The sequence below is a fragment of the Acinetobacter sp. V91_7 genome (assembly GCF_031799075.1).
Taxonomy (GTDB): domain Bacteria; phylum Pseudomonadota; class Gammaproteobacteria; order Pseudomonadales; family Moraxellaceae; genus Acinetobacter; species Acinetobacter calcoaceticus.
In genome coordinates, this window is sequence record NZ_JAVQNT010000033.1 from 1 (window position 1) to 57,671 (window position 57,671).

Annotated in this window: 51 protein-coding genes and 1 pseudogene (1 of these 52 running past the window's edge); 21 read left to right on the plus strand and 31 right to left on the minus strand. The window is 39.3% G+C overall.

Features of this window, described 5'->3' with window-relative positions; genetic code table 11:
- The 4 genes from RMB03_RS09365 to RMB03_RS09380 all read right to left on the minus strand — a co-directional run.
- Positions 1 to 983: BapA/Bap/LapF family prefix-like domain-containing protein (locus RMB03_RS09365; protein ID WP_311075579.1), on the minus strand; the 983-nt coding region annotated here is incomplete at its 3' end.
- A gap of 457 nt (positions 984 to 1,440) precedes the next feature.
- Positions 1,441 to 2,943 carry a sodium:proton antiporter gene (locus RMB03_RS09370; protein ID WP_004639176.1) on the minus strand — a complete coding sequence of 501 codons (1,503 nt, stop codon included), beginning with the start codon at positions 2,941 to 2,943 and terminating at the stop codon, positions 1,441 to 1,443.
- Positions 2,944 to 3,185: 242 nt separating this feature from the next.
- A complete protein-coding gene (locus tag RMB03_RS09375; RefSeq protein WP_017392570.1) occupies positions 3,186 to 4,085 on the minus strand; it encodes a neutral zinc metallopeptidase in 900 nt (299 codons plus the stop codon).
- Between the two features lie 26 nt (positions 4,086 to 4,111).
- Positions 4,112 to 5,041 (minus strand): DUF808 domain-containing protein, encoded by a 930-nt coding sequence (locus RMB03_RS09380; protein ID WP_005036513.1) that lies wholly within the window; start codon positions 5,039 to 5,041, stop codon positions 4,112 to 4,114.
- Positions 5,042 to 5,248: 207 nt separating this feature from the next.
- Between RMB03_RS09380 and trpS the strand changes: the two genes are divergently transcribed.
- A complete protein-coding gene (gene trpS / locus RMB03_RS09385; protein WP_003655481.1) occupies positions 5,249 to 6,262 on the plus strand; it encodes a tryptophan--tRNA ligase in 1,014 nt (337 codons plus the stop codon).
- 391 nt (positions 6,263 to 6,653) lie between these two features.
- On the opposite strand, the gene sucD is transcribed toward trpS, so the two are convergent.
- From sucD to sdhC, 10 genes are all read right to left on the minus strand, one after another.
- Positions 6,654 to 7,544, minus strand: a complete 891-nt coding sequence (gene sucD / locus RMB03_RS09390; protein ID WP_003655479.1) for a succinate--CoA ligase subunit alpha — start codon at positions 7,542 to 7,544, stop codon at positions 6,654 to 6,656.
- 14 nt (positions 7,545 to 7,558) lie between these two features.
- Entirely contained in the window at positions 7,559 to 8,725 is a 1,167-nt protein-coding gene (sucC, locus tag RMB03_RS09395) for an ADP-forming succinate--CoA ligase subunit beta (RefSeq protein WP_311075613.1), read from the minus strand.
- A gap of 147 nt (positions 8,726 to 8,872) precedes the next feature.
- Positions 8,873 to 10,306 (minus strand): dihydrolipoyl dehydrogenase, encoded by a 1,434-nt coding sequence (lpdA, locus tag RMB03_RS09400; RefSeq protein WP_005036509.1) that lies wholly within the window; start codon positions 10,304 to 10,306, stop codon positions 8,873 to 8,875.
- Between the two features lie 61 nt (positions 10,307 to 10,367).
- Complete coding sequence (gene odhB, locus RMB03_RS09405; protein ID WP_003655463.1) at positions 10,368 to 11,558, minus strand: 2-oxoglutarate dehydrogenase complex dihydrolipoyllysine-residue succinyltransferase; 1,191 nt, start codon at positions 11,556 to 11,558, stop codon at positions 10,368 to 10,370.
- Complete coding sequence (locus RMB03_RS09410; protein WP_005036506.1) at positions 11,558 to 14,398, minus strand: 2-oxoglutarate dehydrogenase E1 component; 2,841 nt, start codon at positions 14,396 to 14,398, stop codon at positions 11,558 to 11,560. Before RMB03_RS09410 ends, odhB begins: the two co-directional genes overlap by 1 nt.
- Positions 14,399 to 14,555: 157 nt before the next feature.
- On the minus strand, positions 14,556 to 14,684 hold the full coding sequence (locus tag RMB03_RS09420) for a hypothetical protein (protein ID WP_002116082.1): 129 nt from the start codon (positions 14,682 to 14,684) through the stop codon (positions 14,556 to 14,558).
- A 283-nt stretch (positions 14,685 to 14,967) separates the two neighbouring features.
- Positions 14,968 to 15,678 (minus strand): succinate dehydrogenase iron-sulfur subunit, encoded by a 711-nt coding sequence (locus RMB03_RS09425; protein WP_005036504.1) that lies wholly within the window; start codon positions 15,676 to 15,678, stop codon positions 14,968 to 14,970.
- A gap of 14 nt (positions 15,679 to 15,692) precedes the next feature.
- Positions 15,693 to 17,528 (minus strand): succinate dehydrogenase flavoprotein subunit, encoded by a 1,836-nt coding sequence (gene sdhA, locus RMB03_RS09430; protein WP_005036502.1) that lies wholly within the window; start codon positions 17,526 to 17,528, stop codon positions 15,693 to 15,695.
- Between the two features lie 12 nt (positions 17,529 to 17,540).
- Entirely contained in the window at positions 17,541 to 17,906 is a 366-nt protein-coding gene (gene sdhD, locus RMB03_RS09435; RefSeq protein WP_003655454.1) for a succinate dehydrogenase, hydrophobic membrane anchor protein, read from the minus strand.
- Positions 17,906 to 18,307, minus strand: coding sequence for a succinate dehydrogenase, cytochrome b556 subunit (gene sdhC, locus RMB03_RS09440; protein ID WP_003655453.1), 402 nt, complete (start codon positions 18,305 to 18,307; stop codon positions 17,906 to 17,908). The genes sdhD and sdhC overlap by 1 nt, the downstream gene beginning before the upstream one ends.
- A gap of 497 nt (positions 18,308 to 18,804) precedes the next feature.
- Between sdhC and RMB03_RS21075 the strand changes: the two are divergent.
- Positions 18,805 to 18,906 (plus strand): annotated as a pseudogene (locus RMB03_RS21075) (hypothetical protein); the annotation flags it as partial.
- Between the two features lie 343 nt (positions 18,907 to 19,249).
- The gene (gene gltA, locus RMB03_RS09445) at positions 19,250 to 20,524 is read left to right on the plus strand and encodes a citrate synthase (RefSeq protein WP_004789414.1); all 1,275 of its coding nucleotides are present in this window, start codon (positions 19,250 to 19,252) and stop codon (positions 20,522 to 20,524) included.
- 81 nt (positions 20,525 to 20,605) lie between these two features.
- Here gltA and RMB03_RS09450 read toward each other — a convergent pair whose 3' ends face one another.
- On the minus strand, positions 20,606 to 21,091 hold the full coding sequence (locus tag RMB03_RS09450) for a DUF1289 domain-containing protein (protein ID WP_311075623.1): 486 nt from the start codon (positions 21,089 to 21,091) through the stop codon (positions 20,606 to 20,608).
- A 111-nt stretch (positions 21,092 to 21,202) separates the two neighbouring features.
- Between RMB03_RS09450 and RMB03_RS09455 the strand changes: the two genes are divergently transcribed.
- A complete protein-coding gene (locus RMB03_RS09455; protein ID WP_005036495.1) occupies positions 21,203 to 22,135 on the plus strand; it encodes a rhodanese-related sulfurtransferase in 933 nt (310 codons plus the stop codon).
- A 121-nt stretch (positions 22,136 to 22,256) separates the two neighbouring features.
- Here RMB03_RS09455 and RMB03_RS09460 read toward each other — a convergent pair whose 3' ends face one another.
- Positions 22,257 to 22,781 (minus strand): YecA family protein, encoded by a 525-nt coding sequence (locus tag RMB03_RS09460; RefSeq protein ID WP_281833167.1) that lies wholly within the window; start codon positions 22,779 to 22,781, stop codon positions 22,257 to 22,259.
- A 74-nt stretch (positions 22,782 to 22,855) separates the two neighbouring features.
- Positions 22,856 to 23,062 (minus strand): PA3496 family putative envelope integrity protein, encoded by a 207-nt coding sequence (locus tag RMB03_RS09465; protein ID WP_002116495.1) that lies wholly within the window; start codon positions 23,060 to 23,062, stop codon positions 22,856 to 22,858.
- A 358-nt stretch (positions 23,063 to 23,420) separates the two neighbouring features.
- Between RMB03_RS09465 and rpoD the strand changes: the two genes are divergently transcribed.
- The 6 genes from rpoD to RMB03_RS09495 all read left to right on the plus strand — a co-directional run bounded on the left by rpoD (position 23,421) and on the right by RMB03_RS09495 (position 29,999).
- The gene (gene rpoD, locus RMB03_RS09470) at positions 23,421 to 25,304 is read left to right on the plus strand and encodes an RNA polymerase sigma factor RpoD (protein WP_056483229.1); all 1,884 of its coding nucleotides are present in this window, start codon (positions 23,421 to 23,423) and stop codon (positions 25,302 to 25,304) included.
- A 97-nt stretch (positions 25,305 to 25,401) separates the two neighbouring features.
- Positions 25,402 to 25,689, plus strand: coding sequence for a YbeD family protein (locus RMB03_RS09475; protein ID WP_045435226.1), 288 nt, complete (start codon positions 25,402 to 25,404; stop codon positions 25,687 to 25,689).
- Between the two features lie 203 nt (positions 25,690 to 25,892).
- Positions 25,893 to 26,546 carry a lipoyl(octanoyl) transferase LipB gene (lipB, locus tag RMB03_RS09480; RefSeq protein WP_151743340.1) on the plus strand — a complete coding sequence of 218 codons (654 nt, stop codon included), beginning with the start codon at positions 25,893 to 25,895 and terminating at the stop codon, positions 26,544 to 26,546.
- Between the two features lie 81 nt (positions 26,547 to 26,627).
- The gene (locus tag RMB03_RS09485) at positions 26,628 to 27,161 is read left to right on the plus strand and encodes a hypothetical protein (RefSeq protein ID WP_003655436.1); all 534 of its coding nucleotides are present in this window, start codon (positions 26,628 to 26,630) and stop codon (positions 27,159 to 27,161) included.
- Position 27,162: 1 nt separating this feature from the next.
- Positions 27,163 to 28,347 (plus strand): iron-containing alcohol dehydrogenase, encoded by a 1,185-nt coding sequence (locus RMB03_RS09490; RefSeq protein ID WP_003655435.1) that lies wholly within the window; start codon positions 27,163 to 27,165, stop codon positions 28,345 to 28,347.
- Positions 28,348 to 28,613: 266 nt separating this feature from the next.
- On the plus strand, positions 28,614 to 29,999 hold the full coding sequence (locus tag RMB03_RS09495; RefSeq protein ID WP_080632411.1) for an APC family permease: 1,386 nt from the start codon (positions 28,614 to 28,616) through the stop codon (positions 29,997 to 29,999).
- A gap of 37 nt (positions 30,000 to 30,036) precedes the next feature.
- Here RMB03_RS09495 and RMB03_RS09500 read toward each other — a convergent pair whose 3' ends face one another.
- A complete protein-coding gene (locus RMB03_RS09500; RefSeq protein ID WP_005036479.1) occupies positions 30,037 to 30,597 on the minus strand; it encodes a flavodoxin family protein in 561 nt (186 codons plus the stop codon).
- Positions 30,598 to 30,713: 116 nt separating this feature from the next.
- On the opposite strand from RMB03_RS09500, the gene RMB03_RS09505 reads away from it, so the two are divergent.
- Complete coding sequence (locus RMB03_RS09505) at positions 30,714 to 31,088, plus strand: helix-turn-helix domain-containing protein (protein WP_311075635.1); 375 nt, start codon at positions 30,714 to 30,716, stop codon at positions 31,086 to 31,088.
- A gap of 77 nt (positions 31,089 to 31,165) precedes the next feature.
- On the opposite strand, the gene RMB03_RS09510 is transcribed toward RMB03_RS09505, so the two are convergent.
- From RMB03_RS09510 to RMB03_RS09520, 3 genes are all read right to left on the minus strand, one after another.
- Positions 31,166 to 31,798, minus strand: coding sequence for a hypothetical protein (locus RMB03_RS09510; protein ID WP_080028336.1), 633 nt, complete (start codon positions 31,796 to 31,798; stop codon positions 31,166 to 31,168).
- 16 nt (positions 31,799 to 31,814) lie between these two features.
- Positions 31,815 to 32,624, minus strand: a complete 810-nt coding sequence (locus RMB03_RS09515) for a DUF6502 family protein (RefSeq protein ID WP_056483235.1) — start codon at positions 32,622 to 32,624, stop codon at positions 31,815 to 31,817.
- Between the two features lie 85 nt (positions 32,625 to 32,709).
- Complete coding sequence (locus RMB03_RS09520) at positions 32,710 to 33,900, minus strand: cupin-like domain-containing protein (RefSeq protein WP_311075638.1); 1,191 nt, start codon at positions 33,898 to 33,900, stop codon at positions 32,710 to 32,712.
- Positions 33,901 to 34,001: 101 nt separating this feature from the next.
- Between RMB03_RS09520 and RMB03_RS09525 the strand changes: the two genes are divergently transcribed.
- Positions 34,002 to 35,597 carry a PT dipeptide repeat lipoprotein gene (locus RMB03_RS09525; RefSeq protein ID WP_311075640.1) on the plus strand — a complete coding sequence of 532 codons (1,596 nt, stop codon included), beginning with the start codon at positions 34,002 to 34,004 and terminating at the stop codon, positions 35,595 to 35,597.
- A gap of 60 nt (positions 35,598 to 35,657) precedes the next feature.
- Here RMB03_RS09525 and RMB03_RS09530 read toward each other — a convergent pair whose 3' ends face one another.
- The 7 genes from RMB03_RS09530 to rplU all read right to left on the minus strand — a co-directional run bounded on the left by RMB03_RS09530 (position 35,658) and on the right by rplU (position 41,445).
- Positions 35,658 to 36,131, minus strand: coding sequence for a tRNA (cytidine(34)-2'-O)-methyltransferase (locus RMB03_RS09530; RefSeq protein ID WP_002116042.1), 474 nt, complete (start codon positions 36,129 to 36,131; stop codon positions 35,658 to 35,660).
- 43 nt (positions 36,132 to 36,174) lie between these two features.
- Positions 36,175 to 37,548, minus strand: a complete 1,374-nt coding sequence (cysG, locus tag RMB03_RS09535; protein ID WP_056483244.1) for a siroheme synthase CysG — start codon at positions 37,546 to 37,548, stop codon at positions 36,175 to 36,177.
- Between the two features lie 67 nt (positions 37,549 to 37,615).
- A complete protein-coding gene (serS, locus tag RMB03_RS09540; RefSeq protein ID WP_004639138.1) occupies positions 37,616 to 38,887 on the minus strand; it encodes a serine--tRNA ligase in 1,272 nt (423 codons plus the stop codon).
- A gap of 118 nt (positions 38,888 to 39,005) precedes the next feature.
- A complete protein-coding gene (locus RMB03_RS09545) occupies positions 39,006 to 39,806 on the minus strand; it encodes an RsiV family protein (protein ID WP_311075646.1) in 801 nt (266 codons plus the stop codon).
- Positions 39,807 to 39,920: 114 nt separating this feature from the next.
- On the minus strand, positions 39,921 to 40,616 hold the full coding sequence (gene lolA, locus RMB03_RS09550; RefSeq protein WP_003655415.1) for an outer membrane lipoprotein chaperone LolA: 696 nt from the start codon (positions 40,614 to 40,616) through the stop codon (positions 39,921 to 39,923).
- A gap of 241 nt (positions 40,617 to 40,857) precedes the next feature.
- Positions 40,858 to 41,115 carry a 50S ribosomal protein L27 gene (rpmA, locus tag RMB03_RS09555; RefSeq protein WP_002116037.1) on the minus strand — a complete coding sequence of 86 codons (258 nt, stop codon included), beginning with the start codon at positions 41,113 to 41,115 and terminating at the stop codon, positions 40,858 to 40,860.
- Between the two features lie 18 nt (positions 41,116 to 41,133).
- The gene (rplU, locus tag RMB03_RS09560) at positions 41,134 to 41,445 is read right to left on the minus strand and encodes a 50S ribosomal protein L21 (RefSeq protein ID WP_004639133.1); all 312 of its coding nucleotides are present in this window, start codon (positions 41,443 to 41,445) and stop codon (positions 41,134 to 41,136) included.
- A gap of 443 nt (positions 41,446 to 41,888) precedes the next feature.
- On the opposite strand from rplU, the gene sdsA reads away from it, so the two are divergent.
- The 8 genes from sdsA to RMB03_RS09600 all read left to right on the plus strand — a co-directional run bounded on the left by sdsA (position 41,889) and on the right by RMB03_RS09600 (position 52,567).
- A complete protein-coding gene (sdsA, locus tag RMB03_RS09565; protein ID WP_003655412.1) occupies positions 41,889 to 42,866 on the plus strand; it encodes an All-trans-nonaprenyl-diphosphate synthase in 978 nt (325 codons plus the stop codon).
- 14 nt (positions 42,867 to 42,880) lie between these two features.
- On the plus strand, positions 42,881 to 44,941 hold the full coding sequence (locus tag RMB03_RS09570) for a site-specific recombinase (protein WP_311075651.1): 2,061 nt from the start codon (positions 42,881 to 42,883) through the stop codon (positions 44,939 to 44,941).
- A gap of 183 nt (positions 44,942 to 45,124) precedes the next feature.
- Entirely contained in the window at positions 45,125 to 45,751 is a 627-nt protein-coding gene (locus RMB03_RS09575; RefSeq protein ID WP_017392551.1) for a phosphatase PAP2 family protein, read from the plus strand.
- A 23-nt stretch (positions 45,752 to 45,774) separates the two neighbouring features.
- Positions 45,775 to 47,022, plus strand: coding sequence for a multidrug efflux RND transporter periplasmic adaptor subunit AdeI (adeI, locus tag RMB03_RS09580; RefSeq protein WP_056483250.1), 1,248 nt, complete (start codon positions 45,775 to 45,777; stop codon positions 47,020 to 47,022).
- A gap of 12 nt (positions 47,023 to 47,034) precedes the next feature.
- Complete coding sequence (gene adeJ / locus RMB03_RS09585) at positions 47,035 to 50,211, plus strand: multidrug efflux RND transporter permease subunit AdeJ (RefSeq protein WP_005036454.1); 3,177 nt, start codon at positions 47,035 to 47,037, stop codon at positions 50,209 to 50,211.
- Positions 50,211 to 51,665 carry a multidrug efflux RND transporter outer membrane channel subunit AdeK gene (adeK, locus tag RMB03_RS09590; protein ID WP_311075757.1) on the plus strand — a complete coding sequence of 485 codons (1,455 nt, stop codon included), beginning with the start codon at positions 50,211 to 50,213 and terminating at the stop codon, positions 51,663 to 51,665. The genes adeJ and adeK overlap by 1 nt, the downstream gene beginning before the upstream one ends.
- Before the next feature lie 109 nt (positions 51,666 to 51,774).
- A complete protein-coding gene (locus RMB03_RS09595; RefSeq protein ID WP_003655405.1) occupies positions 51,775 to 52,125 on the plus strand; it encodes a YbjQ family protein in 351 nt (116 codons plus the stop codon).
- 7 nt (positions 52,126 to 52,132) lie between these two features.
- Entirely contained in the window at positions 52,133 to 52,567 is a 435-nt protein-coding gene (locus RMB03_RS09600) for a heavy metal-binding domain-containing protein (RefSeq protein WP_311075657.1), read from the plus strand.
- 70 nt (positions 52,568 to 52,637) lie between these two features.
- On the opposite strand, the gene RMB03_RS09605 is transcribed toward RMB03_RS09600, so the two are convergent.
- From RMB03_RS09605 to RMB03_RS09615, 3 genes are all read right to left on the minus strand, one after another.
- On the minus strand, positions 52,638 to 54,269 hold the full coding sequence (locus RMB03_RS09605) for an OFA family MFS transporter (RefSeq protein WP_311075659.1): 1,632 nt from the start codon (positions 54,267 to 54,269) through the stop codon (positions 52,638 to 52,640).
- A 283-nt stretch (positions 54,270 to 54,552) separates the two neighbouring features.
- The gene (locus RMB03_RS09610) at positions 54,553 to 55,359 is read right to left on the minus strand and encodes an SDR family NAD(P)-dependent oxidoreductase (RefSeq protein ID WP_311075661.1); all 807 of its coding nucleotides are present in this window, start codon (positions 55,357 to 55,359) and stop codon (positions 54,553 to 54,555) included.
- Positions 55,360 to 55,386: 27 nt separating this feature from the next.
- Positions 55,387 to 56,058, minus strand: coding sequence for a hypothetical protein (locus RMB03_RS09615; protein ID WP_005036445.1), 672 nt, complete (start codon positions 56,056 to 56,058; stop codon positions 55,387 to 55,389).
- Positions 56,059 to 56,254: 196 nt separating this feature from the next.
- On the opposite strand from RMB03_RS09615, the gene RMB03_RS09620 reads away from it, so the two are divergent.
- Positions 56,255 to 57,671, plus strand: partial view of a valine--tRNA ligase gene (locus RMB03_RS09620; RefSeq protein WP_311075665.1) — the 5' end (the start) only. Its footprint extends 1,481 nt past the window's final position; 1,417 of the gene's 2,898 nt are visible here — the first part of the coding sequence; it begins with the start codon at positions 56,255 to 56,257; the stop codon falls past the right edge of the window.

A 57,671-nucleotide genomic window follows, 5' to 3' on the forward strand; every position in this document is an offset into this window, starting at 1 on the left:
ACTGTTGAACCAGGTTCTGCTGTACCTGTAATTGGATCTGTCCCGTTAACCGGGTCAATCACTGGTGCTGCTGGTGCTGTGGTATCAACTGTATATGTTTGTGTATCGTTAACAGTGCTGCTATTACCTGCTGCATCTGTAAACGTCACTTTCGCATCAATGGTTTTATCTGCATCTGCTGTTAAGCCACTACCCGGTACACTTACTGTCCATGTACCTGCAACCTTGTCTACAGTTGCGGTATAAGTCACCCCATTAATAACAACTGTAACGGCTGTATTCGCCGCATCTGTTGGAATATTTTTAAGGACACCAGTAATCGTAACGTTACCAGCTGCTTCTGATGAGTTGATTACATTATCTGAAGTAACAGGATTAACTGAGAAAGTTACCCCATCTGTATTTGGTGGTGTTGTGTCGGTAGGTGTTGAAGAGTCGTCATCATTGCTATCACTGTTTGATGCTGCGGCAATAATACCACCCGCAACCAATGGGATAGCCCATAACCATGGGTTTATGCCACCATCGTGATAAAGCAATGGTTCAATTGAAGAAATAGGCTGATAAATAACATCAGACACCAACTCTTGTGGTGCCTCTGCAGGTAAAGCAGCTGGTAAATCTTCAGCTACAAGTGCTTGTGGTTCAACGTCACTGTCGGCATCAGCATCGGCATCAGCATCGGCGTCTGCATCATTCTCAGCATCTTTAAATTTTGCCCAGATTAACTGTCCATTTTCGTCTTGAAAAACAAGGCTGTTATCTTTAGGCTCAGCTGTTCCACTAAAAAAGCCTTCAATAACAATAGTTTCGCCGTTTTTAAGGCGAATGACTGCATTGGTTCCCTCCCTATTCACTACCAATACATCACTGGCAGCCACTTTTACCAATACGACTGACGCTTCTGAAAGTTTCGCAGAAGTTCCCTTGATGGTTGACAAGGTGTCGTGACTATCCTTGGCAATTATTTGTATTTCAGGCATATCTGTATTCCTTTTATATTATTGATTTAAATGATTTTATGTATAATTCTTTTTACTTAATGTTTTCAAGTTTTTGACCTACAACTTAAAAACATTAAGTAATGTGATCATTTTTACATTAAACACTTTAAAATAAAAAAAACAAATACTAAAGTACCTATAGAAAAATTTTTAATTAATACAAATTATATATAAGTCTTTATTAGGTTTTTCTTATGTTAATTTAACTAAAAATCGCATTAAATGTTTTATATATAAAACAAATTTAATATTTTATTATTTACCATTTGTTGAAATGTCATTTAATTAAAATATTCATATAACAATTATTAATATCTTAATAAAATAAAATATATTATTAATGATATATATAGAAAAAAAAGGCTTTAGGTAATATTTTACTATTACACTAAAACCTAATTTTTAAATATCTTATAAAATTTAAAACTGCAAATATTTAGAAATTATCAGGACTCTCAAATCGTTTTACTTCTTGTAACTTATTTGGGTCATGCATTGTTGCAATTCCATCTTCAGTTTTTTGGTCTACCAGAATATCCGGATTAAAAACGGTAATCGTTTCTCTACCCAGTGCATCCTCTCCAACAATATATTGAAAGCCTCTCCGATTCATCTTATGACATAATCTTTGATATAAACCCTTTAAACCTTCGGTTTCTTCATTCGGATTGTAATAGAAAGCATTCATCACAGCAGGCAGACCCAGACCACATACGATGCCTGATAACAATACACTAATAAACGTATAGCCAATCAGAATACTGCTATAGGGACTTAATGCAGGAATATTGGCAACTGCCAAAATTAATGCAAGCGAAATTCCGCCTCGTACCCCACCCCAAGATAGAATCGTTAGACTACCATTATAACTTTTCATTTTCCGCATGTTCGGGAAAAAGGCAAAAGCCATAAAGTTGGCAGCAAAACGAGAGATATGAAGTATAAAGAATGCAACAATACCACCTAAAATTAGGCTGAAGTTTAAATCAAGAATAAATAACTCTAAGCCAATTAAAGTAAACAGGAATGAGTTGATGATTCCTTCTACGGTATGCCAAAAATGATTAACTTCTTGAATCTCTCGCTCTTCGCGTATTTCTTTCCATTTGTTTCCAACAATTAAACCGCCAATTACACAAGCGATTGGTGCTGATGCATGTGCAAACAAAGCAACCAAATATGCTCCACTCGCGAGCAAAGCTGTTGTGAGAATCAGAGACTCCATTTCGTGTTTACCACGTAATAGACGTAACACCCCTACCCCAAATGCCCAACCAATCCCGACCGCAACAACGATTTCATAGAGTAAAGCTTCTAGTGTCGCTATCAATGAGAAATGTTCACCTTGTAAAACATTGAGCAAGGTCATAAATAATGCAATACACATTGCATCATTAAATAGTGACTCGCCTTCTAGTTTAACAATTAGATGATGCGGCGCACGAATCGAACTCAGTACACCTTTAATACCAATAGGGTCTGTTGCTCCTAAAGCTGCACCTAAAAGTAAAAGCACCAGAATTGGCACATGATATCCAACCAGTAGTTGAAACCCATAGAGCAATCCACCAAATAAAACGGCGCAAATGACTAATGCAATGGTGGCCAAAATACTGATTTGCTTCCAGTAACTTCTTAAATCAGAAATTTTAAATTTAAGTGCTGAAGAAGTTAGAATAAAACAGATCACACCATTAATTAAAAAATCGTAGAAGTCGATATTGCGTACTACTTCCTCAATATGGTGGATATTGATGGTAATAAATTCGTTACCATTTAACAGACTAGCCCCCCATTGCAAAATAAAGACAAAAATTGCCGAAACCAGAGGTACACCAATAGCCTGTGGAAAGCCCAAAATACGCTTATTAAAAATCGTGGTGGCTATTGAGAGCGCAAAAACCACTGTAAGTGCTTGTAGTAGAAAAAAATTACCCATGAATACCCTTCTTCTGGGTCAACGACCAAATAAAAGAAACTTTGCTAGATCGACCAAACTGAACAAAAAAGCTGGCATTAACAATGCCATAATCTTAAAAACAAAAACTAGGACACAAGTTTAACGAATTGATTGAACAATCTATCACTCTGTTAAATTTCTTAACATTATTTATAGTTATGATCTAAAGAAAAATGGATGAGCTTCTTAAATATGTTTAACAAGACTCATCCTAGAAAAGATTACACTGGATTATTAAAAGTATCGCATTGGTTAATATCGCCAGTTTTTAAACCCACCTGAAACCAGTGCATTCGCTGTTCACTACTACCATGAGTAAAGCTATCTGGAACAATCTGACCAGTAGAGCGCTTCTGTAAATAATCATCTCCAATTTTTTGAGCAGCATCCATCGCTTCTTCAATGTCACCTTGCTCTAAAAATTGAGTACGTTGCTGATTATGACTCGCCCAAATACCAGCTAAACAATCGGCTTGCAATTCTTGGCGAACAGATAATTGATTACCCTCTCTTTGGCTCGCTTGTGCACGGGCTTGTTGAACTTGTGAGGAAATACCAAGCAAGGTTTGAACATGATGCCCTACCTCATGTGCGACAACATAAGCTTGAGCAAAATCGCCTGCCTGATCTTGTCTAGAAAGTTCAGATTGGTTTTGCTCACCAGAAATTCCCATTTGCTGACGCATATCTTTAAAGAATTCTGTATCGATATAAACCTTCTGGTCTGCCGGACAATAAAATGGCCCCATTGCAGATTGGGCAGTACCACACCCTGACTGAATCATTCCACTAAACAACACCAATCTTGGCGGCGTATAGGTTTTACCTAACTGTTTAAATATAGGAGTCCACGTATCTTCTGTATCAGCCAAAACAGTTCCAACAAAATCAGAGGCTTCTTTTTGCTCGGCTGTTAAACTTTCTGGTGCAGTTGCATTTGACTGTTGTGATGCAGTGACCTGCTGAGTTGCCTGATAAGCTTGTTGGGGATCAACCCCAAAAAACTTCCACGCAACAAATGCAACAACCAAACCAATAATGCTAATACCACCTGCTCTAACACCGCCACCACCTCGACGATCTTCAACATTGGTACTAATTCGACGACCTTTCCAGCGCATAATTTCCCTCTTATTTTAGAATGGCATCATGAACCCGATGCTTTTTTTGGCCACATTTTTTGTATTAAGCTCACAATTAATAGAACAATTGCACCAGCAACCAGTCCTATTACAAAGTTAATCAGTGTCGGTGTTAAAGCGCCAATAATATTGCCAACTGCTGGTATTGTTTCTGCATGATCCACTGTGTTTTCAGTTAAATGATGTAGTAAAGGAATAGTATGATTGATAATCCCTCCACCTACCAAAAACATCGCAATAGTGCCGACAACAGAAAGTAATTTCATCAAAATAGGTGCAAATGCGAGCAAGCCACGACCTAAAGTTTGCTTAAATGAAGCCGTTTGTTTAGTTAAATATAATCCCAAATCATCAATTTTAACAATCATGCCAACTAAGCCATAAACGCCAATTGTCATCACGATTGCAATAACACTTAGGACGCTTACCTTAGTCATTAAAGTAGCTGTAGCAACTGTACCGAGGGTAATCACGACAATTTCGGCAGATAAAATAAAGTCTGTTCGAACAGCACCTTTGATTTTATCTTTTTCAAATGTTGCTAAGTCTAATTCTTCGTTTTCAAGCTCTGCTTTGGCCTCCTCATGAGTAGAGGACTTTTTATGCATAATGGTATGAAGAACTTTTTCTACTCCCTCATAACATAAAAATAAGCCGCCTAGCATTAACAAAGGGTTAATGAGCCAAGGTGCAACCACACTAATTAATAATGCTAAAGGTACTAAAATGAGTTTGTTAACAAATGAACCCTTCGCCACCTTCCAAACGATAGGTAACTCTCGGTCTGAGCGGACGCCTGTAACTTGCTGAGCATTCAAGGCTAAATCGTCACCTAAAACTCCGGCAGTTTTCTTTGCTGCCATTTTGCTCATTAAAGCAACGTCATCTAAAATTGTTGCAATATCATCTAGTAATAAAAGTAAGCCACTTGCCATTTCTTATCCAAGTTTGTATTTATTACGCTATTGTAAGATGATTTTTTTGAATTTCTGTAATTTTACTGAATAAATTCACAATATTATTTTAAGAAAAGTTTACCCAATCGCTGACGAATTTTTTTTATTTCCCGTACAATAATGCCAATCTTTTATATTGCAGGGCTTACTACCCCTGATTAAGCCAATAAGACAGTGGAATAAATAATGAGTAATGTTGATCAGCGTCCAATTATTTTGACAGGCGACCGCCCAACCGGACAACTTCATCTTGGGCATTTTGTCGGTTCTTTGCGTTCTCGTGTAGGTTTACAGGATAGCCATCATCAACATCTCTTATTAGCAGATGCTCAAGCATTAACAGACAATGCAGATAATCCAGATAAAGTCCGTCGCAATATTTTGGAAGTTGCTCTAGATTATTTAGCTGTAGGCATTGATCCAACAAAAACCACGATTTGCGTACAATCATGTTTGCCAGCACTGAATGAGCTCACCATGCTCTATCTTAACTTCGTGACGGTTGCACGCTTAGAACGTAACCCGACCATTAAGTCTGAAATTCAAATGCGCGGTTTCGAGCGTGACATTCCGGCTGGTTTCCTCTGCTACCCTGTTGCACAAGCTGCTGACATTACTGCTTTCAAAGCGACGGTGGTTCCAGTGGGTGAAGATCAGATTCCAATGATTGAACAAACCAATGAAATTGTACGTCGAATAAACCGTCAAATCGGCCAAGACCTTTTGCCTGAATGTAAAGCTTTGCTTTCAAATATGGCACGCTTACCTGGTTTTGATGGCAAGGCAAAAATGTCTAAATCATTAGGTAATACCATTGTTTTAAATGCTTCTGATAAAGACATCAAAAAAGCTGTAAACGCAATGTATACCGACCCAAATCATCTTCGTATTGAAGATCCAGGTCAGGTTGAAGGAAACATTGTATTTACTTACTTAGATGCATTTGATCCAAATAAAGAAGAAGTTGAAGAATTAAAAGCGCATTATCGTCGCGGCGGTCTAGGTGATGGAACTGTTAAAAAACGTCTTGAAGGTGTTTTGAAAGAATTGATCACCCCTATCCGTGAACGTCGTGAAGAACTTGCTAAAGATCCAGATTACATTATGGATGTTTTACGTCAAGGTACAGATAAATGTCGTCTTATTACTCAACAGACTTTAGATGAAGTTAAAGATGGTTTAGGATTATTTAAATTCTAATTTCTTTAAAAACTAAAAGCCCTTCGGGGCTTTTTTTTGGCTCATCAGACTCACTTTTTTAGAATTCCTAATATATTCCTTCTTATTCACATGCTTTTACCCTATTAACGTGAAGTAACACTTATTAACGCTAATAGCGATGAAGAATTTCTTAACTATCTCTATTATTTGTTATGTAGGTTACATCATATGAACCTCACGACATTTCTCCTTAAACCGAAACTGTTTTTACAGATTCGTTGTTCTACGCAATGATCACCCCAATCATTGCGTATTTTTTTGCTTAAACATTTTATTTTGTCTTCTTTAGAAATTTTATTTTTGATTTATAGATAAAAAAACACCGCATCATTTTCAGATGCGGTGTTTTTTAAGATTCAGGGTAAAGCGATTAAGCTAAACCTTTCTCTTTTAAAACTTGCAACATTGTTGAACCAAGCTCAGCTGGGCTACGAGTGTAAGCCATTCCCGCGCGTTCAAATGCAGCGAATTTCTCTTCAGCAGTACCTTGACCACCAGAAATGATCGCACCAGCGTGCCCCATACGCTTACCTTTAGGTGCAGTTACACCAGCAATGTAACCTACTACAGGCTTAGTCACGTTAGATTTGATGAATTCAGCAGCTTCTTCTTCCGCTGTACCACCGATCTCACCGATCATGATGATTGCATCAGTATCTGGATCGTCTTGGAACAATTGAAGAGCTTCGATTTGGTTCATACCTGGGATTGGGTCACCACCAATACCGATACAAGTAGACTGACCTAAACCAAGCTTAGTTGTTTGAGCAACAGCTTCATAAGTCAATGTACCTGAACGTGAGATGATACCAATACGACCTGGTTGATGAATGTGACCAGGCATAATACCGATCTTACATTCACCCGGAGTGATCACGCCTGGGCAGTTAGGACCAACTAAACGAGTACCGTTACCGTTAGTTTCTAAGTAGCGTTTTGCTTTAAGCATGTCGATTGTTGGAACACCTTCAGTGATCACAACAATTAGGCCAACACCTGAGTCAACCGCTTCAACAATAGAGTCTAAAACGAATGGAGCTGGTACATAGATTACAGATGCATCTGCATTTGTTTCACGTACAGCTTCTTTCATTGTGTTGAACACTGGCAAGTCAAGGTGAGTTGTACCACCTTTACCTGGAGTAACACCACCAACAACTTTTGTACCGTAGTCTAAAGCTTGTGCAGAGTGGAAAGTACCGTTTTTACCAGTAAAACCTTGTACCAATACTTTAGTGTCTTTATTAATTAATACGCTCATGATTGATACTCCCCTTACGCTTTAACTGCAGCTACAACTTTTTCTGCGGCATCAGACAAGCCGTTCGCAGAAATTAATTTCAAACCAGATTCATCAAGTAATTTAGCACCTAATTCAGCGTTGTTACCTTCTAAACGAACAACAACTGGAACAGTTACGTTTACTTCTTGAACCGCTGCAATAATCGCTTCAGCGATCATGTCACAACGTACGATACCACCAAAGATGTTAATTAAAACACCTTGTACAGATGCATCAGCAAGGATGATTTTGAACGCTTCGATTACACGTTCTTTAGTTGCACCGCCACCAACGTCAAGGAAGTTTGCAGGCTGACCACCATAAAGTTTAATGATGTCCATAGTTGCCATTGCAAGACCAGCACCGTTAACCATACAACCAATGTTACCTTCTAAAGCAACATAGTTAAGATCAAATTCAGATGCTTTTAATTCACGCTCATTCTCTTGAGATTTGTCACGTAAAGCAGCAACTTTAGGTAAACGGTAAAGCGCGTTAGAGTCGATACCAACTTTTGCATCTACACATAAAATATCGCCATTTTCACGAACTGAAAGTGGGTTAATTTCGAATAATGCAAAGTCATTTTCTACAAATGCTTGGTAAGCAGCAGCCATAATTTTAACAAACTGGCTGATTTGCTTGTCTTTCAAACCTAAAGCAAACGCAACTTCACGCGCTTGGAATGGTTGTAAGCCAACTAATGGATCAACTTCAACTTTGATAATTTTTTCTGGAGTTTCTTCTGCAACTTTCTCGATTTCTACACCACCTTCTGTAGAAGCCATGAAAGTAATACGACGGCTAGAACGGTCTACAACCGCGCCCAAGTAAAGCTCACGCTCAACTGGGTATACGTCTTCAGCAACAATAATGCTGTTTACTGGTTGACCATTTGCATCAGTTTGATACGTTACAAGACGAGTACCAATAATGTTGTTTGCAAATTCGATAACATCTTCTTTAGATTTTGCAACTTTAACACCACCAGCCTTACCGCGACCACCAGCATGAACTTGCGCTTTCATTACCGCGAATTTACCACCAAGCTGTTCGAATGCAGCAACTGCTTCGTCTGCATTGGTTGCCAAGATACCTTCTTGTACCGGCATACCATATTCTTTCAATAACGCTTTAGCTTGATACTCATGTAAGTTCATTTAGTTACCTACTTAACTTTGTTTGTTGTCTTCAATTTGCGCAACATTCTCATGTTGTATATGCAAATTGCTGTCTACCTCTATCACCTTGATGTTTTTTTAATCACACCATCAAATGTGAAAAAGAGCGGAGAACCGCTCTTTATTTTATTTACGCTTACGTTGAATCGCGTGAATTGCACGACCATCTACAGCAAGTGCAGCTTCATGAACAACTTCAGAGAATGTTGGATGACCAAATGTCATTAACTGAAGATCTTCAACAGAAGATACAAATTCAAGTGCGATCATACCTTGGTGTACGATATCAGATGCAGCAGGTCCAATGACATGCATACCTAATAAACGGTCAGTTTTTGCATCAGCAACAAACTTAACGAAACCAGCACCTTCACCCGCTGCTAAAGCACGACCATTTACAGCAAAACCGAATTGACCAGTTTTAACTTCATGACCTTTTTCTTTAGCTTGTTCTTCAGTTAAACCAACCCATGCCGCTTCCGGATGTGTATAGATAACAGAAATGATTGTGTCATAGTTCACTTGAGCTGCATGACCGTGAATACGCTCAACAGCCATTACACCTTCTTCCATTGCTTTATGAGCAAGCATTGGACCACGAACCAAGTCACCAATTGCATATACACCTTCTACAGAAGTTGCACAGTAATCGTTTACTTCAACTAAACCACGTTCAGTCAATTTAATGCCTGAATCATCTGCCAATAAACCTTCTGCATAAGCTTTACGGCCTACACAAACGATTAATTTGTCAAAAGTTTGAGTTTTTTCTTCGCCACCTTGGGTGTATTTAACAGTCACTTCGCGACCATTGATCTCAGTACCAGCAACTTTAGCGCCAATACGAATATCAAGACCTTGCTTAGTTAAAAGTTTTTGGTAGTCTTTTGCCAAAGCTTTATCAGCCATTGGTAAAAATGCATCCATTGCTTCAAATACAACAACTTCAGCACCAAGACGACGCCAAACAGAACCAAGCTCTAAACCGATTACACCAGCACCAATAACACCTAAACGTTTAGGTACTTCTTGAAAGTTTAATGCGCCAGTTGAATCAACAATAATATCTTGATCTACAGGAGCTACTGGAATATTTACAGGTACAGAACCAGATGCAAGAATCACGTATTTAGGTTCTAAAACTTGAGTTTCACCTTCGTGCGAAACAAACTCAACTTTTTTACCAGCAAGTAATTTACCAGTACCTTTTAACCACTCAATACCATTGCCTTTAAGCAATTGATCGACACCGCCAGTTAATTGGTCAACAACTTTGTCTTTACGAGCAAGAAGCTTAGCAAGATCAAAATTCACTTCGCCTGTAGTAATACCGTGATCAGCTAAATGATGCACTGTATCTTCATAACGATGTGAAGAGTCAAGTAATGCTTTAGAAGGAATACAACCTACGTTTAAGCATGTACCACCTAAAGATGGCTTACCGTTGTGAATACGTTTTTCGATACAAGCGACTTTGAAGCCTAGTTGAGCAGCACGAATTGCAGCTTCATAACCACCAGGACCACCGCCAATAACAACAAGATCAAATTGTTGAGACATTGTTTATCTCCATGGTCCGAGATAGAGGATCGCTCTATCTCGGTAATATTATTCGAAGAAATTAAAGATCAAGGATGAGTTTAGCTGGTTCTTCTAACAATTCTTTGATTGCTACCAAGAAACCTACTGCTTCTTTACCATCGATCATACGGTGGTCATAAGAAAGTGCTAAATACATCATTGGCAAGATTTCAACTTGACCATTTACAGCCATAGGACGCTCTTGGATTTTATGCATACCCAAGATACCAGTTTGCGGCTGATTCAAAATTGGAGTTGAAAGTAATGAACCGAAAGTACCACCGTTAGTAATAGTGAAAGTACCACCAGTCATTTCTTCGATAGATAATTTACCATCGCGCGCTTTAGCAGCATAAGCACCAATACCTGCTTCAACTTCTGCATAGCTCATACGATCAGTATCACGTAATACTGGAACAACAAGACCACGATCAGAAGATACTGCAACACCGATGTCATAGTAACCGTGATAAACAATATCATCGCCATCAATTGAAGCATTTACCGCAGGATAGCGCTTAAGTGCTTCAGTTACAGCTTTAACAAAGAATGACATGAAGCCTAAACGAGCACCATGGCGTTTTTCAAACGCATCTTTATATTGCTTACGCAATTCCATGATTGGCTTCATGTTAACTTCGTTAAATGTAGTTAACATTGCAGTTTCTTGAGTTGCAGAAAGAAGACGCTCAGCTACACGCTTACGTAAACGAGTCATTGGAACGCGTTTTTCGATACGCTCACCAACAGCTACGCTTAACGGAGTAACGTTAGCAGCTGGTTTAGTTTGATGGTTTGCCACATCTTCTTTAGTGATACGACCACCGCGACCAGTACCTTGTACGTCAGCAGCAGCAATACCTGTTTCAGACAAAGCTTTACGAACTGCAGGAGCTTGACCAGATACAGCTTCAGTGCGCTCAACAACAGGAGCTGCACCAGCTTGAGTTTGAGCAACTGCTTGCTCTACTGCAGGAGCAGCCGCTGCACCAGCACCAGCTTCAAACTGAGCAATCACTTCGTCAGAAAGAACTGTATCGCCTTCACCTTTAATGATTGCAACTAAGCTACCATCTGCAGGAGCAACCACTTCTAAAACAACTTTGTCGGTTTCAATATCACAGATTACTTCATCACGTGATACAGGTTCACCCACCTTTTTGTGCCAAGTTGCGATGGTTCCATCTGCAACAGACTCTGGGAATACCGGTGCTTTAATTTCGGTTGCCATTATTGAGAATCTCCTGATTGTTCAGCTTCGATTGCCAATGCATCATTAATTAGCTGAGCTTGTTGTTTTGCATGCAAGTACGGTGAGCCACAAGCTGGTGCAGCAGAAGCTTCACGACCTGCAAAACTGATACGGATTTGTTTGCCAGATTTTAAGATATCGTCGTATAAACGAGGTGCGATAAATAACCAAGCGCCTTGGTTCTTCGGCTCTTCTTGTGTCCAAACAAGTTCTTTCACGTTTGGATATGCAGCCAAGATTTCCGCAAGACGTTGTTCTGGATATGGATATAACTGTTCAATACGTACGATTGCAACATTAGTTAAGTTTTGTTCACGACGTTTTTCAAGTAAGTCGTAATAAACTTTACCACCACAAAGTACAAGACGAGTTACATCTGACTTGTTAATTTGATCGATTTCGTCAATTACAGTCTGGAATGAACCATTTGCAAGCTCCTCTAAAGTAGAAGTCGCAAGTTTATGGCGAAGTAAAGATTTCGGTGACATTACGATCAATGGCTTACGAATTGGGCGTACAGCTTGACGACGTAATGCATGGAAAATCTGTGCAGGTGTCGTTGGAGTGATCACTTGCATGTTATCTTCAGCACATAACTGTAAGAAACGTTCTAAACGAGCTGATGAGTGCTCTGGACCTTGACCTTCGAAACCGTGCGGTAACAACATTGTTAAACCACAAACACGTTCCCACTTAGTCTCGCCAGAAGCAATAAACTGGTCAATTACAACCTGAGCACAGTTTACGAAGTCACCAAATTGTGCTTCCCAAATAATTAAGCTCTTAGGAATTGTAGTTGCATAACCATATTCAAATGCAAGAACAGCTTCTTCAGATAATAAAGAATCGTAAATCGCAAAACGTGGTTGGTTCTCTTTAACATGACAAAGAGGAATGTAAGTTGAACCATCAACTTGGTTATGCAATTTCGCATGACGGTGTGAGAATGTACCACGCCCAACGTCTTCACCAGTAATACGAACAAGGTAATCTTCATCGATCAAGGTTGCGTAAGCTAAAGTTTCAGCAGCGCCCCAGTTCAATGCAATTTCACCAGTTTGCATTTTCACACGATCTTCAATTACTTTTTGCACTTGACGCTGCATAACAAATCCTTCCGGAAGTTTGCTCATGCCCTCGCCTAATTCTTTTAAGCGATTTAAGTCAAATGAAGTATCCCAATCGTCTGTATAGTCATGGCCCAAATAAGGTGTCCAATCAACAAACATTTTTGTATTTGGTTCAAGTACTAAAGCGTTTGCCACATGGTTTCCGGCTTCTAAATCTGCACGGTAATCTTCAACCATTTGGTCTGCTTCAGCACGATCAATTACTTTTTGTTGAACAAGCTGATCTGAATAGAGTGTACGAGTTGTTGCTTTTTTAGCAATCACTTGATACATCAATGGTTGTGTACCAGATGGCTCATCTGCTTCGTTATGACCACGACGACGGTAACAGAACAAGTCAAGCACAACATCTTTACGGAATTCGTGACGGAAATCATGTGCTAATTGAGTAGCAAAGATTACTGCTTCAGGATCATCGCCATTCACATGGAAGATTGGCGTCTGAATCATTTTTGCAACGTCAGTACAATATTCAGTAGAACGCGCATCACGTGGATCAGAAGTTGTAAAACCAACTTGGTTGTTTACGATAATGTGTACAGTACCACCAACCGTATAGCCACGAGTTTGTGACATCTGGAAGGTTTCCATGTTCACGCCTTGACCTGCAAATGCAGCATCACCATGAACAATTACTGGTAATACATCATCACCGCCGATGTCTCTACGACGCACTTGACGTGCACGTACAGAACCCTCAACTACAGGACCAACGATTTCCAAGTGAGATGGGTTAAATGCTAATGCCAAGTGAACTTCGCCACCAGGAGTCATTACATTACTTGAGAAACCTTGATGGTATTTAACGTCGCCAGAACCTTTCTTATGAATAGCCTTACCTTCAAACTCGCCAAACAAGTCTGCAGGGTTTTTACCCATAATATTAACAAGAAGATTTAAACGGCCACGGTGTGGCATACCAATAACAACTTCTTTACAACCAACAGCACCAGCACGTTGAATGATTTCATTCACCATAGGAATAAAAGATTCACCACCTTCTACACCAAAGCGTTTAGCACCAACGTATTTATTACCTAGGAATTTTTCAAGCCCTTCTGCAGCGGTTAAACGCTCCAAGAACCCTTTCTTTTGATCATTTGTAAAATTAAGCTGACCACGAACACTTTCAAGACGTTGTTGAATCCAACGCTTTTCTTTTGTGTCCACGATATGCATATATTCAACGCCGATTGAACCACAATAGATTGCTTCCATTGCTTCAATCATTTCAGCAAGCGTTGCTTCGCTTTTGCCAATCTCAAGATTGCCTGTGTTGAATACTGTATCTAAATCTGATTTGGTTAAACCATGTGCTGAAAGATCTAAATCAGGAATATCTTCACGCTTAGCAAGACCTAATGGATCTAATTTAGCTTTTTGATGTCCGCGATTACGATAAGCAGCAATAAGTTGTAAAACGCCAATTTGACGACGTTCATGCTCAGTACTTACAGTACTTTGTACAACAGGTTGAACACGATTAGCATTACGTCCTAGTAATAGGAATTGCTCACGCACAGCGCCGTGTGGTTGGTCACCCTTTGGATATTTATCGAAATATTGGCGCCAGTCCTCAGCTACAGAGGTTGGGGAAGACAGGTACTGCTCGTAAAGTTCTTCAATATACGCTGCACTATCAGCGGAAAGTTCAGTGTCAAGACGCAATGCGTCAGCAACTTCTTGCATTTGTGGACCCATTTCCTATTGCAAAAAATATTACAGGCTGCCTTTTAAGCACACCCATGATGCATAATGCCAAATTGGTAAAAAAGGCATTACTTACCCAACAGGTCTTTAAGACCATGGGGCGTCATACTACCTAGAGAGGAAACTCCATAGGTAATTAATGAATCACAACACCCTCAATGGCATCATCACTCACCTTATACTCGATTAAAACCGAGCAATTTTTTGCAAATCTTTTTAGAAAAATTAACTTTAAAATTAACTTTTCTAAAATGACTTTAACCATAAAAATTAAGCACAGATCCAAGATCGTGCTACTTAAATTAATTTCACTAGTATACGCTTTTTTCACCTATAACTTTGTGGCAAATCGTATCATGTTCTTAAAGAACGATTGATTTTTTTGACACATACCACCTATAAATTGGCGAAATACATATGCGATTTTATCTTTTAATATATGGTGCAATATATAAAAATCTCATCTTTTTCGACCAAAGTCTAAAGTTTACATTATAAAGTTAAAAAAAAACGCACATCAAGGATGCGCGTTTTCTATTTGTGCAGAATTAACCCGCTTGATCAAATATCATATTACGGATATGACCAATTGCTTTTGTAGGGTTTAGACCTTTAGGACACACTGACACACAGTTCATAATACCTTTACAGCGAAACAAACTGAATGGATCGTCTAAACGAGCCAAACGGTCTGCTGTTGCAGTATCACGAGAGTCAATAATGAAACGGTATGCATTCAACAATGCTGAAGGACCCAAGAACTTGTCAGGGTTCCACCAGAATGATGGGCACGAAGTTGAACAACATGCACAAAGAATACATTCATATAGACCATTCAAGTGTTCACGCTCTTCCGGAGATTGCAAACGCTCTTTAGGTGGAGCTGGCTGGTTATTGATCAAGAATGGCTGAATTTTGTCATATTGATCATAGAATTGGTTCATATCAACAACCAAATCTTTAATTACCGGCAAACCTGGTAATGGACGAATTACGATTTTCTCTGGTAAATCATTCAGGTTTTCTAAACAAGCCAAACCATTTTTACCATTGATATTCACACCATCCGAACCACAAATACCTTCACGGCAAGAACGACGGAATGTTAACGTTTCGTCTTGAACTTTTAATGCAAGTAATGCATCAAGCAACATACGGTGCTTATCAGTCAATTCAAGCTTAAAAGTTTGCATGTACGGCGCTTTATCCTTATCAGGATCATAGCGGTAGATTTCGAATGTACGAGTACCTCTACTCATCTTTATACTCCCGATTAGAATGTACGTGGTGCTGGTGGAATTGCATCAACAGTCAACGGTTTGAAGCGAACTGGCTTATATTCCAAACGGTTATCTGATGAATACCATAACGTATGTTTCATCCACTCATCATCACGGCGACCGTATGAATAAGTTGGGTGATCAGCTGGCAATTCATAATCAACTACCGTATGCGCACCACGACACTCTTTACGCGCAGCAGCTGAAATCAAAGTTGCTTTTGCAACTTCATACAAGTTTTCAACTTCAAGTGCTTCAACACGCGCAGTATTAAATACTCTAGATTTATCTTTCAAGTAAATATTACGAACACGTGGCTCAAGAGCAAGAATCTCTTTTACACCCTTATCAAGCAATGCTTGAGTACGGAATACACCAGCGTGGTCTTGAACGATATCACGAATCGTGTCAGCAACTTCTTGAGCGTTTTCGCCAGAAGTTGAGTCATCCAACTTACGTACACGAGCTAATGTTTGCTCTAATACATCTGTTGGAAGTGGCGCATATTCATCACCATGATGCTTAGTTACGTAATCGATAATGTGCTCACCAGCAGCTTTACCAAATACAACCAAGTCAAGAAGTGAGTTAGTACCTAAACGGTTTGCACCATGTACTGATACACAAGAACATTCGCCAATTGCATAGAACCCTTTTACAGGTTTGGTGTAGTTGTCCGTACCCACTTCAGGTAAGCACACTTGACCATGCATATTCGTAGGAATACCACCCATTTGATAATGGATTGTTGGCACTACAGGAATCGCTTCTTTTGTAATATCAACGTTTGCAAATTTTTTACCAATCTCAAATACAGATGGTAAACGCTTCATGATTGTTTCAGCACCCAAGTGAGTCATATCAAGTAAGATATAATCACCTTTTGGACCACAACCACGACCTTCTTTAATTTCTTGGTCCATAGAACGTGAAACGAAGTCACGTGGAGCCAAGTCTTTTAAAGTCGGTGCATAACGTTCCATGAACGGTTCGCCGTCTTTATTACGAAGGATTGCACCTTCACCACGACAACCTTCAGTCAACAATACACCAGCGCCCGCAACACCCGTTGGGTGGAATTGCCAGAACTCCATATCTTGCAATGGAATACCAGCACGAGCAGCCATACCAAGACCGTCACCAGTGTTGATATAAGCATTTGTTGATGCACGGTAAACACGACCAGCACCACCAGTAGCAAATAATGTCGCTTTTGCTTGGAATACTGAAATGTTACCAGTTTCTTGGTCAATCGCTGTTACACCAAGAACATCACCAGCTTCGTTACGGATCAAATCAAGAGCGATCCACTCAACGAAGAATTGAGTACCCATTTTCACGTTGCTTTGATAAAGCGTATGCAATAATGCATGACCTGTACGGTCCGCAGCTGCACAAGCACGTGGAACTGGTTTATCACCATAGTTAGCAGAGTGACCACCGAACGGACGTTGGTAAATTGTACCATCAGCGTTACGGTCAAACGGCATACCCATGTGTTCAAGTTCATACACAACTTTTGGCGCTTCACGACACATAAATTCAATTGCGTCTTGGTCACCTAACCAGTCAGAACCTTTTACTGTATCGTAAAAATGGAAATGCCAGTTATCTTCTTGCATATTACCTAGCGACGCACCGATACCACCTTGAGCAGCTACAGTGTGCGAACGTGTCGGGAAAACTTTAGTCAGTACTGCAACTTTCAAACCCGCTTGAGCGAGTTGGTAAGATGCACGCATACCAGAACCACCACCACCAACGATAACTGCATCGAAAGTGAGGTTTTGAATATTTGAATAATCTTCTTTAGGGGTTATCGCGCCCATGATGTCTTCCTATCAATTCGCCCAGAAAATCTGGATACCCCAGATTGCGTACACAAACACTGCAATAATGACAGCCGTCGTCAGTACAAGGCGTAAACCTTTCGCTGAAGGACCCATTTGACGAGTAGTGACATAGTCAGTAAAAACTTGCCACATACCAATCCATGCGTGTGCGATAAGCGATAAAATTGCCAATAAAGAAAAAATCTTCATTGGTAATGTCATCATGAAACCAGCCCATTGTTGATAGTCAAATCCGCCTTTGCAGAGAATCCAACCCAAAAGAACAACAGTATAGGCTGCTAGTACAACCGCACTTACACGCTGGATAAACCAATCACGAGAACCTGAACCAGTTAAACCTGTAGCACTTTTCATTAGAACATAATCCATACAAAGGCTGCGATAATGGCTACCACAGATAAGATCAATGAAATTGTCGCTGCAATACGACCACTTTGCAGTTCTTCAGCAAAACCTAAATCTGCAAGTAAGTGCTTCACTCCAGCAATAAAGTGGAATAATAAGCCGGCTACAAATACCCAAACGATAAAACGTACAAGGATATTTCCAAACACGACATTTTTAACGTAGTCAAATCCTTCTGGTGAAGATAATGATTTATCTAAAATCCATAATAGAACTGGTACTAATAAGAAAACGATGACACCTGATAAACGGTGTAAAATTGATGCAATAGCCACGGGTGAGCGTAAATTTACCGCTAACACCTGACCCATGGACAAATTGACAGGTCTGTTGCTTTTCACAGCGGGCATCCTGTAGGTAGAAACTCCGACCGGAGTTTGTTGAATTAATTCCAAGGAAAGCTGGCATTGTTAGGCAAGCACAGCTCATGCCTAACCTATAAACGACACTGAATTATAAAACGCGAAGTATCAAAATACAAACAATCCACTTTCCCATTTAAGCAAAAAACAATTAAATAAGAATCATTCACAATGATATCACCCTATTAGCCCTATTAAAAAGGTATACATAGTTCCACCATGTTATTGTTTAAAATAACTTTTTATTTAATTTCATTTTTTCTGAAATTTCTTTCAAATAAGTAAGTTTTAGACTAAAGATAAAGTTATAAATTCATCATATAAATAGAAAAATGTTAGTAACTCCTCATATTTTCAATAAAAGCTACTATTCAAATAAGTGAACATACTTATATTCCACCCAAATCAGTCAATCTAAAATACATTTTAGAAAGCAATTTTTACTGCGAATAAGAGTTTTTATTATTTTAATGCAGTTCAATTAGCTATTTTTTATACAATTAAACTTAAAAAAACAGCAATATTCTTTGTTACAACTAAATAAAAATAGAGTTTTTTTTGATTGGCAATTTGAAATTACACCATGAGTTTTATGATTTTTTTAATTGGATTGGCATTTTCTACCGACTTGTCATTTTTAATCTTGATTTTAAAATTTGCTTACAATTGTACTCATACTTCATTTTTTTTCTGCACGTTCTTGTTGAATTGACTTATTATACCATCCCGATGCAGTGATTTTACTGACTTTTTTGCTCGGGTCTTGATGACTAACTCTCTGTGGGATCGTCATTTTTTATCCATAAGTATAATTGACAAAATTTCAGTACTCACTAATCTTATAGCAAATTTTGACACCGTCTGATTCGCACATGAGAACATTAGGATTTCGGGTCAGATCAACATTCACCAGGACAGGAGATCTATTGAATGTCTGAAGCAAATGGCAAAAAAGCCGTATTACATCTTGATGGCAAAGAAATTGGATTACCAATCTACAGTGGCACTTTAGGTCCAGATGTAATTGATGTCAGCAGCATATTGAAAGAAGGTCATTTTACTTTCGATCCTGGTTTTATGGCGACAGCTGCATGCGAGTCTAAAATTACGTTCATTGATGGTGACAAAGGTATTTTATTACACCGCGGCTACCCAATTGATCAGTTAGCAACTCAAGCAGACTATCTTGAAACTTGTTATTTATTATTAAATGGCGAGCTCCCAACTGCTGAACAAAAAACAGAGTTTGATGCCAAAGTTCGTGCTCATACTATGGTTCACGATCAAGTTAGCCGTTTCTTCAATGGTTTCCGTCGTGATGCCCACCCTATGGCAATCATGGTTGGTGTTGTTGGTGCATTATCTGCGTTCTATCACAACAACCTTGACATTGAAGACATCAATCACCGTGAAATCACTGCGATTCGTCTCATTGCAAAAATTCCAACACTTGCTGCTTGGAGTTACAAATACACAGTAGGTCAACCATTCATCTATCCACGTAATGACTTAAATTACGCGGAAAACTTCTTACATATGATGTTTGCTACCCCTGCTGATCGTGATTACAAAGTAAATCCTGTTCTTGCTCGTGCAATGGATCGTATCTTCACGCTTCATGCTGATCACGAACAAAATGCTTCGACATCTACAGTACGTCTTGCTGGCTCTACTGGTGCAAACCCATACGCATGTATCTCTTCAGGTATTTCTGCGCTTTGGGGACCTGCTCACGGTGGTGCAAACGAAGCTGTACTTAAAATGCTTGATGAAATCGGTAGTGTAGAAAACGTTGCCGAGTTCATGGAAAAAGTAAAACGTAAAGAAGTTAAACTCATGGGCTTCGGTCACCGTGTGTACAAAAACTTCGACCCACGTGCAAAAGTCATGAAACAAACTTGTGACGAAGTTCTTGAAGCATTAAATATCAATGATCCTCAATTAGCGCTTGCTATGGAACTTGAGCGTATTGCATTGAACGACCCGTACTTCGTTGAACGTAAACTTTACCCTAACGTAGACTTCTACTCAGGTATCATCCTTAAAGCGATTGGTATTCCAACAGAAATGTTTACGGTAATCTTTGCACTTGCACGTACAGTAGGTTGGATCAGCCACTGGTTAGAAATGCACAGCGCACCTTACAAAATTGGTCGTCCTCGCCAGCTTTATACTGGCCCGACTCAACGCGATATCAAACGTTAATATTCGAAAGAAAATTAATGATAAAAAAAGCTGCCTTCTGGCAGCTTTTTTATTGAGATATCTTCAATTCAATCTACAGACCTATTCTTCGTCAAATACACTTAATAAATGATGACTAATTCCATCAGCTCTCAACCAAGCCAACTCATAACTCGCTTTAGCTAAAGCTAAAACGCGCCTTTCGAATTCAGCCCATATTGTTTTGACTTGAGCATCTGAAATACCTAAACCACTTTCTGTTGCCAGATGCTTATTTTTTTCACATATTTTTAAAGCGTGATAGAGCTTACGACCTTTGCTCGCCCCTTCCATTAACCGAACACGTTTACTTAAAATAAATCCTTCTACATGCTGCAAGTTCGCATGAGGTAACATGGGCACTAAGATTTGATTCAACTGATCATCTAAACGCCTCCATACAGCCAAACGTTGCTCTGCTGTATAAGTATTCCATTGAATCACTTCATGGTTAAAACGACGACAACCACGGCAAACCTGATCACCAAAAACTGTTGAACAACGCCCTGCACATGGGGTGAGAGAGAGCATTCGATGATCACTACTCAAAACCGACTCCTTAAATAAACCATATACTTTTTATGGTTTTCTCGCTTATTACAATTTTTCGCGCTAAAATATGCGCCTTAAATTTCTATCTTAATACATTTGGAGTTTTCCATGAACGCTACTGTAGAACAGCTTGCACCTGTAGAACAGCAAGCGACCGCGGGTTGGGTTGTTGCAGCACTATATCAATTTAAAGAAGTTCAAGATCCTGCCGATCTTCAACAACGTTTATTAGACTTAGTGAAAACAATCAACCTTTGCGGAACTCTGATTGTAGCAGGTGAAGGAATTAATGGCACTGTTGCAGGCGATCGTGTGGCTATTGATAGTCTCTATCAATTTTTACTCAATGAAGGTTTTGCCTCTATGGAATATAAGGAATCTCATAGCTCTGACAAACCTTTCCGTAAAATGAAAATTAAACTTAAAGAAGAAATTGTGACTTTAGGTGTTGAAGTTAAACCCCGTGACTTAGTGGGCCACTACCTTGATCCAAAAGAATGGAATGATTTAATTGCACGTGATGATGTAATTTTAATCGATACGCGTAATGATTATGAATATAAGGCTGGTACTTTCAAAGGTGCTATCGACCCTAAAACTGAAACATTCCGCGAGTTCCCAGAATACGTTAAAAAAGAATTAGAACAGCATAAAGATAAAAAAATTGCGATGTTCTGTACAGGTGGTATTCGCTGTGAAAAATCAACCTCTCTACTTCTTCAAGAAGGATTTACAGAGGTTTATCACCTTAAAGGCGGTATTCTTAAATATTTAGAAGAAACCCCTGCCGATGAAAGTTTATGGGAAGGTGAATGTTTTGTTTTTGATGGCCGGACTGCTGTAACTCATGGCGTTGAAGAAGGTGTAAATGTTAAATGTCATGCTTGTGGCTGGCCATTAACTCCAGAAGAGTCTGCTTTACCAAGCTATGAACATGGTGTTTCTTGTGTGTATTGCATCGACAAGACAACTGAAAAGCAAAAAGCTGGCTTCCGTATGCGCCAGTCACAAATTGCGGCTGCAAAACGTAAACGTTTATAAGTCACTATAACTAGTTTTCCGAAGGCACTTAAATTTTTAAGTGCCTTTTTATCTTTATATAAGTAATTTATCGCAATAAAAAACGCCCTAGAAAGGACGTTATTTACTTAATTTTTAAAGTTTAATTTGGCGTATGATACATCAAGTATAATTCATTCAAATTATCTGGGATTTCTTCTGCCAGTTCATCCATTAACTGTCCATTACGACGGAAAGATTCCATCTGTGGATCTTCTTCATCAATTCCACTAAATACCATCATTGGTAAAGTTAAATCAATTAATTGTTCTTCATGTTCAGGTGCAAACCATGCATCTTCATTTAAGAACATTGCATCAACAAATCCCACACTCCAGTCACCTAAGCTAGATTCAACATCAGCTTCTTCAACTTCAAATGGAAATGCAATTCCATTTTCATTTGCTAAATCTTGTCGAATTGACTCTAACCAAGCCTTGATTTGCTGAATAATTTCAGCAGGAACCTTTTTATGGTTATTATCAAACAGCTCATCTAACCAACGGTCAAACTGAGGGCCTACTGCAATTGCACACAGAAAGCCATGAGTTGCAGCGAAATCTAAACCATACTCATTGTGGTCTCCATCTAGATATTCACTTAATTGGTCTAAATCTAACGCACTCATTGTGTTACCTGACTATAAAAAAGAAATCTACGATAGCATAGCATTTAAGCTGACGATGCCCTATTCAGATTTGATTAGTCTTCATCATCAAGATCATCATCGTCTAAATCATAATCAAAATCTTTCAACTCACGCTCTAAACGGCGTTGAGCTAATAGATCATCGATTAATCTACGTTTTTCTAATGATTCTTTCGCAGTGATTTTGCCTGATGACTCATCAAAACCGACATCATCATCATCACCGTAGTTATCATCTAGTTCAAAATCTGTAGAAGACACTAAAACTACCTCTAATGAAAAAATGTGAATGGGTCTAGGCGCTATTTATCTCTCTTACAGAACCATGTCAAGTTTTATTTATATTTTTTTCATTAAACTGCATATTTGTACTTTTTTTCACCCAAAAAATTGTGTATTTATAAAACTCAACTATTTTTTTAATCAAGAAAAAATTCTATGATCTTTTCCATGATTTAAGCTTGAAAAAAATGATTTTAGCCCAATATCCAAAAAACAGACGTGAATTCAAAGATATTTTTTATTTAACGGTTACCGATCAAATCCAAAATATTTCAAGCAAATTGTGCTATCATGCACGGTTTTTCACTGCCACAGATTCAACGAAGAGTAAGCAAAGATGAGCGATATGCATTCCCCTACTTCTCAAGTAGCGGCTCTGATTAGCCGAGGCAAAGAACAAGGTTACTTAACTTACGCTGAGGTTAACGATCATCTGCCGGACTCGATTACTGAAAGCGAACAGATTGAAGACATTATTCAAATGCTTCAAGACGTTGGTATTCCTGTACACGAGCGTGCACCTGAATCTGACGATACCATGTTCGGTGAGTCAACTGACACAGCCGATGAAGTTGCTGAAGAAGAAGCTGCTGCCGTACTTGCATCGGTTGAAAATGAGCCTGGACGTACGACAGACCCTGTACGTATGTACATGCGTGAAATGGGTACAGTTGAACTGTTAACCCGTGAAGGTGAAATCAGCATTGCAAAACGTATTGAAGAAGGGATTCGTGATGTCCTTAATTCAATTGCGTACTGGCCAAATGCTGTTGAAGTTGTATTAAAAGAATATAATGATTTCTTGACTGGCGAACGTCGCCTTGCCGATATTTTATCTGGCTATCTTGATCCAGAAACTGACGAAGATATTCCTGAAGTTCTAGAAGAAGAAACAGAACTTGAGGAAGAAGAAGCGCCAGCTACACCAGCAAAAGAAGTTAAGCTTGACGATGACGAAGAAGATGAAGAGTCAGAAAGCGACGATGATTCTGAAGGTGAGTCTGGCCCAGACCCTGAAGTTGCAAAAGTTCGTTTTAATGAACTTGAGGCTGCATGGACTAAAACAAAAGCTATTATTGAGAAACATGGCCGTAACAGCCCAGAAGCAGATGATGCTTTAGAAGCTTTAGCTACTGTGTTTATGATGTTTAAATTTACACCACGTTTATTTGACATCATCTCTGAAATGATTCGTGGTACACATGAGCAAATTCGCGCTAACGAACGTGAAGTTATGCGTTACGCAGTTCGTCGTGGCCGTATGGATCGCACTCAATTCCGTACATCTTTCCCTAAGCAAGAATCAAATCCAGCTTGGTTAGATGAACAGATTGCTAAAGCTCCTGCTGAGATCAAGGCGCATTTAGAAAAGGTTCGTCCAGATGTTTTAGCATTCCAGCAAAAGATTGCAGATATTGAGAAAGAACTTAATTTAAGCGTTGCTGAAATTAAAGATATTTCTAAGCGTATGGCGATTGGCGAAGCGAAAGCACGCCGTGCTAAGAAAGAAATGGTAGAAGCCAATCTTCGTTTGGTAATTTCGATTGCGAAAAAATATACCAACCGTGGTTTACAGTTCCTTGACTTGATTCAAGAAGGGAACATTGGTTTGATGAAAGCTGTAGACAAGTTTGAATATCGTCGTGGTTATAAATTCTCGACTTATGCAACTTGGTGGATTCGTCAGGCGATTACCCGTTCGATTGCCGATCAGGCTCGTACAATCCGTATTCCTGTGCATATGATTGAAACGATTAACAAGATCAACCGTGTATCTCGTCAATTGTTACAAGAAATGGGCCGTGAACCGACACCTGAAGAATTAGGTGAACGTTTAGAAATGGACGAAGTTAAGGTTCGTAAGGTACTTAAAATTGCCAAAGAACCAATTTCAATGGAAACTCCAATTGGTGATGATGAAGATTCGCATCTTGGTGATTTCATTGAAGACCAAAACATCACTTCTCCAATTGATGCTGCGACTTCAGAAGGCTTAAAAGAAGCAACACGTGAAGTACTTGAAAACTTAACTGAACGTGAAGCAAAAGTCTTGAAGATGCGTTTTGGTATTGATATGCCAACCGATCATACACTAGAAGAAGTGGGTAAGCAGTTTGACGTAACACGTGAACGTATTCGTCAGATTGAAGCGAAAGCGTTGCGTAAATTGCGCCACCCTTCTCGTTCTGAACACTTGCGTTCTTTCCTTGAAAATGACTAAGTTTTGAAAGCTTGAAATTTCAAAACCAAGCCCCATTTAATAGAAAGAGCTATAAACGCCTGCGATGATGCAGGCGTTTCAAATCATGAGGTAACTTATGTTAGACCGCACTCCATCTCGCGAACTACAAGAACATCTTTGGGTATTTCCGATGGATTATCCAATTAAACTTATTGGCGATGCGGGTGAAGAATTACGTGTTGCTGTACTCGATATTTTGGTAAAACATTTTCCAGACTTCGACCATACAACACTAAAAGTTCAAGAATCTCGCACCGGCAAGTATCACTCTTTAACAGCACAATTGCGCTTTGAAGAATTGGAACAAGTTCATGCACTTTATGCTGACTTGGCTGCTTGTCCGCAGATTAGAACTGCGCTTTAATTTTAAGTTCTTCAATCAATACCACAGTTAGACATTCTTACTGTGGTATTTTTTTGGAAATTTTAAAACCAATCTATCGTGAAAAAACCATACAAATATTTAGAATTCCTCTTATAAAATCCTTTAAAATTACAAGGTTTTCGGCTTCTATCTTGCAGATATTAACTGGCGCCGCATGAACTAACTTATAGGAATATTTTGTGATGAGCCTTGATAAACCCAACTTGATCATTCGGCAATGGAACGATTTACAAGATTATCAAAGCAAATTTGAAACCATGAAACTCTTAACAAACGAGCGTAATGAAGATACGCCTGATGAGCTATGGTTACTTCAACATCATAATGTATTAACTCAAGGTCAAGCTGGTAAACCAGAACATATCCTAATTTCATCAGACATTCCTATAGTACAAACTGACCGTGGCGGGCAAGTGACTTGGCATGGTCCAGGTCAACTCGTCGCTTACTTCATGTTTGATCTTAATCGTCTAAAATGGAACGTACGCACATTGGTCAGTTTTGCTGAACAATTCATGATAGATGTTTTGAAAAAGTATGGAATTGAAGCTTATGCCAAGCCTGATGCACCTGGAGTATATGTAGATGGCCGCAAGATTGGGTCCTTAGGTTTTAAAATTCGTCGTGGCCGTAGTTACCATGGGTTAGCACTAAATCTGGACTGTGCCTTAACTGGGTTCCAGACCATCAATCCTTGCGGCTATGCAGGCTTAGAAATGGTACGGATACAAGATTTAGTGACTCCTTATCCATCATTTGGTCAACTTTGTCAGGACTTTATTGAGTATATTAATAGCACTGGGTACTTTAATGACCCTAAAGTCAAATATGAATAAATCGCTTTGCGATGAAATAAAAATGGATTAGAGTAATTGCTCTAAATTTGCTTTCGCATAATTTTAATAAAGGATACGCGAGTGATTTCGACAAAAGCGGTAAAGCCGACTCTGCAACTTGCATACGTTAAGCTCATGATGGATGTTATTGGTCGTGGCTTAGTCATGGCAAGTCAAGTGGACAATGAAATACAAGAGGAAGTATCTAAATTTCCTGTTCACTTTGTACTTTCAATGAATGTTTTCCCAAATGGACCAGCATTTTTTGCTCGAGTGACAGAAGACAAACAGTTAGAGCTACTTGAAAGAGCTGAAAAAAAACCAGACTTAACGATTACATTCAAACATGTCACTCATGCCTTTTTAGTGTTTTCTTTTCAAGAAAGTACTGCTCAGGCATTTGCCAATGACCGAATGATTGCCGATGGTGATGTATCTGCTGCTATCCGCTTGGTACGCTGCCTAAATAAAATGGAATCTCTTATTTTACCTAAATTGGTTGCTTCCTTAGCAGTCAAAGAATACCCAACCGAACTTACCCTAAAAGAAAAATTCAACGAGGCTGCAAATATTTACTTAAAAGTAGCCAAGTCCTATTTCAAGCGGAGCGCATAACATGGCCAAACCATATTACGAATTTTTTTGTCCTGTAAAAGTCATTGCTGGTAATGCTGCGCTAGAACATATTCCGTTTGAGCTTGCGACTTTAGGCGCAAAACGCCCTCTTATCATTACAGATAAAGGTGTTCGTGCAAATGGGTTATTAAATCCAATTGAAGCTGCATTTAGTACAACTGATGCTGTCATTGGCCATGTTTTTGATGATGTACCACCCGATTCGAGTTTAGAAGTCGTTCGTCTTGCAGCAGAAGCTTATCGTACAAACAAATGTGATGCGATTATTGCTGTAGGTGGCGGTTCAGTTATAGACACATCTAAAGCAACCAACATTTTGGTATCTGAAGGTGGAAATGACTTATTGCAATATGCAGGTGCTCATAACCTACCGAAACCATTAAAACCATTTTTTGTGATTCCAACAACTTCGGGTACTGGCTCAGAAGTAACGATGGTCGCTGTGGTTTCAGATACTCAAAAGAATGTTAAGTTAGCATTCGCTTCTTATTATTTAATGCCACATGCTGCAATTTTAGATCCACGCATGACGCTTACATTGCCTCCTCATTTAACTGCAATGACAGGTATGGATGCGTTAACGCATTGTGTTGAAGCATATACATGTATGGCTGCGAATCCATTGAGTGATGCTTATGCAAGTGCAGGAATTAAAAAGATCAGTGAAAATCTATTTAATGTCTTAGAAAACCCAAATGATGCTCAAGGCCGTTTAGAGCTAGCTCAAGCTTCAACAATGGCAGGTATTGCATTTTCTAACTCAATGGTCGGCCTAGTTCACTCTCTAGGGCATGCTTTAGGTGCTGTTGCCCACCTGCCCCACGGTTTATGCATGAATTTATTCTTACCATATGTGCTTGAATATAATAAACAAGTAAATGGTCAGAAAATTGGTGAGTTATTATTGCCACTCGCTGGTGCAGATATTTATGCACAAACTCCAGCAAGCCAGCGCGCAGATAGAGCAATTACGACTATCTTAGCAATGCGTGATCGCCTATTTACTTTAACAAAGTTACCACGCACTTTACGTGAAACAGGCAAAGTAACTGAGGCACAGCTTGATGAAGTTGCAGAAAAAGCACTAAATGATGGCTCAATTATTTACAATCCGAAAGAAGCAAGCTTAAAAGATATCCGAGATATCTTAGAAAAAGCTTGGTAATTCGATAGGTTAAACTCAAAAAAGCACCATAAAGGTCTGATTTATATATTAAATCAGACCTTTTTTATGAATAAGAATTTTTATTCATTATTTTATTTGGAATATATGGCAAAAAATTTGCTAAAAAATAGATGAAAGTACTGACAATTTATATCAATTTAGGATAGATTGGCGCACTTTATCTTTTTCTGTAGGGGGGATCGTTCGTCTCAAACGATCCTTAACACCAAGCTGATCCTTGATCAACGATTATGAGGATAACGCCGTTGACAAATTTATCTGGGACTAAACCAACAGCTAAGCTTCAAAAGAATCTTGTGCTTTGGCATATTGTTATTATTGGTTTAGCTTACATTCAGCCATTAACGTTATTTGATACTTTTGGTTTAGTGTCAGAACGAAGTGGTGGTCATGTACCAACTTCCTACATTTTTGCATTAGTCGCAATCTTATTAACATCGATCAGTTATGGACATATGATTAAGCGCTACCCTTCTTCTGGGTCGGCCTATACGTATGCTCAAAAATCAATTCATCCTAATGTTGGCTTTATGGTGGGTTGGTCTTCTTGGTTAGACTATCTACTGTCACCGCTTGTTAATATTATCTTGGCAGATATTTACCTAAGAGCTCTTTTTCCAGAAGTAAATAACTGGTTATGGGTGATTGGTTTAACGACCCTAATGACTGTTATTAACTTATTTGGTGCACGATTTGTCGCACGTTTTAACAGTACGATCGTTGTTATTCAGCTTGGCGTAATTTTTTATTTCGTTTATCAGGTATACATTCTACTTACTCAAGGTGTATATGCAGATGGAACTTTAAATCCAGATAAAGCAGCATTGTGGTCATTAACTCCTTTTTGGAACGATATGACGTCTGTCAGTTCTTTAATTGCGGGCGCGACCGTACTGTGCTTCTCTTTTACCGGTTTTGATGCTTTATCTTCTCTTGCTGAAGAAACAAAAGATGCAGAAAAAACGCTACCAAAAGCTATTTTCTCTACAGCATTACTTGCAGGTATTATTTTCATTGTAAGTACTTACTTCATCCAATTATATTTCCCAAGTAACCCAAACACTTACTTTAATCCTCTAGATGAATCACAGCCTGTGATGGTCGCTGCGATTGGTAGTCTGATGTTTAAAACTTTGGTTTTATATTTTGCTGTAGTCGCTGTGATGGCATCAGGTATTTCTGCCCATGCGGGTGTATCACGTTTAATGTATGTGATGGGACGCGATGGAGTCATCAACAAGAAATTATTTGGTCATATCAGTCCAAAATTGCATACTCCAACTTACAACATTCTTATTGTTGGTGTAGTTGCGTTATCTGCTGGCTTTTTAGATCTTGAGCATATTGTTAACTTGATTAGTTTTGGTGCCTTAACTGCTTTTAGTTTTGTTAACTTCTCTGTGATTTCTCGCTATGCATTAAGAGATGGCAAGAATAAAACGCTTAAAGACATCATCAATTATATTGTTATACCAACGCTTGGTTTTGCCAGTGTATTTATGATGTGGTTAGAAATTGATAAGCTTGCCTTACAAATTGGCTTAGCTTGGGCCGTGATTGGTGTAGGCTATCTTGCCTATAAAACTAAAGGCTTCAAATATAATGCTCCGCAACATAACGAGCATGAGTAATAAAAAAGGCGCTTTAAGCGCCTTTTTTATGGTCAAATTAACCGTAAATTTTATTCACAATGCTTTGTACACGTTGAGCATAAACTTTTGCTGTTTCCAGATCACCTGTCGGAATTTCTTCCACACTTGCATCTGAAGGCGATTGAACTAAAAGCCCTACTGAACCGCCTAAGTTGTTTACATCTTCACGTGTTGCGTTTTTTGTATTTGCTGGTAATAAACCAAGACTCACCCAAATCCCACCATGCTGTGCTGCTAAAGTTTGTAATTGGATAAGAGTTACTTGCTTATCCCCATTTAAGCTCGCGCTGTTTGTAAAACCTGCAAATACTTTATCTTGCCAGCCACGTGTAAACCATACTTTTGAAGTTGCATCAGCGAACTTTTTAAACTGCCATGGCGCTGTACCCATATAAGTCGGAGCACCAAAAACAATCCCCTTCGCATCATTTAATGTCTGCCAATCTTGATCAGTAATATTTCCTTCCTGATCAATCTGAATGAGCTGAGCATTAATCTCGTTTGCGAACGTTTCAGCAACAACTTTTGTATGGCCATAACCAGAGAAATATACAACCGCGATATTAGAGTTAGACATGGAAGCAAACCTTTGTTTTATTAAATTCCACTTTATGATATATTTTAGAAACTAGGTGTCAATTAGTTACTAGTTGGTAACTAGGGTAATTTTTCAAAAAATTATAGGTAAATGGTATGAATGAATGTCTAAAATATAATATTTTTCAACAACATTGCCCTGCTCGTCTATTTTTTGAAAAAATTGCAGATAAATGGGTTTTATTGATTTTAAACGTTCTTGAAGAAGAAACTCAACACTTCAATTTGCTCAAAAAGAATATTCAAGGCATTTCCCCAAAGGTCTTATCACAGAAGTTAAAAATGCTGGAAAGAGACGGTTTCATCGAGCGTAAAATCCAGAATACATCCCCAATTCGTGTTGATTACTCACTTACTTCTTTAGGACAAAATGTAGCTTCAATGGCGTTCCAATTAAAGGAATGGGCCGAAACCAATATTGAGCAGGTTTTAGCAGCCCAAATAACTTATGATGAAAAAGTGCTAGAGTAAGCTTAACTCATACTTTCTTTAAAACTTTATTGAACTTTATCGATTAAGCTTTGTTCTTATCTTAAAGGTGACTCAACTTAATTGATTTTAATCGGATCAGGTGGCGCACTTATTTTAAATTGAATCGTTAAAGGTTCGCATTGTTTTAACTCCTGATTATTTTTCAAATAATTACTTTCCAGACCATATTTCCAAGTACCATTCATGACTTCAAATGCGGGATAATTGACAATAAAAGTTTTAGTTTCACCTGATTGATACTCATATATTTGAGTCTCTTTACAATCATTTTCCGGATAAGAACGTTTGGTATTTCCAAGTAAATAGAGTTCTAAAGGTACATGACAAGCGGGTTGTCGTTCTTGTATTTTTTCTAAGCCCATATTCGTTTGAGTAATCTGTAAAGCAAGAGTACCGTTCAAAGTTAATTGCTGTGCGTATTTAAAAACTGTTTCTTTTTCAATTGGTTCTCTTGTTACATTATTAAGAAATTCTAATTTACGATGCAAGCCATTACAGTCATCTTCACTTGGTGCAGGTAACCAAATTTCATTATCTTTTGAGTCACCTTTATCTCCATCGGCCGGGGTTTCATAATCACCTGGTTTACCGGGTTTAGTTGGATATCCTGACCCACCCAAACTGGCACCACCGGCGAATAAATCCTCTCCGCAAGCAGTCAAAAGGCTGCCTATCATAATGAAGCTCATGGATATTATTAATTTTTTATAAGTTGTTTTGGTCATATTGATAAGCTCCGAAACGGAAAGTTTTGGTTGCACCCTCTTTTCCTTCATCGAGTGCACAACGTTCAATGGCTAACTTGAGTACTTGTAGTGATAGATCTTCCCATAAGCGTAAACTTGCTTCTTTGAGTAAAGTGATCGATTCATCTGTTAGTTCATCAGCAAAAATTGCTTGTTCTAAATAGGGTTCTTTTTCTGGCTGAAATAAATTATGAACCCCGGCAGCTAAATGTGCCTCTAAGTTATTCGTTAATAATTTTCGAACCTCGAATTGCTCTACATCAGGCATAAAACTTCGCTGCTGTAACGATACAATACCATCTTCTTCTTTCACTATATTTAAACGCTCAAGCTCATTCAAAATAGATCTTGGATGCTTTTCGGTTGAAACTTTCTTTACCAAACTTTCAAAGCTAACCTGATCTTGGCTAATAAAAGGAATTTTTTCTGCTAAGCCCTCTGCAAGCCATAAACCAATCACCCGAGCAGGAACACTCACTGGCTCTGCTACTTTTGCTTCAGTTAAAGGCTGCCCAGCCTGTGTCGCTTTTTTAAAAGCACTAACATCTTTACGATGTAAACCAGAAAGTAGACTAACTGCCGAATCAGTAGTTTTTTGATCTATACGTTCTAGCTCAGCTAAAGACTGCTGATAGAAAACGGGTTTTAAAGCAGTAACAAAGTCGTTATATCCAACTCCCGAACGAATTAACCATTGCGTCAGATATTCCATTAACTGCAATACCTGCTTTTGGTTAAGTTCTGCATTATTCGTTTGGAGTGTCGACATAAGTTAACAATTTTCCTTCATCTTTGAAAAACAGTATGAGCTGAGCAATTGTCACACTGAACGGTTTAAGATGCAATTTTCATTCTTAGACCTGCTTTGGAAACCGATGAACAAAATGATTTAGTGCATTAAAATTGGTAAAAGAAATACTCATTGAAACATCCAGACTTTCTACACTATGCCACCAACCAATAGGGATAAACAAAGCTTCCCCTGCATTCAAAATACATTCCACTGGAGTAATCGATTTTGCTAAAGGATATTTTTTAAAATCAATTTCATTTGCATTACTCAGCTCACTAAACACCCAATGATCGTTATATAGATGAGGTACTTGCAAAGCCGGAATCAAAGTTACTTTTTTGCGCCCATAAATTTGAACTAACATATTATTCGTTAAATCGTGATGTAATGGCGTAAAGGTGCCCTTCGGCCCGAACCATAAAAAACTACGCTCATCTTTTAAAGCCAAGTTGCTGTAGCCGTCTGCAAAATCGCCTATATCTAAAAATAACTCCTGAAGCATCTGATGACTATTGGTCGCATTATTTGCAGTCATATAGAAATCGTTGCTCGCCTCGACAGACATAACTTTTGATACGAATTCCGACATTTTCATGGTCTGCTTTAATAAAGGAGAATGCCTTTCAAATTGCTCATCTTTATTTCTATTCATTTGAACTTCAACTAAATGCTGGCCAAATTGAGTTGCAAAATATTCAGGTGTCCACTTATGTAAAGCAGGCCAGTGCTCTACCCCTTTTTTCAAAATCACAGGACGGTGTTGACTGTAATAATCTTTAATAAAATCTGAGAAGATTGGCGCAGGGATTGAAGGTATTTCTTTACAATAATTAGAATCTAACTGGGCCAATTGATCTAAAGTTTCTATTAGCCACTCACGTTTCTTAAATTGGTGGTGCTTTTTCTTAAGAATTTTATATAACTGATTATTTTCTAAATTATCTAAATATTCTTCTACTTGTTGCCGATGAAGCCCCTGCTCTACTAATCTTTTCACTATTTCCGCAGATGTTACCCGATTCAAAATTTGTTCGATGATCCATTCCTGATCTTGGTCAGATAAGCTTAGGAAATTCGGCTCACTCGTTTGAAAAGTTAATCCAAATCCATTTTCTTTTAAAACATCGACTAATTGCTCGATCGAACATCCTTTTTCTAAATTTTCTTCAAGCCATTTTTTCCATTCAAATGGCAACTGATCAAACCATTTCTGGCTTTGTTGGAATATTTCAATTTGATTATAAGCTGCCATGTTGAACCTTTTTTTCAAATTTGATCTTTACAACTGCATTATAATTGATCTATTTTAAAAATGTTAAATTTTCACATTTTTATAAAAAAAGGGCTTATGTGATGAATAACATAGTAAAAGGAAGCAGCATTGCTTTGATTTTTATAGCATTAAGTGGGTGTGGGTCTGACGATAATGATTCGACACCGACACCGACACCGACACCGACTCCAACACCAACACCAACACCAACACCAACACCTACACCAACACCAACACCAACACCGACACCGACACCAACACCAACACCAACACCAACACCAACACCAACACCAACACCAACACCAACAACGGTAGCAGATCGCTTCGTTGGAAGTTGGCTAGCAGGTAAAGGAGCTTGTATTAATGGCTCTGCTCTAAAAATGAATGTTATTAAAGTTTCTGATAATAGTGTTCGATTTACGAGTGAAACTGTACGTTATGAGAATGAAGCGAACTGTACAGGTAACATTGTGGCAAGTTATCGCCAAGCTGAAGATTTTAGTCTGGTTTCAAATATTGGAGCACCGCAAACTGTACAAACTTCAAGTTATAACAAGGTAGATTGGCAACTTGTAGTAGCAGGAAAACTAACTCAGAAACAACCAGCTATTCTGGGCTTTAAAAACGCAAATCAATTCTGTTTAGTACCTACAGATCAGCCAAATGCAATACATAATTATCTACAGCAAGCAAACTTTGATCTCATAAATACATGCTTTACAAAAACAACTCCACCAGCAAGTATGCAAAAGCCAACCCAAGTATTGGCAACAGCAAGTTATAGATTAGGAGATAATAAAGAATCTTGGGCAGACGTATTGAACCAACTCAATGACCAAGGACGCCAAGGCTATGCCCTTCTTACTCCATCAGTCAGTTTAGATAACCCTGACGGTAGCTTCGCGCTGTATAAAAATTTATATGTAAAAAACAATAAATCCACTGACACATATACCTATAAAACGGTTGATGTAAAAACCACTTCAGTAGCCAACCGTTATTTACTATGGATCAATGAGTTAAACAAACAAGGTAGCTTGGGCTATATATATAAACTTTCATTTGGAGAAGTGGCATCAAACACAGACAAATATTTATTTGTAAAAAATGATAAAAAACCAGCAACTTATACTTACTCTAACCGATTCTTAACAAATACTTCTCGGACTAGCATCATAAATGCTTTCAATGAACTTGGTGCGCAAGGCTGTAAATTACTCTACGCAAACTCGACATTTACCAATAACGGTACAACAAATGGCACATTCTACGTACCAACATGTGTAAATAGTAGTACACATAACGGTACTTACGCTTATCGTTATTTTGAAGTTCCACAACATATTCCTTTTAACAAAGATGATGCAATAAAACTTGAAAAACTTCTTAAAGAGCAAGCTGCAGAAGGTTATAGACTTGTTGATGCAAATAACAATCTTGGCTTCTTTAATGTTGATGGTTATCTATTTGAACGTGACAGTGAAAATACAGGACCTGTTGAATATAAAGTATTTATTGAAGATGCAGTATCTGAATTAGATGAGCCATATCTAGTTGAAAACCGTATTCAAGATCAAGGTAAATTAGGATGGTTCTTTGCTGTTCGACTTGGATCGGTCTATACCAACTCACCGACTAACTATGATTTAGCAAGTGGTGTCGTTTTCCCTAAATAAACCATCTAATAACAAATAAGGCCACTATTGTGGCCTTATTTTTATTTAAAACTTAGTTATTTATCCTAAGTTTTTGAAACCTTGCTGACGCCATGCTTCATAAACAATGACGGCTGTGGCATTAGACAAATTTAAACTTCTTGAATTTTCAGCCATCGGCAATCGAATCCATTGTTCTTGCGGAAACATTAAGCGAACATGCTCGGGCAAACCACGCGTTTCCGGCCCCATCAATAAAGCTACAGGTCGATTTAAATCAACTGTATGCGGGGTTGCAGAACCTTTAGTAGTGAGTGGAAAAACATGCTCAACACCTTTAGCTTTTAAGTCTGCAAGACATAGTTCAATATTGTCCCAAATCTGCATACGCGCCCATTCATGATAGTCCAATCCTGCACGCTTGAGCTTTTTATCATCTAGCTCGAAACCTAAGGGTTTGACTAAATGCAACTGTGCGCCCGTATTAGCACATAAACGAATGATATTGCCTGTATTGGCAGGAATTTCAGGCTCGTATAGGACAACATGAATCACAAATTTTCTCGACTTTAATAACAAACAATAAATTCAGATGAACTTATTGCCATTTTAACTGTTCACGTAAACTCACTACTTCACCAATAATGGTTAAAGTCGGCGCTACGATATGATGTTCAGACACTTTAGTTGCAATATCAGCTAATGTTCCAACGATAACTTTCTGTTCTGGTGTGGTTCCTTTAGAGATTAAAGCAACGGGCATATCAGCACGTTGACCATGAGCAATAAGTTGCTCACAAATGCGCTCTAATCCAACCAATCCCATATATAAAACTAAAGTTTGATTTTCATAAACCAGTTCATTCCAAGGGAGTTCAGGTGAACCTTCCTTTAAATGCCCAGTTAAGAAACGGACACTTTGTGCATAGTCACGATGTGTTAGCGGAATACCCGCATAAGCGGAACAACCTGAAGCTGCTGTTATGCCCGGTACTACCTGGAAAGTGACATTTGCTTCAACAAGCTCTTGAATCTCTTCGCCACCACGGCCAAAGATAAACGGATCACCACCCTTCAAACGACAAACACGTTTTCCCTGTTGAGCATATTCAACCAGTAGAGCATTAATACCATCTTGTGGAACCGAATGGTTTGAACGGGCTTTACCGACATAAATCTTAGTCGCATCACGGCGGCAAAGCTCTAAGATGGGTTCAGACACCAAACGATCATAAATCACAACATCTGCTTGTTGCATAAGACGTAATGCTTTTAATGTCAGTAGCTCAGGGTCACCCGGCCCAGCACCTACCAAGTAAACCTCACCTTTAGGTGCGGTCCATTCTGTTAAGGCTTGCTGAATTAAATCATTTGCCACGTCCAGATTGTCATTAAAGACTTGTTCTTTTAATGGACTAGCATATAAGTTTTCCCAAAAGATTCGGCGCTCATCGGGGTTAGTAATCTTTTCTTTTACCTGCTTACGCCATTGACCTGAAAACTCAGCCAACTTACCCATACCATGAGGAACTATTGTTTCTATTTGAGTACGAAGTTGTCTAGATAAGACTGGCGATGCGCCATTTGAGGCAACAGAAATGATCAATGGAGAACGGTCAATAATCGCTGGAACCATAAAACGGCAGTGTGGAATATCATCTACACTATTAACCAGCAAATTACGCGCTTCACATTGTTCAAAAACGGCTTTGTTCACTTGCGCATCATTAGTCGCAGCGATCACTAAGCGATAAGGGGTATTTAATATTTTTTCGACAAAGGACTCAGCAAAATACTGTCCATCTGTCGTTTTGACTAACTGTAAAAGCTGCTCTTCAATCGCAGGAGCAATAATATCAATTACTGCTCCCGCTTTCGCTAATAAGTTTGCTTTGCGCAACGCAATATGCCCACCACCCACAATCAGACAACGTTGCTCTTGCAACTTTAAAGAGATTGGAAAAATATCCACCTTAAACCTCTACATTAATCATCTGATTATGTTTAAGCAAAAACCGTGCACAATTTAGATGCAAAGCTTAATCAATAAATGTTAAACCACCCATATATGGGCGTAATACTTCTGGAACTTCGATAGAACCGTCTTCACGTTGGTAATTTTCCATTACAGCAAGCAAAGTACGTCCAACCGCAAGACCAGAACCATTTAAAGTATGCACCAATTCGGTCTTCTTTTGATCCATTCTGTAGCGTGCTTTCATACGGCGTGCTTGAAAATCACCCATATTAGAGCAGCTTGAGATTTCACGGTAAGTATTTTGGCTTGGAACCCAAACTTCTAAGTCGTAAGTTTTAGTCGCACCAAAACCCATATCACCACCACAGAGCAAAATTTTACGGTATGGCAAACCAAGTGCCTGTAAAATGCCCTCAGCATGTGCAGTGAGTTCTTCAAGTGCTTGCATAGAGGTTTCAGGTTTAACGATTTGCACCATTTCAACCTTGTCAAACTGGTGCTGACGAATTAAACCACGCGTATCACGACCATAAGAACCTGCTTCACTACGGAAACAAGGCGTATGTGCAGCGTATTTTAATGGCAAGCGTTCGGTATCAATAATCTCATCACGAACGAAGTTAGTAACAGGAACTTCTGCTGTAGGGATGAGGTAATATTCTTTTTCGCCTTGAAGCTTGAATAGATCTTCTTCAAATTTTGGTAACTGACCAGTACCACGCAGTGAATCAGCATTTACCAAATAAGGCACATAAGCTTCTGTATAACCATTTTTTAACGTATGGGTATCAAGCATGAATTGCGTTAACGCACGTTGTAAGCGTGCTAAAGAACCTTTCAATACACTAAAACGTGAACCAGTCAATTTAGTAGCAGTTTCAAACTCTAAACCGCCCATCCACTCACCTAAATCAGTATGATCTTTGATTTCAAAATCAAACTGACGAGGCGTGCCCCATTTTGAGATTTCAACGTTATCATCTTCATTTTTACCAGCAGGAACAGATTCATCTGGTAAGTTAGGAATGCTAAGCGCTTTTTGCTCAATCTCGTTTTGTAGCTCTGACAAAGCAACTTCAGCAGCTTTGATTTCATCACCAATGGCTTGCATACGCGCCATGATTTCAGAAGCATCGCCACCGGATTTTTTAATCTGACCCACTTGTTTTGCACCGGCATTACGTTCTGCCTGCAATTTTTCAGTTTTTGATTGCAAGTCTTTACGGCGAGTTTCTAAAGAAGCCCATTCTTGAACATCTAATTGAACACCACGTTTTGCCAAAGCCGCATTAACGGCTTCAATATTATTTCTGAGTAACTTAGGGTCGATCATAATCAATCATAATATGGGTAAAAAACTGGCTATAGTGTAAGGCCTTCACACTAAAAAATATAGTGATCATCTTCATAACGAATAGCTTTCACACAATTGTTAGAATAGATCACCTATTTTACAAGTTATAGTTTGGCACACTTGGCAAATACTCAGGTTTAATGAACTTAGCTGCTTCAGAATATGGCAATGTTAATTCAGTCATCCCTTCTGCATAAGAAGCTAATTCATAGATTGGATAGACAAAAACAATACCATTAGCGCCATAGTAGAAATTATCACTTAATTGCAGTTTTTCACGGCTGATATTGTGCTCTTGAAGCCAATTGGTATTCGCATCAAAAAGCGCATCAACTAACTGTTTTTCAACATCTGGCTGAATGAGTTCGGCAACAGTAATGTGCTTTTTATTTAATAAATCAAAATTCACGAATTCTTGATGAGACATGCCATGTGCTGCACCAGCAGAATATGAATAGGTCTGGAATGCAAAAGTTGCAAGGTTATAATTTTGCCCTAAATAACGGACATAAATTGCACTTTGACTCGAACGAGGCTCACCTTCAGGTACATCGACTGGCTGATCAGCTAAATTTGCAAAAGCATTCGGATCTGCTTTCTTTATACGATTAGTAAAGTAATCATTAATCCACTTTTGATTGGTTTGTACTGTCTGAAAGTCATACTCAGTACAACCATCTTCTAAACAAACTTTTGATTTCGGCAATTTTACTGGGATTACTTTTGCCTGAATTACAGGAATTTCGGCCTCTTTTGTTTCTTTAACTTTTGCAGTCGAAGCGGCTTGCTCCTCTTTAGCTGCCGACTTGGGTTGGCAACCACTCACAATTGCCATTGCAGCCATTAATGGAAGAATACAAATAATTTTTTTATCGTAAAGTTGCATATTAATCCCCATGAATTTACCTCTATCACTATACAAAGCGTAAGAATAAGACGGGGTTAAAAAATGTATCTATCTCTCTAATATAAAAAAAGCTACCGTAAAAGGTAGCTTTTTGAGAAGGATTAATTATTGGTCAATAACATCTGTGCCTTTTGGTGGCGTAAAGTTAAAGACAGATGCTGGAATTGAAGCATTTACTTTCACGTTTTTGAAACGAACATAGGTAGTTTGACCTAGTGAATCTTGTAACACCATAAGCGTAGGCGCTTTATTTGCTCCAAAACTAATCGTTAAGCTTTGGAAAGCACCATCTTCTTTTTTCGGAAATAACGTGAAATATAATTTAGATTTATCTGGCTGTGTTACACGATAAGATTTCATGATTTGATTGGTATTACCAGAGAGTAATAACGCTGGTGTATCTGCAACCTGATCATCTAAGCTTTGACGTACAGCTTGTTGTAAATCTGGGTCATAAATCCAAACTGTTTTCCCACTCGTTACAATCGTTTGTTTAGACGGACTCACAGTTTCCCAATAAAATTTCCCAGGGCGTTCAACTTTCATTGAGCCTTTAAATGTCTGGTTCATATGCTGTGCACTTAAACTCTTTTTCTGTGCCACAGTTTTTGTATTGGCTTTAGTTGTTTGTTCAAAATCGGCAGTTAAACGCTGTAATCCTGATAACTGATTAACCAGGTTCCCAATTGCCTGTTGCTCCGGTGCTGCTACAGGCGCAGCAAACACTGTAGTACTCATTACAGGAGCAAGCACTGACGCGCTGAGTGTAATAGCACACATAGTTTTACGAAGCATATTCATGTCATCACCTTTTTAGTTGCTGTAAGACATCTTGCCATCTTTCAAAGTTATAAAAAATTAGCAAGCTCTTAATTCAAGACTCATATTAACCGACAAACTCTGTGCTAATCATTGAGAAAATAAGATATTTTGTTATGTTATTCATGTTGTTTGTAGAATTTCATTCATCATGATGAAGATAAACCAGATTAGATTCCATAAAAAAAGCCCACAAAATGTGGGCTTTTTTTGAAGCTAAAACTTAAACAGTTTCAACTTTTACGTAGCGACGGCCAAATTGACCTTTCACTTCGAATTTTACTACGCCATCAGCAGTAGCAAATAAAGTATGGTCACGGCCCATACCAACATTTGCACCAGCGTGGAACTCAGTACCACGTTGACGAACGATGATGTTACCAGCAGTTACAGCTTGACCGCCGTAAACTTTAACGCCTAACATTTTTGGGTTTGAATCACGACCGTTCTTCGTCGATCCACCGGCTTTTTTAGTTGCCATGTCTCTTACTCCTCGTGATTAGCCTGAAATACCAGTAATTTTCAACTCAGTGAACCATTGACGGTGACCTTGTTGTTTACGGTAGTGTTTACGACGACGCATTTTGATAATGCGGATTTTGTCGTGACGACCATGACCAACCACTTCTGCAGTTACTTTAGCGCCAGCTACAACTGGAGCACCGATTTGAATGCTGTCACCGTTTACAACCATTAATACATCATCAAATGTAATAGTCGCGCCAGATTCAGCTTTCAATAATTCAACTTTAAGGGTTTCACCCTCAACTACACGGTGCTGTTTACCACCGCTTTGGATTACTGCGTACATAATGTACTCCAATTAGCCCGTGTCGACGTGCCGATAAGGGATATATCGATCTTAAAACGCTCGCCACTGGGGTTATATAAGGCGACAGATTTTAAGTGAAATTTGATCAAACGACAAGTATTTTCTATTTATCAGTAAAGTCTATTGCCCTATTTTTACAAAATCAACGAGCAGCTTAGATTGGAATTTAGCAGTTTTCATTGATTCTGAATGAAAATTAAAATACAGTTCCAGACACAAATTGCGACAAGAACAAGTTGTATTAATGCTGATGTCATTAAATTTATTGTTTTGCCGGAAATATCATGTTTTGCTTAAATAAAGAACAAAGAACGCATAAAGACAATAGAAATGATTAATATCAGCCTCTTGTTAACCTGTGCAACACACCTTTACTTGATACACTAACGCCACTTATCTACCAATACGGGGTTTTTCTTCATATGGTCATCGATTTCAAGCAAGACATTCTTGCGCCTGTTGCCTCAGACTTTGCTGCGATGGATCACTTGATTAATGAAGGAATTAGCTCAAAAGTCGGTTTAGTCATGTCTGTAAGCAAACATGTTGTTGAAGCTGGCGGAAAACGTATGCGCCCAATCATGTGCTTACTCGCTGCTCGCGCATGTGGCCTAGATAACATGGCAAACGCACAGCGTCTGGCTGCAATCATTGAAATGTTGCATACCGCGACATTAGTCCATGATGATGTGGTAGATGAATCTGGGCTTCGTCGTGGTCGACCTACAGCAAATGCGACTTGGAACAATCAGACAGCCGTATTAGTCGGTGACTTCCTCATTGCACGTGCTTTCGATTTACTAGTCGATTTAAACAACATGACTTTATTGAAAGACTTTTCAACAGGTACATGTGAAATTGCGGAAGGTGAAGTATTACAACTTCAATCGCAACATCAACCAGATACAACAGAAGAAACTTATTTAAAAATTATTCACGGTAAAACTTCTCGTCTGTTTGAACTGGCTACAGAAGGCGCTGCTATTTTGGCAGGACAAGAAGCGTATCGTGAACCTTTAAGATTATTTGCTGGCCATTTTGGTAATGCATTCCAAATTATTGATGATATTTTAGACTACACTTCAGATGCTGAAACATTAGGTAAAAATATTGGTGATGATTTAATGGAAGGTAAGCCAACTTTACCGTTAATTTCTGCATTAGCACACTCAACAGGTGATGAGCATGCGATTATTCGTCGCAGTATCGCAACTGGTGGAGTGGACCAATTATCTCAAGTTATAGAAATTGTACAGAAGTCTGGTGCTTTAGATTATTGTCACCAACGTGCCCAAGAAGAAACAGAAGCAGCACTGCAAGCTTTATCAAACCTCCCCGATACACCATATCGTCAGGCTTTGATTAACTTAACTCAGCTTGCGTTACATCGAATACAATAGATATTATTTTGCCTATGCATATAAATTTTTCAGATCATTTTTTAAAAATACAGAAACAGCTTGAGGATACTCAAGCTGTCATTGATGAAAATCCAATCATTGAATTAGTCAATGCCATTCGTCCATCCGATCCTCATGATACGGATGAGATAAAGCAAAAAATACAGGCTTTAATTGAGAGCCTATTACGCACACCTACAGCCCCCTTCCTACTACAAACTTTTTTATTACGTCTAATTAATCGCTATAAACAAGTCAGCTTATATGCCGATAGCGGAATTTTATCTTTAGATGGTTTCTGGAACCAACTCGGGCAAAGACTCGGAGCACATTTTTTACCGTTAATCGAAGATGCAAGCCAACTCAAAATATTAATTGGTCGAATTTTTTATTTAGAAAGTGACAAAATCTGGCTCAATAATATTGATGATGAAGATTGGGCAAATTTATTCAGTCTTATTGGACAAAGCCAAAGTAATGTAGACGAAAAGCTCGTCATTCAAAGTGAAATGATTAAAGCAATTACCGTCTTAACTTATCGAATTAGTGGAATTGGCCTTTACCCTGAATTTATTAATGCTCAACCGGAATTAACTGAATATGAATCACCATTTTTAGTTCAGAACCGTGAAATTATTGAGTTTATCGAAAAGTACAAAAAACAAGAACTTTCTGAACATGAAATTGCGGTTATTTCTCCTCCCGATGCATCACAAGCATTTGTTATGCTGGAACAATGTCGGGATGTGGTTTTAAAGATTCGACGTGCCACCAAAAGAATTGGTGTTAGCTTAAGTTTGACTTATTTATTGTCGTTACTTGAGCAGTGTCTCGATCGAATTGAATTACTGCTTTATTTGGTTGTAGATAACAGTAAAGGGAAATATGTCTCTTTAGGACATCTTATTTCCGATTTAACTAAGGCGCACTACAGTGAAAAAAGTGTTCGCTCTTTATTAAGTACGACAAGTGAACTCATTGCCTTTCAAGTAACTGAAAATGCCAGCCGAACAGGCGAACATTATGTAAGTACCGATACAAAAGGTTTCTGGGGCATGTATAAAGCTGCGGCTGGAGCAGGTGTCATTATTGCCTGTATGGCATCTTTAAAAATTCTTGCAGCAAGAATGACCATGGCTCCGCTCATGCAAGCCTTTACTTTCAGTATGAATTATTCTCTAGGGTTCATTCTGATTCATGTTCTGCATTTCACAGTTGCAACCAAACAACCCGCAATGACTGCTGCTGCCCTTGCTGCAACTGTACAACAACGCAAAGGCTCTAAAACAGCTCAAATTGCTGAACTGGCTGCTCTTATTATTAATATTATTCGAACACAATTCATTGCTATTTTAGGCAATATTTCAATTGCGATTCCTACTGCTGCACTCATTACTTTTGCTTGGCAGTTCTATCTTGATGAGCCTTTATTAACTCATACTAAAGCAACTTATTTGTTGCACAGCCTAAATCCCTTCACCTCTTTGGCAGTTCCACATGCAGCCATAGCTGGAGTTTGCTTATTTTTGTCAGGCCTTATTGCAGGATACTTCGACAATATGGCTGTTTACCGGAAAGTCGGTCCACGCCTTAGAGCACATCGCCGTTTAGCAAACTGGTTAGGACAAGATCGCCTCAACCGTTTTGCTGAATATATTGAGCGTAATTTAGGAGCTTTAGCCGGTAACTTCTTATTCGGGATTATGTTAGGAAGTATGGGCACCATAGGTTTTATTCTAGGTTTACCTTTGGATATTCGCCATATTGCCTTTGCCTCGGCTAACTTTATTCAAGGTTTAATGACTATTAACGGCAGCCCAGATATCGGCCTGATTATCGTGTCCTTTCTAGGTGTGTTATCTATTGGTCTCACTAACTTATTCGTTAGTTTCACCTTAACCATTATTGTGGCACTACGGGCACGTCGAGTTCGCTTTGAACAATGGAAACCTTTAGCTAAACTGGTAATGACCCATTTTCTGACTCGCCCCAGCGATTTTTTCTGGCCACCAAAACAACCTCTTGAAGTTGAAGAAAATACGACAACAAATAGTGGAAAAAAGGCAGAGCACTAAGAATTTTGCTTTGTACACAAAATGTGAATTCCGTCAATTTTGTTGTTATTGTTTTTCCAAATGTTAAAAATTTTTCAAAATGAATTTACGATGATCTATCAGGCTTGAAAAAAAGTGTACTGGCAAGTACACTTTTAACGGCTTTCAGTAGTGGACACTGCTTGAATAAGCAAAGGTATATACATGCCCTATATGTTGCTTTTTATTGGTTGTATTTTTTTCGGATTAGGTGTGCTTGGTCTTTTTGTACCAAGACTTCAATCTATGGATCTCCTGAGCGTTCAAATATTGAGTGAACACCGATTAGATTATCTTAACTCTATTACGATCTTTCTAGCGCGAATAGGTGGTATGCCTTTTGTATGTTTTTTATCCTTTCTGGTATGTATATATCAAGCATGGTATAAAAAATATATTACTGTTATTTTCATTAGCGTGGGAGTTATTGGCAGTATCACCATGGGTTGGCTGCTCAAGTGGTGTGTTGACCGCCCAAGACCCCCACAGGTATATCATATTGTCGAAAGTTACGGTGCATCGTTCCCAAGTGCACACAGTGTTTATGCATCAACACTGGCCTGTCTGGCAATGATAATGTTATGCCATAAGCCCAACACTAACTCTCCTTATATCATTTTGATCTCCTGTCTTTGGTTTATCTGTATGGGGCTTTCAAGAATATATGCTGGAGTTCATTTTCCAACAGATGTACTCGCCGGTTGGGGCATAGGTTTTATTTGGATTGCACTGCTTTGGCTCTGGTTATTACAAACACAAAGTAGGTTAAGTAAAAAACAAATATATTTTTAGATTTTATCTAACGAGGTGGAACAATGATGTCGGCTAAGCTTTGGGCTCCTGCCCTTACTGCTTGCGCATTAGCAACAAGTATCGCACTTGTTGGTTGTGGCAAAGGCTCCGATGAGAAACAGCAAGCTGCTGCTGCTCAGAAAATGCCGCCTGCTGAAGTAGGTGTTATTGTTGCTCAACCACAAAGTGTTGAACAAAGCGTTGAACTTTCTGGCCGTACTTCAGCATATCAAATTTCTGAAGTCCGCCCTCAAACAAGTGGCGTAATTTTAAAACGCTTGTTTGCTGAAGGAAGTTATGTTCGTGAAGGTCAGGCTCTTTATCAACTTGATTCTCGAACTAACCATGCAACGCTCGAAAATGCAAAAGCAGCACTTTTACAACAACAGGCAAATCTAGCTTCCCTACGTACTAAGTTAAACCGTTATAAGCAACTTGTTTCGAGTAACGCTGTATCTAGACAAGAGTATGACGACTTACTTGGTCAAGTTAACGTTGCAGAAGCACAAGTTGCTGCAGCGAAGGCTCAAGTAACAAATGCAAACGTAGATCTAGGTTACTCTACAATTCGCTCACCAATTTCTGGTCAGTCTGGACGTTCTTCTGTAACAGCTGGTGCTTTAGTCACTGCAAACCAAACTGATCCTTTAGTGACGATTCAACAGTTAGATCCAATCTATGTTGATATTAACCAGTCTAGCGCCGAGTTATTACGTTTACGTCAACAATTGAGTAAAGGTAGTTTAGACAATAGTAACAACACGAAAGTAAAATTGAAGCTCGAAGATGGTTCAACCTATCCAATCGAAGGACAACTTGCTTTCTCTGATGCTTCTGTAAATCAGGATACAGGAACGATTACTTTACGTGCCGTATTCTCGAACCCGAATCATCTGTTACTTCCAGGCATGTACACAACTGCACAGATTGTTCAGGGTGTAGTTCCAAATGCTTATCTGATTCCTCAAGCTGCAATTACCCGTTTACCGACAGGTCAAGCCATGGCGATGACTGTTAATGCAAAAGGTGCTGTTGAGAGTCGTCCTGTTGAAACTTCTGGTGTTCAAGGACAAAACTGGATTGTGACCAATGGTCTCAAAGCTGGTGATAAAGTGATTGTTGATGGAGTTGCCAAAGTTAAAGAAGGGCAAGAAGTGTCAGCAAAACCTTACCAAGCTCAACCAGCAACCCCTCAAGGTGCAGCTCCAAATGCGACAAAACCGGCTCAATCAGGTAAACCTCAAGCAGAACAGAAAGCATCTAATGCATAAGGGGTAGATTGAATGGCACAATTTTTTATTCATCGCCCCATTTTTGCGTGGGTGATTGCACTAGTCATTATGTTAGCGGGTATTCTCACGCTCACAAAAATGCCTATTGCACAGTATCCGACGATTGCACCACCGACAGTTACAATTGCTGCAACTTATCCAGGTGCATCGGCTGAGACTGTTGAAAACACCGTAACCCAGATCATTGAACAACAAATGAATGGTCTAGATGGTTTACGTTATATTTCATCTAACAGTGCGGGTAACGGTCAGGCCTCTATTCAATTAAACTTTGAACAAGGTATTGATCCAGATATTGCACAGGTTCAGGTTCAAAACAAACTGCAATCTGCAACTGCTCTTTTACCTGAAGATGTTCAACGTCAAGGTGTGACAGTTACCAAATCTGGTGCAAGCTTCTTGCAAGTTATTGCATTCTATTCACCAGACAATACCCTTTCAGACTCAGACATTAAAGATTACGTAAACTCGTCAATTAAAGAACCACTTAGCCGTGTTGCTGGTGTTGGTGAGGTACAAGTCTTTGGTGGTTCATACGCAATGCGTATCTGGCTCGACCCTGCAAAATTGACTAATTACCAGTTAACACCAAGTGATATTGCGACTGCTTTACAAGCGCAAAACTCACAAGTTGCTGTAGGTCAGTTAGGCGGAGCACCAGCAGTACAAGGTCAAGTGCTTAACGCGACAGTGAATGCACAAAGCTTGCTGCAAACACCTGAGCAATTTAAAAATATCTTCTTAAAGAACACAGCATCAGGTGCTGAGGTTCGTTTAAAAGATGTTGCTCGTGTTGAGTTAGGTTCTGATAACTATCAATTCGATTCGAAGTTTAATGGTAAACCAGCTGGTGGTCTTGCAATTAAAATTGCAACTGGTGCCAACGCACTTGATACCGCTGATGCTGTTGAACATCGTTTAACCGAATTACGTAAAAACTATCCAGCAGGCCTTGCAGATAAACTGGCTTATGACACTACTCCATTTATTCGTCTTTCAATTGAAAGTGTTGTACACACATTAATTGAAGCGGTAATTTTAGTATTTATTGTCATGTTCTTGTTCTTGCAGAACTGGCGTGCAACGATTATTCCAACACTTGCTGTACCTGTCGTTGTATTAGGTACATTTGCTGTCATCAATATCTTTGGTTTCTCAATTAACACCTTAACCATGTTCGCTATGGTACTGGCAATTGGTCTTCTGGTCGATGACGCCATTGTTGTAGTGGAAAACGTTGAACGTGTGATGAGTGAAGAACATACCGATCCGGTCACGGCGACTTCACGATCAATGGAACAGATTTCTGGTGCATTAATTGGTATTACAAGCGTATTGACAGCGGTATTCGTACCAATGGCATTCTTTGGTGGTACGACTGGTGTAATTTACCGCCAATTCTCGATTACCCTTGTAACAGCAATGGTCTTATCGTTAATTGTGGCGTTAACCTTCACTCCAGCACTTTGTGCAACAATTTTAAAACAGCATGATCCTAACAAAGAACCAAGCAATAATATTTTTGCTCGTTTCTTCAGAGGATTTAACAACGGTTTTGACCGCATGTCGCATAGCTACCAAAATGGTGTTAGCCGCATGCTTAAAGGCAAAATCTTCTCTGGCGTACTTTACGCTTTAGTGATTGGCCTATTGGTGTTCTTGTTCCAAAAACTCCCATCTTCATTCTTACCAGAAGAAGATCAGGGCGTGGTCATGACACTTGTACAATTACCACCGAATGCAACGCTTGATCGTACGAATAAAGTTGTTGATACCATGACAAACTTCTTCATGAATGAAAAAGATACAGTGGAATCTATTTTCACCGTTTCAGGTTTCTCATTCACGGGTGTTGGTCAAAATGCTGGTATTGGCTTCGTTAAATTGAAGGACTGGAGTGAACGTACTTCACCAGAATCTCAAATTGGTGCGTTAATTCAGCGCGGTATGGCATTAAACATGATCGTCAAAGACGCATCTTACATCATGCCATTACAGCTTCCAGCAATGCCTGAACTCGGTGTAACTGCTGGTTTTAACTTGCAGCTTAAAGACTCAAGTGGTCAAGGCCATGAGAAACTGATTGCCGCACGTAACACAATTTTAGGTTTGGCTTCACAAGATAAGCGTCTTGTAGGGGTACGTCCTAATGGTCAAGAAGATACGCCTCAGTATCAAATTAATGTAGATCAGGCTCAAGCTGGTGCTATGGGCGTTAGCATTGCTGACATTAACAACACTATGCGTATTGCATGGGGTGGCTCATACATTAACGACTTCGTTGACCGCGGTCGTGTGAAAAAAGTTTATGTTCAAGGTGATTCGGGTAGCCGTATGATGCCTGAAGACTTAAACAAGTGGTATGTACGTAATAGCAAAGGCGAAATGGTACCGTTCTCTGCATTTGCTACAGGCGAATGGACATATGGTTCTCCTCGTCTTGAACGTTATAACGGCGTGTCATCGGTTAACATTCAAGGTACACCTGCACCGGGCGTAAGTTCTGGTGATTCTATGAAAGCTATGGAAGAAATTATTGCTAAGTTACCATCTATGGGCTTACAAGGTTTCGACTATGAATGGACAGGTTTATCACTTGAAGAACGTGAGTCTGGTGCTCAAGCTCCATTCCTTTATGCTCTTTCGTTGTTAATCGTTTTCCTTTGCTTAGCTGCATTATATGAAAGCTGGTCTATTCCGTTCTCGGTTTTACTTGTAGTACCACTCGGTATTATTGGTGCAATCGTATTGACTTACTTGGGTATGATTATTAAAGGAGATCCAAATCTCTCAAATAACATTTACTTCCAGGTAGCGATGATCGCGGTAATTGGTCTTTCTGCAAAAAATGCGATCTTGATTGTTGAGTTCGCAAAAGAGTTGCAGGAAAAAGGCGAAGACCTACTTGATGCAACTTTACATGCTTCAAAAATGCGTTTACGTCCAATTATTATGACCACCCTTGCCTTCGGTTTTGGTGTACTTCCACTTGCCCTTTCAACAGGTGCTGGTGCAGGAAGTCAGCACTCAGTCGGCTTCGGTGTACTCGGTGGCGTACTCAGTGCAACGTTCTTAGGTATCTTCTTTATCCCTGTATTCTATGTATGGATTCGTAGTATCTTTAAGTACAAACCAAAAACCATAAACACTCAGGAGCATAAATCGTGATGCAAAAAGTATGGTCTATTTCAGGTCGTAGCATTGCGGTATCTGCACTTGCGCTTGCTTTGGCAGCTTGTCAAAGCATGCGCGGCCCAGAACCAGTCGTGAAAACCGATATACCACAAAGCTATGGATATAACAGTGCTTCTGGTACGTCTATTGCAGAACAGGGTTATAAACAGTTCTTTTCTGACCCTCGTTTGCTCGAAGTGATTGATTTGGCTCTTGCCAACAACCGTGACTTACGTACAGCAACGCTCAATATTGAACGTGCTCAACAGCAATATCGAATTACTCAAAACAACCAGCTTCCAACCATCGGAGCAAGTGGTAGTGCAATTCGTCAGGTTTCTCAAAGCCGTGATCCGAATAACCCCTACTCTACCTATCAGGTGGGTTTGGGTGTAACTGCCTATGAGCTTGATTTTTGGGGCCGCGTTCGTAGCTTGAAAGATGCTGCATTAGATAGTTATCTTTCAACGCAAAGTGCACGTGATTCGACACAAATCAGTCTGATTAGTCAGGTTGCTCAAGCATGGTTGAACTATTCTTTTGCATCGGCGAATCTAAAGCTTGCAGAGCAAACGCTTAAAGCACAGCAAGACTCTTACAACCTCAACAAAAAACGTTTTGATGTGGGTATCGACAGTGAAGTTCCACTACGTCAGGCACAGATTTCTGTAGAAACTGCGCGTAACGATGTAGCGAACTACAAAACTCAGATGGCTCAAGCACAAAACTTGTTGAACTTGTTAGCAGGTCAATCGATTCCGCAAAACTTGTTGCCAAACCAACCTGTAAAGCGCATTACTCAACAGAATGTATATACAGCTGGTTTACCAAGCGACTTGCTTAACAACCGTCCAGATGTAAAAGCTGCCGAATATAACTTAAGCGCTGCTGGTGCGAATATTGGTGCTGCAAAAGCACGTTTATTCCCAACAATTAGCTTAACGGGTTCTGCAGGTTATGCATCGACTGACTTAAGTGATCTATTTAAGTCGGGTGGATTTGTGTGGTCAGTTGGGCCAAGCCTAGACTTACCAATCTTTGACTGGGGCACGCGTCGTGCCAATGTAAAAATTTCTGAAACCGATCAGAAAATCGCATTGTCTGATTATGAAAAATCAGTTCAGTCTGCATTCCGCGAAGTTAATGATGCGCTTGCAACTCGTGCCAATATTGGTGAACGTTTAACAGCTCAACAACGTCTAGTAGAAGCGACTAACCGCAACTACACATTATCAAATGCCCGCTTCCGTGCTGGTATTGATAGTTACTTAACTGTTCTTGATGCACAGCGTTCATCTTATTCAGCAGAACAAGGTTTATTGTTGCTTCAACAGGCTAACTTAAACAACCAAATCGAGTTATACAAAACTCTAGGTGGCGGTTTAAAAGCAAATTCTTCAGATACAGTTGCTAATCAACCATCAAGTGCTGAACTTAAAAAGCAATAAGTTTTAAATAACTTATCTATAAAAGCTCACTTCGGTGGGCTTTTTTATTGCATCTCATGTGAATATTTCTTATCTTGAAACCTTAAGAGATTTAGATTGATAAAAAATAATGTTACTGAGTAATTTAGAAAGTGTTCCGGGCCACCAGATTTTAAAACAGCTTGACGTTGTTTATGGAAGTACAGTCCGTAGTAAGCATGTTGGCCGTGACTTGATGGCGAGTTTAAAAAATATTGTGGGTGGTGAACTTACAGGTTATACCGAATTATTAGAAGAATCCCGCCAAGAAGCCATGAATCGTATGATTGCCAAAGCCCAGCAACTTGGTGCGAATGCAATTGTCGGCATTCGTTTTTCAACTTCAAATATTGCTCAAGGTGCTTCCGAACTATTTGTATATGGCACCGCTGTGGTTGTGCAACCTCAAGCACCCCATCTACCAGATCCATTTAGTGCATAGGTAGAAAATGGAAAATCTTATTTTTCAGCTTGTTATTTTTCTGATTCTTTTCAGTATTGGTTGGGGTTTTGGGCGCCATATTGAACGAAAACATTTGAAAGAACTTCTAGAAAAAGAGCAACGACTGGCCCATATCAGAATTGATACCAACCGCTTTGCAACGAGTGATCAGCTTGGCCATTTCATTAGTAGTAATGTCGTGATTTCTCATGACTACTTTAAATATGTATTAGCATCCATTAAGAATGTTTTGGGTGGTCACCTCACCAGTTATGAAAGTGTGGTTGAGCGTGCTCGCCGTGAAGCGATTGTCCGTTTAAAACAACAAGCACATACTGCAGGAGCTAACCATATTATGGGAGTTCGGCTGAGTACAACCGAACTTGGTATGCAAGGTGGAATGGTCGAAGTTTTTGCTTATGGTACAGCGATCAAAAAATAAATAGCAGATGATTAATAAAAAGGCTGTCTCATGTATTCGTGAGACAGCCTTTTCATAAGGTAAAGCTTATTTAATGAAACAAGACAACAGCCTTTTGTAAAGTAAACCAGATGCCTGTCAACAAAGGAATACCAACTACCGCCCATGCCAGTATAACCACGACCATGCTAGATGGTGCATAGGCTGTATCATGCGCCGTGCCTACACTTTGTGGTAGTTTTTCATGCGCCAACACTTTTTCTGCGGCTAGTTCAGCATCAGTCATATATTTATCATCATCTACGGGTTTAATCAGCAAATTGAGCACAAAGCCAATTGCCAACATGCCTGCCAGAATGTACATGGTAATGTCATAAGATTGCGCCTGAGCTACCCCATGGGCCAACTGATAATCACGAATATTGGTAATCAACAACGTTCCCAACACACCTGCGACAGACCATGCTGTGAGCAAGCGTCCATGAATTGCGCCAACCATTTGCGTACCGAAAATGTCTGCCAGATAAGCAGGTACAGTAGCAAAACCACCGCCATACATGGACAAAATGACACAGAAGGCTAAAACAAATAACGGTAAATTTTCTGCATGAGCCAATTGCGGAACGGAAACATATAATAAAAAGCCCAATGCCAGAAAAATAAAATAAGTATTCTTACGACCAATGAAATCCGATGCTGATGCCCAAAAGAAACGTCCACCAATATTAAACAGTGATAGTAAACCTGTGAAACCGGCTGCAAAAGTTGCAATCTGCATTTTCTGGTCTGCTGTTAGCTCATTGATCCCCACTTCCAAACCAATCAAACGTCCCCCAAATACTTCCTGCAACAGAGGTGATGCCATAGCCAGAATGCCAATACCTGCGGAAACGTTTAAACACAACACGCCCCAAATCAGCCAGAATTGCTTAGTTTTCCAAGCCTTATTTAAATGTACATGACGGTTAGTAACTAACCCCTTAGATTTAGCAGTCGTAGGTTCCCAACCATTTGGTTTCCAGTTTGATGGTGGAATGCGATAACCAAAAGCGCCACCAATCATGAAAATAAAATAAACACTGGCCAATACCAAAAAGGTTTGCCACACTCCCACCGAATCGGCAGTTGCAAAGAACTTCATCAATTTATCTGCGAGTGGTGCACCAATCATGGCACCGCCACCAAACCCCATAATCGCAAGGCCTGTTGCCAAACCGCGGCGATCTGGAAACCACTTGATGAGAGTCGAGACGGGCGAAATATAGCCCAGCCCAAGCCCAATACCACCAACGCCACCACCCAGCCACATCAACCATAACTGATGGGTATAAACACCCAACGCAGATAATATAAGTCCTCCTGCCCAACAAAATGCGGCCACCACCCCTGCCTTACGCGGTCCTGCATGCTCAAGCCAACCACCAAACAAGAATGCGGAAGAACCTAAAAACACAAAAAACAGGGTGTACATGATACTTAATGTAGACACACTCCAGTCACAGGTCGTAGTGAATAGTTGTGCGAGCAGGCTCATATCTTTTGCACATTCTATTGGAGCATCAATTCCCAATGCTTTAGATAGCGGTAGCCAGAATACGGAAAATCCATATGCCATACCGATACTGAGATGAATCGCTAATGCAGCAGGAGGCAATAGCCAGCGGTTATAACCTGAGTGGGCAATGGTTCGTTCCTTTGCCAAGAGAGAAAATTGTTGTTCCATGTACAATGCTCCGTGCTTTCATGGGCAAAATGAAGTTTCCATTTCATCTATTTTTTTTGATTTGTAAATAAGTTTCTAGGCGATGACTGTGGCTTACGCCAGACCTTTGTATTAGGACGTTATAGTGACAGGTCAACTGATGATTGTGCAAATAATGAATAGTTTTATCAAGTAGCTTTTTTAATGAATTGATTTTAATAATTTGAAAAAACTAAACCAATAACTACTTATTTGTGAATCATTGGCTTAGTCTTTTATCTAGGTGACGACAAATAAATATGCCTTATTTTACTTTTGTTTTTCGAATCATTTTATAGAGTAGTTTTGGTGACATTCGTGAAACCATAACCCCTAGTTTTTCTTTTGTTCCCCCAACAACAATATATTCTTGCCCATGCATTAATGCTTTAACTGCTTGTTGGGCAAATACATCTGCCTCTAAACCATTCTCGATGGCTTCATCTTGATGACCTTGAGGTTGCCCAGCACCATTTAGCGCATTGAAAGAAACATTAGTTTTTACAAAGCCCGGGAAAATAACGGAAACTTCAACGCCTTGATCTGAGACCTCAGCACGTAAACTATTGGCCCACATATGAATTGCCGCTTTAGCAGCCGAATAACTTGCACGGTACTGTGTTCCTAACAGACCTGCCACGCTAGAAACAAACACAACTCGACCAGACTTTTGTTTTAGCATGGTCGGAAGCACAGTTTTGGTTAACGCCACTTGTGAGAAATAGTCGACTTCCATAATGGCCCGTTCGGTTGCCATTGTTGTATCTTCAATTAAAGCACGTTGGCTTAAACCTGCATTATTAATAAGCCAGTCAATTCTACCTTTCGCTTTTAAAATCTGCTTATAAGCCTCGTCAACTTGTTTTTCATCAGTAATATCTGCAACCACAGACAAATGATGATCTGGGTTTAACAAACCAACCCGAACTGCTTCTAATTCTTCAAAACGACGAGATGTCAAAATCACCTCTGCACCTTGCAAGGCCAACTCTCCTGCCAAGGCCTTGCCTAAACCAGAAGATGCTCCCGTAATCCATACCACTTTATTTTGCAAAGTATCAAGTTTGGCCATGCTTTATGTTCCTATTATCTTTTTAAATTATGCTGCTTGATGCATGAAGGCCAAAAAGTGGTTGATATAATGAGTTGCTGTGGTCTGATCGACCTGTGTACCTAACTTTTCCAAACGTTTATAGCCTAAATGCGTCGTCATGTTGATCACCCCATTCAGGGTTTTATCGACAACTAAATTAAATTTTAAACGCTTTTTAGGTTCACGTACTAGGCTTGTTACGCCTAAATCTACAATTTGAATGAGGGTATCAAAAGCAGCTGCAACACTCTGCATATTCCCATCACGAATTTGCTGCGTAAGAGTTTCAGCTTGTTGCACGAGTTGGAGGGTAACTGGGTAGGTAATATAAACCTGTTGCCCCTGTTCTTTCATTAGGGATGTCATGTAGTCAACTAAAGGTAAAAGACGTTCATTTCCAAAGAATGAAACTGACCAAGGCATATATTTTCGAAAAGTCTCTAAAACTTGCTGAACTACTTTTTCAGACTCAGCTTGCTGTTTTGGGGACATGGTTGTATTCCCTGACTGTAAAAGTACAGAAAAAACCTGCTCAATAATTTCACAAGAAAGATCAGACAATACATCCCCTAAGGGTTTTGCCTGACTTTGGCTTACCCCATCATGCAGTTTCTGCCGAATGGTCTCGAATTGGGTATAAGTTGAATCGGAAATTTTCAAAAAAACTTCATAACTCATGAGCAACATCCTTTTTCAATTCTTTTGTAATTTTTGTGCCGTGTGTCTACACGATTAAATTGTGATCCATCTTTCATAAATCTACCGTTTTTTGAAAAAAATACAAAACCGTTTATCTGTTTTCAGCACATTAATTTCGAGGCATTTTTTTGCTACAATAGGTGCAATTTTTTATGCATATTCGATCTAAGCTACTATGACTGACGCTCAAACCGCTCAAAATATTGCGACCACATACGATCCAACCGAGATCGAAAAGAAGTGGTACCAAACGTGGGAAGAACAAGGTTACTTCAAACCTTCTGGTCACGGTGAATCATTCTGTATCATGATTCCGCCACCAAACGTCACTGGTAGTTTGCACATGGGCCATGGCTTTAACAATGCCATTATGGATGCCCTCACCCGTTATAACCGTATGATGGGTAAAAACACCTTGTGGCAACCAGGTACTGACCATGCGGGTATTGCAACTCAAATGGTTGTTGAGCGTCAACTTGGCTTACAAGGTGTGACTCGTCATGACTTGGGCCGTGATAAGTTCATCGAAAAAGTTTGGGAATGGAAAGAACAATCTGGCGGCACGATTACGAAACAAATTCGTCGCTTAGGTTCGTCTGTAGACTGGTCACGTGAACGCTTCACGATGGATGAAGGTTTATCAAACGCTGTTAAAGAAGTATTCGTTCGTTTGCACGAAGACGGTTTAATTTACCGTGGTAAGCGCCTTGTAAACTGGGACCCTAAACTTCAAACTGCTCTTTCTGACCTTGAAGTTGAAAGCAAAGAAGAAAAAGGTTCGCTTTGGCACTTTAAATATTTCTTTGAAGACAAATCAGTTAAAACTCAAGACGGCAAAGACTATTTAGTAGTTGCAACGACTCGTCCTGAAACATTACTGGGCGATACTGCGGTTGCTGTTCATCCTGAAGATGAGCGTTATGCACACCTTGTTGGTAAAAACATTGTATTGCCAATTACTGGTCGTTTAATTCCGATCGTTGCAGACGACTACGTTGAAAAAGACTTCGGTACTGGCTGTGTAAAAATCACGCCTGCTCACGACTTTAACGACTATGACTTAGGTAAACGCAATAGCTTGCCAATCATTAATATCTTCAACAAAAACGCCGAAGTTTTAGGTGAGTTTGAATATATTGCCAAAGCTGGTGAACAAATTTCTAAAACCATTACTGCACCTGCGGAATATGCTGGTTTAGAACGTTTCGCAGCACGTAAAAAATTAGTTGCTCAAGCTGAAGCTGAAGGCTGGTTAGATCAAATCCAACCGTATGACTTAAAAGCGCCACGTGGCGACCGTTCAGGCGTGATCATTGAGCCATTATTAACTGACCAATGGTATGTAAAAATTGCTCCGCTTGCTGAACCTGCAATTGAAGCAGTTCAAGATGGTCGTATTAAGTTTGTTCCAGAACAATATAGCAACATGTACATGGCGTGGATGCGTGACATTCAAGACTGGTGTATTTCACGTCAGCTTTGGTGGGGTCACCGTATTCCAGCTTGGTACGATGCGAATGGCAACATCTATGTGGGTCGTAACGAAGAAGAAGTTCGTGAGAAAAACAACATCGCTGCTGATATTGAACTTA

Bases quoted from the DNA above. Each gene is read 5' to 3' on its own strand.
- RMB03_RS09370 (WP_004639176.1), bottom strand. From the start codon at position 2,943: ATGGGTAATTTTTTTCTACTACAAGCACTTACAGTGGTTTTTGCGCTC.
- RMB03_RS09375 (WP_017392570.1), bottom strand. From the start codon at position 4,085: ATGCGCTGGAAAGGTCGTCGAATTAGTACCAATGTTGAAGATCGTCGA.
- RMB03_RS09380 (WP_005036513.1), bottom strand. From the start codon at position 5,041: ATGGCAAGTGGCTTACTTTTATTACTAGATGATATTGCAACAATTTTA.
- trpS (WP_003655481.1), top strand. From the start codon at position 5,249: ATGAGTAATGTTGATCAGCGTCCAATTATTTTGACAGGCGACCGCCCA.
- sucD (WP_003655479.1), bottom strand. From the start codon at position 7,544: ATGAGCGTATTAATTAATAAAGACACTAAAGTATTGGTACAAGGTTTT.
- sucC (WP_311075613.1), bottom strand. From the start codon at position 8,725: ATGAACTTACATGAGTATCAAGCTAAAGCGTTATTGAAAGAATATGGT.
- lpdA (WP_005036509.1), bottom strand. From the start codon at position 10,306: ATGTCTCAACAATTTGATCTTGTTGTTATTGGCGGTGGTCCTGGTGGT.
- odhB (WP_003655463.1), bottom strand. From the start codon at position 11,558: ATGGCAACCGAAATTAAAGCACCGGTATTCCCAGAGTCTGTTGCAGAT.
- RMB03_RS09410 (WP_005036506.1), bottom strand. From the start codon at position 14,398: ATGCAAGAAGTTGCTGACGCATTGCGTCTTGACACTGAACTTTCCGCT.
- RMB03_RS09420 (WP_002116082.1), bottom strand. From the start codon at position 14,684: ATGGTTAAAGTCATTTTAGAAAAGTTAATTTTAAAGTTAATTTTTCTA.
- RMB03_RS09425 (WP_005036504.1), bottom strand. From the start codon at position 15,678: ATGAGTAGAGGTACTCGTACATTCGAAATCTACCGCTATGATCCTGAT.
- sdhA (WP_005036502.1), bottom strand. From the start codon at position 17,528: ATGGGCGCGATAACCCCTAAAGAAGATTATTCAAATATTCAAAACCTC.
- sdhD (WP_003655454.1), bottom strand. From the start codon at position 17,906: ATGAAAAGTGCTACAGGTTTAACTGGTTCAGGTTCTCGTGATTGGTTT.
- sdhC (WP_003655453.1), bottom strand. From the start codon at position 18,307: ATGCCCGCTGTGAAAAGCAACAGACCTGTCAATTTGTCCATGGGTCAG.
- gltA (WP_004789414.1), top strand. From the start codon at position 19,250: ATGTCTGAAGCAAATGGCAAAAAAGCCGTATTACATCTTGATGGCAAA.
- RMB03_RS09455 (WP_005036495.1), top strand. From the start codon at position 21,203: ATGAACGCTACTGTAGAACAGCTTGCACCTGTAGAACAGCAAGCGACC.
- RMB03_RS09460 (WP_281833167.1), bottom strand. From the start codon at position 22,781: ATGAGTGCGTTAGATTTAGACCAATTAAGTGAATATCTAGATGGAGAC.
- rpoD (WP_056483229.1), top strand. From the start codon at position 23,421: ATGAGCGATATGCATTCCCCTACTTCTCAAGTAGCGGCTCTGATTAGC.
- RMB03_RS09475 (WP_045435226.1), top strand. From the start codon at position 25,402: ATGTTAGACCGCACTCCATCTCGCGAACTACAAGAACATCTTTGGGTA.
- lipB (WP_151743340.1), top strand. From the start codon at position 25,893: ATGAGCCTTGATAAACCCAACTTGATCATTCGGCAATGGAACGATTTA.
- RMB03_RS09490 (WP_003655435.1), top strand. From the start codon at position 27,163: ATGGCCAAACCATATTACGAATTTTTTTGTCCTGTAAAAGTCATTGCT.
- RMB03_RS09500 (WP_005036479.1), bottom strand. From the start codon at position 30,597: ATGTCTAACTCTAATATCGCGGTTGTATATTTCTCTGGTTATGGCCAT.
- RMB03_RS09505 (WP_311075635.1), top strand. From the start codon at position 30,714: ATGAATGAATGTCTAAAATATAATATTTTTCAACAACATTGCCCTGCT.
- RMB03_RS09510 (WP_080028336.1), bottom strand. From the start codon at position 31,798: ATGAGCTTCATTATGATAGGCAGCCTTTTGACTGCTTGCGGAGAGGAT.
- RMB03_RS09515 (WP_056483235.1), bottom strand. From the start codon at position 32,624: ATGTCGACACTCCAAACGAATAATGCAGAACTTAACCAAAAGCAGGTA.
- RMB03_RS09520 (WP_311075638.1), bottom strand. From the start codon at position 33,900: ATGGCAGCTTATAATCAAATTGAAATATTCCAACAAAGCCAGAAATGG.
- RMB03_RS09525 (WP_311075640.1), top strand. From the start codon at position 34,002: ATGAATAACATAGTAAAAGGAAGCAGCATTGCTTTGATTTTTATAGCA.
- serS (WP_004639138.1), bottom strand. From the start codon at position 38,887: ATGATCGACCCTAAGTTACTCAGAAATAATATTGAAGCCGTTAATGCG.
- RMB03_RS09545 (WP_311075646.1), bottom strand. From the start codon at position 39,806: ATGGGGATTAATATGCAACTTTACGATAAAAAAATTATTTGTATTCTT.
- lolA (WP_003655415.1), bottom strand. From the start codon at position 40,616: ATGAATATGCTTCGTAAAACTATGTGTGCTATTACACTCAGCGCGTCA.
- rpmA (WP_002116037.1), bottom strand. From the start codon at position 41,115: ATGGCAACTAAAAAAGCCGGTGGATCGACGAAGAACGGTCGTGATTCA.
- rplU (WP_004639133.1), bottom strand. From the start codon at position 41,445: ATGTACGCAGTAATCCAAAGCGGTGGTAAACAGCACCGTGTAGTTGAG.
- sdsA (WP_003655412.1), top strand. From the start codon at position 41,889: ATGGTCATCGATTTCAAGCAAGACATTCTTGCGCCTGTTGCCTCAGAC.
- RMB03_RS09570 (WP_311075651.1), top strand. From the start codon at position 42,881: ATGCATATAAATTTTTCAGATCATTTTTTAAAAATACAGAAACAGCTT.
- RMB03_RS09575 (WP_017392551.1), top strand. From the start codon at position 45,125: ATGCCCTATATGTTGCTTTTTATTGGTTGTATTTTTTTCGGATTAGGT.
- adeI (WP_056483250.1), top strand. From the start codon at position 45,775: ATGATGTCGGCTAAGCTTTGGGCTCCTGCCCTTACTGCTTGCGCATTA.
- adeJ (WP_005036454.1), top strand. From the start codon at position 47,035: ATGGCACAATTTTTTATTCATCGCCCCATTTTTGCGTGGGTGATTGCA.
- adeK (WP_311075757.1), top strand. From the start codon at position 50,211: ATGCAAAAAGTATGGTCTATTTCAGGTCGTAGCATTGCGGTATCTGCA.
- RMB03_RS09595 (WP_003655405.1), top strand. From the start codon at position 51,775: ATGTTACTGAGTAATTTAGAAAGTGTTCCGGGCCACCAGATTTTAAAA.
- RMB03_RS09600 (WP_311075657.1), top strand. From the start codon at position 52,133: ATGGAAAATCTTATTTTTCAGCTTGTTATTTTTCTGATTCTTTTCAGT.
- RMB03_RS09605 (WP_311075659.1), bottom strand. From the start codon at position 54,269: ATGGAACAACAATTTTCTCTCTTGGCAAAGGAACGAACCATTGCCCAC.
- RMB03_RS09610 (WP_311075661.1), bottom strand. From the start codon at position 55,359: ATGGCCAAACTTGATACTTTGCAAAATAAAGTGGTATGGATTACGGGA.
- RMB03_RS09615 (WP_005036445.1), bottom strand. From the start codon at position 56,058: ATGAGTTATGAAGTTTTTTTGAAAATTTCCGATTCAACTTATACCCAA.